Genomic DNA, 57,671 nt, shown 5'->3' with positions numbered 1-57,671 from the left:
ATGGCTTCTTGATTGCCAGCAAAGATAACGTCCATATGGTCAAAATACTGGGAAATTTGTTGGGCGCATTCGATAACAAAGCGTGTATTGCCGCCATTTGAACCACCGGTTAATAATATCACGTCAGGAGCTAATGATTGGATCTCGGCAAGTTTGTTTTGATCCAACCCGTAGGCATAGGTTTTAAGAATTCGGGTTCCTGCACCGAGAGCAGCGCGTTTAGCGGCTTCTTGACTTAAGGTGAGGGTGAACCCTACCACGACCATCTTATATCCACCCCATGCAGAGGAAGAAAAATATTCTTCTAATTGATCGTCTGTTATTGGTAAGCCACTTGCCTGAATGAGTGCTTGTTTAGCAGCCTGATAGCAGTCAACGATGGATGTCTGAACAGTCGTAGGCCGTGTATCCTTGGCAATAATTTTGGCTGTTTGGGTTTGTACGAGGCAAAATTTAGAATAAGTGGAGCCAAAATCGCCCAGTAAAATATAATCTTTCATAATATACCTCCAAAACATAGTAAACTTATATTATCAATAAATAACCTAAATAAAGTCAAAAACGAAGCTAAGTCAGCATTGTATACGCTTTAATCACACTTTGACACTTCCTTGATTGTAAATTACTCTTATCGTGACTAGTAAATAATGTTATAATGGCAAACGTGAACTTTAAAGGAGGATCGTTGAATGAGTCAGACTATTAAAGATAATCCAATGGGCTATCTTCCAATTCCTAGCTTGTTGCGTTCAATGGCGATACCTGCTATTATCGCTAATCTTGCCAATGCTTTCTATAATATCATTGATCAGATTTTTATTGGTCAAGGAGTGGGCTATTTAGGGAATGCAGCCACCTCCATAGCCTTCCCTTTAACGACTGTTTGTCTTGCAATTGGTTTAACAATTGGTATCGGATCAGCTGCTAATTTTAATTTGGAGCTTGGACGGCAAAATCCAGATCGAGCTCGTAAGATAGCAGGAACAGCATTTTCTAGTTTGTTATTAATTGGAACCCTTTTAGCTGTGGCTGTGCTTATTTTTCTTAAACCGATTATGTTAGCTTTTGGTGCGACAGCTCAGATTTTACCTTATGCTCTAGAATATGCAGGTGTAACAGCTTTGGGACTTCCTTTTCTCTTATTCTCCATTGGGGCTAATGCTTTAGTTCGAGCAGATGGCAATGCTAAATACTCGATGTTTGCCGTCTTAATAGGGGCAGTGTTAAATGCTATACTTGATCCCTTGTTTATTTTCCAATGGCACATGGGTATTGCGGGAGCGGCGATTGCTACCGTAATAAGTCAAATAGTATCGGCCACCTTCTTGCTCGCTTACTTGCGTCATTTTAGAAGTGTTCGATTTAGACGAAGTGATTTTATACCGCGATTTGGCTACTTTAAAACCATTGTGTCTTTAGGTTTTGCTTCTTTTGTTTTTCAGTTTTCGACCATGTTGATTCAAATTGTGACGAATATTTTGTTAAAACAGTATGGTGCAACTAGTATCTACGGGAGTGACATACCGATTGCTGTGGCGGGTATTGTAATGAAAATAAATGTCATTTTTATGGCTATTATTATCGGTATTGTACAAGGATCACAACCTGTTAATGGATATAATTATGGTGCGCGCCAATTTGACCGTGTGCGCGAAATGGTTTATTTAGTTTTAAAAGTAACCTTTGTTATTTCAATTGTAGCCTTTCTAATCTTTCAAATTTTCCCAAAAGAAATTATGGCTATTTTTGGCAAAGGAGACCAACGTTACTATCAATTTGCTGTCTATTATATGCGGGTAGTTCTTATGATGACTGGCATTAATGGGGTTCAAGTGGCAGCCGCTACTTTCTTTCCTTCAATTGGGAAAGCAGGAAAGGGTGCTATTATTTCTTTAACTAAACAGATGATTTTCTTGATGCCCCTCTTGGTGGGTCTACCTATGATTTGGGGCTTAGATGGAATTATCTTTGCGACGCCTTTAGCTGATCTTCTGTCCTGCCTTTGTGCGACAACTTTTCTCTATTTTGAATTGAAACAGATGCCAAAGCAAAACTTAACTCTTGAATAAATCAAATAGTCTAATTTATCTAATCCACTTAAACGCACTAAATAGGACTGCGTGAGTGGATTTTTTTAGTTTTTATTGCAGAATGACAAGGAAGTTTCTCTTTTAATTATATTAATTCACTTTGTTTGCGCCTTCAAAGGGTCTATGAGATGATTAGCTCAAGAAGATTAAAGGAGGATGTCAAATGAAATGTAAAGCAGCGGTTGCCTTTGAACCTGGAAAACCATTGAGCATTGTTGAGATTGATGTTGAGGATCCTAAAGAACACGAAGTCATGGTTCATATTGACTTTACTTCAGTGTGTCATACCGATGTTTATACCTTATCAGGTAACGATCCTTCAGGTATTTTCCCTTGTATCTTGGGTCATGAAGCTACAGGAACAGTCGTAAAAATTGGACCCAAAGTGACTAATGTTGAAGTCGGCGATAAAGTTGTCCCTTTGTGGAAACCCGAATGTGGCGAATGTGAATTTTGTAAAAAGGGACTAAATTTCTGTAGTGCTATTAGCCAGACCCAAGCTAAAGGCGTCATGCCAGATGGAACACCTCGTTTTTCTTACCAAGGTAAACCAATTTACCATTTTATGGGTACTTCAACCTTTAGTGAATATACGGTCTTAGCTGATATCTCTTTTGCTAAAATCCCTGAAGGAGTTGAAGCGGACAAAGCAGCACTCTTAGGGTGTGGTGTGACGACAGGTCTAGGTGCAGTTCGTCACGATGCTCAGTTTAAAGAAGGGTCTACGGCAGCGGTTTTTGGTGTTGGAACCTTAGGCTTGGCCGCTATTCAAATGTTAAAAAATATGAAGGCATCACGCATCATTGCGATTGATATTAATGATGAAAAAGAAGCCTTTGCACGCAAATTTGGTGCGACCGATTTTATTAACTCAGCTAAAATTGATCAACCGATTCAAGAATATATTGTCGAATTAACCGATGGAGGAGTTGACTATAGTTTTGTCTGTGTCGGCCATACCCCAACGATGAATGCGGGGCTTGAGTGTACCCATAAAGGCTGGGGACAAAGTATTATCATGGGTGTAGCAGCTGGTAATGAAAAAATTGGCACACGGCCATTCCAATTAATTACTGGTCGAACATGGAAGGGTTCTTCCTTCGGGGGTGTCCAAGGGCGTACTGGCTTACCTAAAATTATGGAAGAATTTAAGGCAGGTAAGATTGATTTAGATCCTTTCATTACTCACCGATTTAGCATTGATCAGATCAACGAAGCAATTGAACTTCAAGAAAAAGGTCAATCATTGCGAGATATTTTAGTTTTTGATTAGGAGGCAGGGCCTTGTTAGAACGAATTGATCAACATAAAGTTTTTGGCGGTCAACAGTTGCGATACCGTCATCGCTCTCAATGCCTAAGTTGTGAAATGACTTTTTCTTTATTTTTGCCGGAAAATAAAAACAACCGGCCAACACCTTTAGTATTGTGGTTATCCGGTTTAACCTGTGATGATCAAAACTTTTCAACTAAGTCCGGCTTTCAAAAGATGGCCAATCAATTGGGCTTAGCGGTGGCTATTCCTGATACTTCCCCTCGAGGCGAACATGTTGCAGATAGCTCAGACTGGGATTTAGGTCAAGGTGCAGGATTCTACTTAAATGCGAGTCAAGAACCTTGGAAGCGCAATTACCAGATGTATGATTACATCAGCCAAGAGCTGAGCCAACTCGTTCCAGTATTAGTCCCAGAGTTCAATGGTAAAGAAGCCATTATGGGACATTCGATGGGTGGCTACGGAGCTCTATTACTTGGATTAAAAAAACCTGAACGATTTCAATCGATTTCGGCTTTTGCTCCTATTACTCAAGCTAGTCAGGTTGCTTGGGGACAAAAAGCATTTTCAGCTTATTTAGGAACCGATCAAACAAGTTGGCGTGATTGGGACTTAGTTCATTTAATTAGTCAAACTAAACAAAGTCCGCCAATTAAGATTACCCAAGGTTTGGCCGATGACTTTTATCCAAAACAGTTACAAGCGGATCAATTCCTAGAGGCTAGTCACCATCTACCTCTTGAATATCAGTTAGTTGAAGGCTATGATCATTCATACTATATGATAGCCAGTTTTATTGATGAGCATTTGAAGTTTCATGCTAGCCATCTTCAGTAATTTGTAATCGTGTTTCATTTAAGTCAGTTTACCGTGGTTGATATAGTTTACGTTACAATATACCAAAAGCCGAATGTCATGTATGTCTAGGACTTACGTAACATTCGGCTTTTATTTGATTTCTTTAATTGCTTGATTTAGAGTTAATGCCTTAATTTGTTATGAACTTAGAATGATTTTGCTTCCTTTATCTTTGGCTGTCTTAAAATGACTATAGCAAGAAGATAGGTTATAACCAACGATAATAAGCAGGTAACGAAGATGCCAAGGAGTTGGATAAGGAATAAAGACCATGAAGCAGTCACCTGTAAATGCGGATTAATGTCCTTTATGGCAAAGAAAGCAGGAGCTAAGCTCCCAAGTGCACCGCCAATGCCATTCATTCCAAAAGAATCCACCGCATCATAAATCTTTCTTGATTGAAGCCATTGTCTTAAAATTACAGCCACCATCCAAGATACCAAAAAAGAAGTGATGAATTGGGCTAGTGGAGTGACAGATCCTATTCCCGCTGTGGAGGAAACTAAGCCACAGACCATTCCGTTTAAGAGAGCGCTTAGTTCAAGGTTTCCATTTTTCTGACGAGTCTGAGCTAGCCCCCATCCTAAGCCTCCACCTACGATGGCTAAAAAGGTATTGATCAAAACGATAGCAGTTTGTCGATTCCATTGTCCTACGGGTCCAGCGTTAAATCCAAACCAACCAAAACAAATCAAAAACACTGCTAAATATAATAAAGAGGAGTTTGCAGTCTCGTCTGAAGTCTGATTATCAAGAGTAGGGGGTAAGAAAGAGGCCAATACATACGCTGATAAGCCTGCTGAAAGATGGACCACTAATCCTCCTGAGAAGTCAACGAGCCCAAGTTGGTTAAGCCAACCTTGAGGGTGCCAAACCCAACGTGCTAAAGGAGCATAGACAAATAAGATCCAACCTGCAACAATTAACGCTAAATGCGACAATCGCATCCGATCAATGACAGATCCAATTAGCATAACGACTGCATAGAGCATAAAACACATTTGAAATAAAATATTGAGAAGCGTATCAGCTTTTAAATGGTGAAGCTTTGGAGAGAATAAAAAGGTCATATCTAAAGAATTGATTATTGAATGCGTCCCACCACATGCTATGCCATTACCCATACCTAACCATACGAGAATAGCTACTAAAAGAGCTAGACTAAAGCGGGTAAGAATGGCTTCGGATTTCCTTTGGGGGAGAATAGCTACATAAAACAATCCAACAGCCCCAATCATCAACCACATTGAAATAATACATGTAAAAATAAAGTCCATAAAGGCATCCTTTCGTATCTATAAATTGTCATGTTAGAGACAGTATGATAGTATTTGTTAATAGTAACCATTACATAATATATTATTTGTTCAGTAATGTAAAACTAACTGACTGTATAGAAAAAGGATGATTTCTTGAAACTTGATATCGTTATTATCGGCGCTGGAGCAGCTGGGATTGGGTTGGCCAGTTACTTAAAAGCTCAACAAATTAATCAATTTGTCGTTTTAGAAAAAGGCGAAATCGGACAAAATTTTATTAATTGGCCAGCAGAAACGCGTTTGATTACACCGTCATTTACTTCAAATGGTTTTGGTATACCAGATTTAAATGCCGTAACCCCAACAACTTCTCCTGCTTTTACTCTCGGTAAAGAAAGGTTATCAGGTCGCGAGTTTGCTGACTATCTTTCATGTGTTGCCCATAGTTATGAACTACCAATATTATGTCATACAGAAGTTTACCATTTGGAAAAAGTGGATGATTGGTATTATTTGCAGACAAATAATGGCTGCATTCAAGCACGCTATGTTATTTTAGCCTTAGGTGAGTTTGATCAACCCTCTCTTTCTCAAATAAAAGGGGGAGAATTAGGCTTACACTATGGTCAAATTACTTCATTTGGCGGATTAGTTGGGTCTGATTTTTGTATCATTGGTGGAAATGAGAGCGGAATGGATGCAGCCTTGAATTTAGCTTCAAAAGGCGGGGCGGTCGATTTATTTACCGAGCATTCTGGTTTATCTGCTCCTGAAGCAGATCCCTCGATTCGTTTATCTCCTTATACGCGCCAAAGATATCAGCAAGCACTTGATCGAGGGGCAAAAATTAGTATTCACGAGAATTATCTACTTAAGGAAATTAAGCAAAAAGGGGATCAATTTCAATTAATATTTGACAATGAACAAGAATTTCTTTGTTCTAATCCTCCTATTCTTGCAACTGGTTTTGATTCAGCCGTGTTTAAGCTAGCTCCTCAATTTTTTAATAAAAACGCAGATGGTTTGCCAGAGGTTAACATGTATGACGAATCAACGATAGCTTCAAACATCTTTTTGGCAGGTCCTAGCTTACGCCAACCGGGTGCTATTTTCTGTTACATTTATAAATTTAGACAACGTTTTGCTCCCTTAATTGGTGAAATTGCTCGACGTGAATCTTGGACATTGGATCCAAATATTGAAGCTCTTTATCGCCAGAATATGATGTATTTAGATGATTTAACTTGCTGTCAGGTCGCTTGTGATTGTTAATTATTTTTGAATTTAGATAAATGCACTTATTCCATTAAATAGGAATAAGTTTAAGATATTCCATTAAATAGGAATAAGTTTAAGATATTCCATTAAATAGGAATAAGTTTAAGATATTCCATTAAATAGGAATATCTTTCTTGTTATTTGACTAGAAAAAGGTATAATTTGAGGGGAAGGAGGTAGCTAAATGACTCAACCAATCAATCAATACTTGGTCGTTATGGCCGATATCAAAGATTCACGTCAATTAGCTGACCGGGATGGTGTCCAAAATCATCTTATTCAACTAATTAAAGAATTAAATAAAAATTATGATAAGGCCTGTATTTCACCACTCACCCTAGTTATGGGCGATAGTTTTCAAGGATTGTTTCAGTTGAATCTGAAATTAGATGAATTCTTATTTGACTTAATTCTAGGACTCTATCCGGTAAAATTAAGAATTGGTCTAGGAATTGGCTCTTTAAGTACGCAAATTTCTCCAGATGATAGCCATTTGAATGATGGACCAGCTTATCATAATGCCAAAGCCATGATTGAGCAATTAGAACAAAGTGAAAATCAAAATGGCCGTTATCAGACCAATTTAGCCTTAAAATCGGATCAAGCTAAAAGAGATGAGCTCGTGAATGCGATATTTGCTACAGCCTATCCCATTCAAGAATCTTGGACTGACCGCCAAGTCGAAATTATGAAATGTTTTCGTGCTAATGATGAGAATCAACGAAAGACAGCTGAAGCAATGAATCTTCTACAACCGGCTATCAGTAAATCGCTTAAAGCTTCGCACTATTATGAAATCCAATATGCCTTTAAAGTCCTTGCTCAAAATTTTAAAGAGGAGGGCAGGTAAATGATTGTTAATTTATGCTTATCATTTCTTTTGTGGCATGTGTTGGCTGATTATTATTTGCAATCGGATAAAATAGCGAGTAAAACACACGTAAATCAATTGGTTCAGCACTTAGTGATAGTAGGTAGCGTGTATCTGCTTGGAACTTATGCGCTCTTTAAGGGATCCGTGTTGCTTTTAGCTCTAGAAATATGGCTTCTTCATTGTCTCATTGATGGAATGAAATATTATTTAAGCCGAACTAAAGTCGAGAATCAAGCTAAGGCATATTTAGGCGACCAGTTGTGTCATTTGGCTAGCTTAGGTTTGGTGTTTATCCAAGCTAGCCACGGTAAGATAGCCATTGACTTTCAAGCATGGTGGAAAGGATTCTTAGCGATCGTGACTATACCCATGGATAGCTTACTTAAGTATTTGATTTTCTTTCTAATTCTAGGAGAGCCGGCCAGTATCACGGTCAAAAAATTACTTGAAGACTTTCAACCACAAGATAAAAGCCAAGATCAAGGCAAGGCTAATGCAGGCGCCTTTATCGGAATTTTAGAGCGGTTAATTATGGGCTTGCTCTTGTTAGCCAATCAATACGCGGCTATTGGTTTTGTTCTGACAGCTAAGTCTATCGCACGTTATGACAAGATGACAAAAAGCCATCAATTTGCAGAATATTATTTGTTAGGCACATTAGTGAGTAGCCTGATGGTCTTGGTAACTTATTATCTCTTATTCTAATAGGATGCAATTCAATAAGATAAGCCCGCTTTTCTCATCTGGATTAACAGAAAAGAAGAGCGGGGTTTTATATGGTGTATAGCTAGAAAGTAGATAGACCAGACCATTCTTGCAAACGGTAGAGGGCGGTTTTCCACCAAGAATCTTCTGCATAAGTTTGATAAGCAACTGTGTATTGGCCGTCTTCATTGGTCCAAATGCGACGGTAATAGGTCAGGATTTCCTGCATGGTTTTCTGAGAAGACTTGCCAACCAAATAGACATCAGTTTCTAAGTTTAAATCTGCTAGATTCCGTTGGGTAAAGTTGGCTGAACCCCCAATAACTTCAACTTGTTCGGCGGATTCTTTAATCATAAATTTGGCATGGTATTGTTCACCATGGCTCTGATACCAACGAATTTGGATATTAGGACTAGCTTGGCTAAGTTCATGTGCAACTGGACGATTAGGAATGCCCATTTTTTTCTTGCCAAAGGCATCTTGGTTAATATCAAGAATGAGTTGAATCTGAACTTTCCTATTAGCGGCCTCTTTTAAGGCTTGGATGATATCTCGATCGGACAAATAGAATAAGCCAAGGTGGAGCTTGTCGCCTGTTCTGGATGATTGAATACATTGAAGGAGGCGTTCTTTAATTTTTCCTTCGCTAATTAAGCCAACTTGTAAAGCAGATTGCGTTTGATCTTTCTTCTTATCAGGTATTTGGGGGCTTAATTTTATTGATTGAGTATCTAAGCCGGCGTCTTTTATGACGGCTAGTTCGGATTGCAATAAATCCTTTAGAATGGGTCCCTTAAGTTTAAAAGCAATATTCGAATGATAGGCACTGCCATCATGGGGATTGGCAGATGTTATCAAAGCCTCCTGTTCGTTTGCTAAGGTTTTGCGATGATTGGCTTTGAAATTCAAGAGTTGAAGATAGGAAAGGAAGTTGACTTTAGGACCGTCAGTCCGGAAAGCATTGGGTAAAAAGCCCGCATTCGATTGACCAAACCAAGCAAAATAAGACCGATATAAGCCGGCATAGAGTGGATTAGAATCCCGTAGGGCACTAAGATTGGTTTCTACAACCGTAATACCTGCATCTTTCAAGGCTTGAATATGTTTAGGTGTGTAGGTTCCATAGAAGCTATTAATCGGATCGGTAATAAAGTAAATTGGAATGCCACTAGCTTGTTTTTTAGCAATTAATTTATCGGTCATTGTTTGTGCAACTGCAGGAAATTGCTGTGTTTGATGATCATAATCGTCATTAAATAAGAACATGTCGATGATAAGATAGTCTTGTGCCTGATTAATCATCTGATAAGCTTCTTTCATAATTTCTTGTTTGTGGGTAAGACGACCCTCTTTCGTTTCATAAGTTAAATCATGAAGAAAATCTACTTGGTCTACTGGGTATAAAGGACTTTTCATCGAGTATTGTTCAGGCATGGGTTTTAAGCGGTGGTACATGCCGACAACCGCTGGGACGAGCACTAGCAGCCCAATCAAAGTCCATTTGGCTGACCGATGTTTACGTTTATTCACACTTTCACTCCTCAAAAGTCAATCATTATCTGTTTAATTATAGCGTTTACATGGGGATAGTGACAAGCTAAAGCATCCCAAAACCAATCCTAAGGGGTCCTTCTTGCATCGATTTCTAGCTATAAGTTAGAATGAAGTATCGAAACCATTGTTGAAGGCAATTAGAAATGAGGAATCATCATGACATTAAATAAATTGTTTCAATTATTAGACCAGAAACAAGAAGCTATGGTCGCTGATCGTCGCTGGTTACATCAACATCCAGAGTTATCCTTTGAAGAAAAGGAGACCAGTCGGTATATTTTGGCTCATTATCAAGGAAAGGATGTTCAAATTCAAAGCCAAGTCGGTGGCTATGGGATAAAAGTCACTATCGATACGGGAAAACCGGGTAAAACTTTGGCTTTACGGGCTGATTTCGATGCCTTACCTATCCAGGAAGAAACCCAATTAGCTTTCCAATCAGTCAATCCAGGTGTCATGCACGCTTGTGGGCACGATGCTCATACCGCTTATTTAATGACTTTGGCCGACTGCTTAATCGAAATAAAAGATCAGTTAAGTGGCAAAATTGTTATCATCCATCAACCAGCAGAAGAGATGCCTCCAGGTGGAGCTATTCAGATGATTCGGGACGGAGTCCTTGACGGTGTTGATCATGTCATCGGCTGTCATGTGATGAGCCAAATGCCATTTGGTGGCATCTTCTATCATAGTGGGCCTACGCAACAAGCTCGGGCAAAATTTGTCATAAAGATTCAAGGAAAGGGTGGCCATGGATCGTCTCCCCACGAAGCCAATGATGCTATCCTAATTGCTAGTCAGTTAGTCGTTAACTTACAAAGCATCATTTCTCGCCGTTTAAATCCGATGGAATCGGGCGTGGTGACTATTGGTTCCTTTGATGGAAAAGGACAATTCAATATCATTAAAGATGCAGTGACCCTAGAAGGAGACGTGCGGGCAATGTCCAATCAGGCCCGCCAATTAATCGAACAAGAAATTCGAACGATCTGTGCAGGTATGGCTCAAACTTATCAGTGCCAAATTGAGGTAGATTATCAAAACGATTATCCAGTCTTAATCAATGATAACCCATTAACGGAATTGGTACGACAAGCAGTGACTAATGCGAATATACCGCAAGTGAATCAAATCGCCGATTGTGGTCCTCAAAGTCCGTCCGAAGACTTTGCTTATTATTCGCAAGAGCGGCCATCATGCTTTTTCTACATTGGCGCCAGTCCACAAGAACAAGCTTATCCACATCACCACCCGAAATTTGATATCAATGAGGATTCGATGCTTATCGCAGCCAAAGCCATGGGAGCGGCTACCTTGCGATACTTAATGGGAGAGTAGGGGAAAGATAGAATTTGTTTGACAAGTAACAAAAGCTTTTGCTCATTTGGTGAGTGAAAGCTTTTTTAATAGGTATGACAGATGTTCTAAACATTTATATTTCCGTCATAAATGATTAAATTTAATCAAAGAAAGTTCGTTTCTTATTAGCAATATTCCGTTATAATAATCTTATTAGAAAATAAAGGACAAAGAGAGAATGCTATGCGAGTGAACATAACTGAATCAACCAAGAAAAAATTTGCTAAATACTTACTTATTACCTTGTTAACCATTGTCACGATTCAAGCAACATGTCATTTTACTTATAAATATATGTTGCGTTACTCGCTGTACTATTGCGAGAATTTAAAAGTAGAGGAGGATTAATTTCCAGAAATTGTCTTATTAAGAGAGAACTACTACAATTTGCCTTTTGATATACAAGAAATATATTTTGAAGGCAATGATTATGAGGATTATGGACTTATTTTTTATAATGGTATGGGTGTCAGCCAATTTAATGACAGAGAAATTTCATTCGATGGATACAATAGATCATTTTGGCTTCGAGGTAACGGTAAGTTGTATTCTATATGTAATAATTATGTTGAAATTGATGATGAAATTTCAGAAAATGATATCAAATTAGCAAAAAAGGAAGTAGAAAATTTCATAAAACCAGCTAAAGATTCACTTGGTAAACCTCTGATTAATCTGCAGTGGTTATTTGACATGAAGTATAAAGATCGATTTGAAAAATAATTTAGTTATGAGGGATTTATTATGTCATCATATATTGATATTCAAACGCGAACCTCTCGCATGGAACAAAAGACGAAATGAAGGTTCAAATACGCTAAATGGGGAATATTAGGGTTCATTGTATATATTTTCTATAATCTTAATGCCTATTCCTTATATTACTGTCAACATATGCCACATAATAAAGATGTTGAACCAACAATGTTTTTACTATCTACTGATATTACATATTACCCTGAAAATCAAGTCAGTGTTGAGGGATTAGATGGAATATTTATTAATCTTGAAGATGGAGGATTTTGGTATAATTTTGGAACGTTTCGTTTTTTTTATAAAGATTTAGAATATCAGTTCAATAAAACAGGATATATTGAATATTTAACAAATGAAGATCAGTTTAGAGAACCAATTAAAGCTTTTCAAAAAGATAAATGGCAAAAACGAATGTTAGCAGAGTATCATAAGTTAACAGATAAAATCATTAAGGAGCACTTTGTTACGCCTAAAGTAAATTTGCAAGTTCTGTATAATATATACTTCAAAATTTGGTTGACCTGCAAGTTCATTTAAGATAACGATGTTCAGAAGAGATTGAGGAAAAATTGAGATACAGAAAGTAAAAAGGGCAATCTGCTTGGGTTGCCCTAAATCTTCTATAATTGTTTTATGGTGTAACGGAGTACTTCCCATCTCAAGTAGCCATCCAGTCGAATAATAATTGAACTATACATTTTAGAATTAAATGCCAATGTGCGAATTATTATTTTATATATGGGTTTACATAATATACATTATAATTATTTTGCTTGAAGAAGTGATTCATTCGAACATACTTTAAAGTGTCCGAATTTATGATCCACTTTATAAGTATAAAAATTATACCGCCATGTATTTTAACATGACGGCATTTGTTTTAAATCATTTTGGTGGTCTCTAACCATTGATCTACTTGTTCTGATGTGGCATAGTCAAGTTTTAATGTAGCTTCTTTTAGGCTTGTATTTTCCTTATGGGCTAGTTTAGCAATTTCGGCTGCTTTTTCATAACCAATATGTGGCGTCATCGCTGTGACTAACATCAATGAATTGTTTAATAAATGATTCATCCGCTCTTGGTTGACGGTCAATCCTTGCAAACAATGGATTCTAAAGGAATTCATGACATCAGTTAATATACCAATGGATTGCATCATATTATGGATAATAACTGGCTTATAGACGTTTAATTGGAAATTACCTTGGCTGGCAGCAAATTGGATGGTTGTATCATTGCCCATAACTTGTGCGACAACCATGGTTAAGGCTTCGGCTTGAGTTGGATTGACTTTTCCAGGCATGATGGATGATCCAGGCTCATTACTTGGGATAATGAGTTCTCCTAAGCCACAGCGTGGACCAGAAGCTAACCAACGAATATCATTTGCAATTTTCATTAAATCAGCTGCCAAAGCACGAATCGCACCATGAGTATAGGTGATCGGTTGATGACTGGTTAATGCGAAAAACTTATTTTCATCGGACTGAAATTTTATTCCCAATCTTTTGCTCAATTCTGCACAAACTTTATCACCAAATTCAGTTGATGCGTTTATTCCAGTACCTACAGCTGTTCCTCCCACAGCTAATTGCAATAAGCTTTGACTGGCTGTTTCAATGGATTGATAGCTATTTTTAATCATATGTAACCATCCACTGACTTCTTGGCCAAAAGTTAAAGGAGTGGCATCTTGTAAATGGGTACGCCCTATTTTTAAGGTATGTTCATATTGATCGCTTAAACTAGATAGTTGTGTCATCCACTGATTTAATTCGGGTAATAAATCACGTTGAATAGCTATATAAGCTGCCATATTCATAGCGGTTGGAAAAATATCATTCGAACTTTGTGAACGATTCACATGATCGTTAGGATGGATATTTAATCCATTTTGGCTAGCTATGTGGGCAATCACTTCATTCACGTTCATATTGGTTTGGGTACCTGATCCTGTTTGCCATAAACATAATGGAAATTGTTCTTGATAGTCTTCATAGTGATTAAGCAGTTGATCACAGGCTTGGGTAATGGCCTGGCTTTCTTCAACTGTTAATTTCTCTTCTTCAAGGTTAACAACGGCGCAAGCGCGTTTGCTTTCAATTAAAGCTTTAATTAATTCGGATGGCATGATTTCATGACCAATTTTGAAATTTTGCAAACTGCGTTGGGTTTGGGCACCTCAAAGCTTGTTTTCTTCGACTTGGATTTCGCCCATTGAATCTTTTTCAATCCGATACAAGTTGATGACCTCCTAGATAAATACGGAATGATACCGTTTTCTTGTTACTATTCTAGAATAGGATTTGCAAAGCCATCTGTCAACTATAAATCAAAAAACCTAGAATCATCATAGAGAATGATCCTAGGTAAAAGGGTTTGCTATAAAGAATGATTAATGATATTCACCTGGTTTAACATCGTATCCATAATAAGCATTACGGAGGATTTGTGCCATATCTTCCACCATAGCTAAACGTGGATTGACTGGTGAACACTGATCTTCATAAGCCAAGTAAGCAATTTCTTCTACATTGGCCATAAAGTCGGCCTCATCAACACCTTGAGCTTGTAAACTCATGTGAATACCTACTTTTTGACCTAATTCAAAGACCGCTTGAGCTAAGTTGATGACCGCTTCTTCTTTGGTGTCGGCTTTAAGACCTAGCAAGCGAGCGATATCTTGATATTTTTCATCGGCTTTGTAATAGTTGTATTTTGGCCAAGTTGATGTTTTGGCTGGACGAGTCCCGTTATAGCGAATGACATATGGTAAAAGTATCGCGTTGGTTCGTCCATGGACTGTATGATAGTAGCCCCCTACTTTATGAGCCATGGAGTGTGAAATACCTAAGAAGGCATTTGCAAAGGCCATACCTGCCATCGTAGATGCATTATGCATTTTTTCACGAGCTTCTGGGTCAGCTTCCTTGACCGATTTCTCTAAGTATTCGAAGACTAATTTAATGGCTTGTAAGGCTAAACCATCAGTATAATCGTTGGCCATAGTTGATACATAAGCTTCGATGGCGTGGGTTAAAACGTCCATACCCGTGTCGGCTGTTACAAAATCCGGCACTGTCATAACCAAAGCTGGATCGACAATAGCAATGGTAGGAGTTAAGGAATAATCAGCTAAAGGATATTTGCGATTATTCTTTTTATCGGAAATAACAGCAAATGGTGTCACTTCTGATCCTGTTCCTGAAGTTGTTGGGATACCTACGTATTTAGCTTTTTGGCCAAGTTCTGGGAATTTGAAGGCCCTTTTACGAATATCCATGAATTTTTGCACCAAGTCACGGAAATCAATTTGAGGTTGTTCGTAGAACATCCACATGACTTTAGCAGCATCCATTACGGATCCTCCACCTAAAGCGATGATTGTATCAGGAGCGAATGATTTCATCACTTCTGCCCCCCGTTCAACCGTTGTAATGTCTGGATCCGGTTCAACATCGGAGAAGACTTGGTAGATAACCTCATTGCGACGGAGTAAGAGTTGTTCGATGACACGATTTAAGAATCCTAATTTAACCATAGCTTGGTCCGTTACAATCATGACTTTTTTGACATCTTTCATTTTTTGTAAGTATTGGATGGAATCGCGTTCGAAGTAGATTTTTGAAGGTACTTTAAACCATTGCATATTGTTTCTCCGTCTCCCTACTTTTTTAATATTCAACAGATTCATGGCACTCACATTGTTTCCAACTGAGTTGCGACCGTATGAACCACAACCTAAAGTTAATGAAGGAATGAATGCGTTATAAACATCGCCTATACCGCCAAAAGTAGAAGGTGAATTCCAAATTACCCGAATAGCACGAATTTTACTACCAAACTCTTTAGCTAAAGTTTCGTCGGCTGTATGAATGGCAGCTGAGTGACCAAGGCCATTAAATTCAACCATTTGGCGCGCTAATTCAATTCCTTCTTCTCTAGATGTAGATTTTAGGACAGCAATGACCGGTGACAATTTTTCGCGAGTTAAAGGTTCTTTCTCACCTACTTCAGCTACCTCAGCTGCTAAAATATTTGTATTTTCAGGTACGGTAAAGCCTGCTTGTTGAGCAATCCAAACTGCTGATTTACCAACGATATTTGGATTTAGACGAGCACCACCACAATTGCGGCTGTTGGCTTTAGCACCAAAACAAAATTCTTCAAGTAAGGCTTTCTCTTTCTTATTTACAAAATAAGTATGATAAGACTTGAATTCATCTTTAAATTGATCATATATTTCTTGGTCTACGATAACTGCTTGTTCGGAGGCACAAACCATACCATTATCAAATGATTTACTCATGACAATATCGTGAGCCGCTTGGCGAACGTTAGCTGATTTTTCGATATAAGCAGGTACGTTGCCGGCTCCTACACCAAGAGCTGGCTTACCGCATGAATAAGCTGCTTTTACCATGGCATTGCCACCGGTGGCTAAAATTGTAGCGATTCCATCATGATTCATTAAAGCGTTGGTAGCCTCCATTGATCCTTCAGTAATCCATTGAATACAATTTTCTGGAGCACCAGCAGCTACAGCTGCATCATATACCACTTTAGCTGCGTGAGCGGATGACTCTTGAGCAGATGGATGGAAGGAAAAGATAATTGGGTTACGAGTTTTAAGAGCAATGAGTGATTTGAATATCGCTGTAGAAGTTGGGTTGGTTGTTGGTGTAATACCACAAATAACGCCAACTGGTTCAGCAATTAAGGTTAAACCAGTAACGGGATCTTCTGAAATAATTCCTACTGTCTTTTGATGACGCATATTGTTGACCACGTGTTCGCAAGCAAACAAGTTTTTAGTCGCTTTATCTTCAAATACTCCACGTCCAGTTTCTTCGATAGCATGTTTAGCTAACGTTCCATGTTGGTCTAGAGCTGCAACCGATGCTTTGGCAACGATATAATCTACTTGCTCTTGATTTAACAATCTAAAGTCTTCTAAGGCTTTTAAGCCCTTTTCTACTAAATCATTTACATGTACTTGAGCGGCACTTAAATCGATATTATCAACCATTTTATGGCCTCCTTAATTTTGTTTCTCTTTGACAAAAACTATGATACAGCTTTCACAAACATTTGTAAATAGACATTGTTAATTATTTCACGAAAACTTTCATAAAATTTACCTGTATATTTTCTTTTTAAGTCAATAAAAATAGCATTCTTAATAAAAAAGAATGCTAAGTAAAAGTATTAATCAACAAAGTTTGTGAATTAAATATTAATTTTATGCTAATAGACCATTAAAATCCCAAATATCATCAACTAAGCCTTGATAGAAGTCAGGTTCATGACAAACCATTAAAATAGAACCTTTAAAATCTTGGAGAGCTCGTTTAAGCTCCTCTTTAGCCTCAATATCTAAATGGTTAGTAGGCTCGTCTAGAATTAAGACATTAGCCGGACGATTCATTAATAGACATAAGCGAACTTTGGCTTGTTCTCCCCCACTAAGAACTTGAATTTGACTATCGATGTGTTTAGCAGTCAATCCGCAATGAGCTAAAGCTGCTCTGACTTCAGCTTGATTTAAAGATGGAAAAGCTTGCCAAACAGCTTCTAAAGGAGTTTGGCGATTTCCAGCTGGAACTTCTTGTTCAAAGTAGCCAATCTCTAAATAATCGCCTTGTTCAACGCTACCATGTATGGGATTAATAATTCCTAATAGGCTTTTTAGTAGAGTTGTTTTACCAATCCCGTTGGCACCAACGATAGCAATTTTTTGATTGCGTTCAAAGGTTAAGTTTAAGGGTTGGGTTAATGGTTTTTGGTAACCAATTTGTAAGTCATGGGTTTGGAAAATATAGCGCCCAGGCGTACGAGCTGAGATAAAATCAAACTTAGGTTTTGGTTTTTCGCCTTTCAGTTCGATAAGATCCATTTTATCTAACTTTTTCTGTCTGGACATAGCCATATTTCGAGTGGCAACACGTGCTTTATTTCGGTTTACGAAATCTTTGAGGTCTGCAATTTCTTTTTGTTGACGTTCATATGCGGCTTCGAGTTGAGCTTGTTTCATGGCATAAACTTCTTGGAATTGCTCATAGCTGCCGACATAGCGAGTCAACTGTAAGTTATCTACATGATAAATAATATTAATGACTTCTTTTAAAAATGGAATATCATGCGAAATCAAAATAAAAGCATTTTCATAATTTTGTAAATAACGCTTTAACCACTCGATGTGTTCTACGTCTAAATGGTTAGTGGGTTCATCTAGTAATAAGATATCGGGTTTTTCTAGTAGCAACTTAGCTAATAAAACTTTGGTTCTTTGGCCACCACTAAGGTCGGTAACTTGACTATCGAGTCCATAATCATTAACGCCGAGTGCTCGCGCGACTTCATCTATTTTACTATCAATAATATAAAAATCGTGAGCCTCAAGGATATCTTGAAGTTCACCAACTTCTTCCAATAATTGAGTCATTTCATTCTCATCTGCTTGCGCCATATCAAGATAAATCTGATTAATCTTTTGTTCAATATCGAAAAGATCTTCAAAGGCTTTTTGTAAGACTTGGCGAACAGTCATGCCTGGCTCAAGAACTGCATGCTGATCTAAATAACCTACTTTGACATATTTAGCCCATTCAATAGAACCCTCATCAGGTTGCCGTTGACCCGTGATGATCTGCATAAAGGTGGATTTTCCTTCACCATTTGCCCCAAAGAGTCCAATATGTTCTCCTCTTAAAAGACGAAATGAAACATCTTCAAAAATAGCTCGGTCGCCAAAACCATGGGTAAGATTTTTTACCGTTAAAATACTCATCTTTTGCTCCTTAATAATTCATTCATCGCCCTATTATACCCTAATCCTAATCATTAAGGCTAGCCTTGAAAAGGCGTATTAGTTTTGAATAAACTGGGTAATGGCTTCTTCGCTGAGGCTACTATCACAAATAATAGTCAATTGTCCTTGTTTCAGGTTGATTAAGCTAGGAACTGTTTGGATACCATATTTTTGACGAAAAAGTTGGATCGCCTCTAATTGGTTAAAATCATGAGCATTTAAATAATGAATAGTTTGGTCCGTTGAGGCTTGAACCCGGGCTAATTTTTCAACAAATAGACGGCAGTATGGACAGGTTTCTCGTCCTAAATAGATGATTAATGAATTGTTTTGGGCGATAGCCTCGTCTATTTCACTGACAGTGATTGCTTTAAAATGTTGAGTTGCTTGTTGATATGGTGTCACTTTCATCACTCCTTAATATGGAGTATAAACTAAACCTCCTTGCTAGAGCGAATCATTTGATTGGTGGCGATGATTATAAAATATTAACCCAATTGCAAATAAGCTGATACTAGTAAATATCATAGAAAGGGTCAATTTTTCACCTGTACTTGGCAATTTCATCCTTTGTTGTTTTTCATTATGCTGCTTTACTTGATAAGGATTTCGTTTGTGTTCCTTTTGATTGCGAAATTTCGGCAAAGTTGTAAAGGCTTCATTCTGTTCAGAAGTTTTGCTTGTCGCATTTATTTTATGTTCTCTCTTAGGTAGTTGTGATGACTTCCAATCTGCCGGTATTATTATTTCTTTGTCTTGCCAGTCCGGTAGGAATCCAGTTTGATTGAGTTCACTAACCTGCCAAGTTTTTGACTGCGTGTTATAAGTGACAAGTTTAACTTGCAAACTATCTTGTAGCTCATTAACTTCGTTGGTTAAGGTAGAATCAGACTGGCTATTTAATAGATCCATTAAATCAGCTTGAATGGCTAGGAGTTCCTCTTTATGGACTCGCCAGATTTTCTGCCAGTCCTTTTCCTTCAATTGCAAGGCTTTTTGGTAATAAATCTGGATAGTATTAGTGTCTGAATGGTTTGATTGGCTTTCTTTTGCTTGCTTATAAAGCTTTTCAATTTCAGAAGCCAAAGGGCCGTGAAGCGGATGACTGTCTTGTGCTTGATTAAAGAATAGATAGATGTCCTCAAAGCTCAACTGACGGTAGGGTGTTGGAATGATATCTTCTAGTCGTTTCCGAATATCCTCTAAGGTTTTGGATTTGTCGGCATATGGTGAGTCTGAATTTGCAAATTCATCCGTCACTTCATTGCTAAGTTCTTCCGTAGCAGAATACTCTTCCATATCTAATTCTATCTGATCTAATTGACTTTCCAAGTCGAGTAAGCGGGCTTCCTTTGTTTCCTTTTCTTCGACCAAAATTTGGTAGTCTTCTTGATTTTCAATCCAAGTTTCTTGTTCAATCGGAGTCATGGCTAGAAAAAATTCATGATCCTGATTTTGCGTTAGATAATAATTAAAACAATCAACTAAATTTTTCTCGGTTTCTTGAATCTCATCTTCTAGTTGGTAAATTTGATCCTTGATCTGATCGACTTCTCTGCTAGCCATGTATTGTAGACTCGAACTCTGTGAGTTTACGATCATTGAAGGATGTGTATAGTCCCCTATAAATAACATTATGCATATACTACTAATCATAATTAATTTCATTGTCTTTAATCCCTCCCTAAGTAAATAGACTTTAAGGTGGATAAAGCATTTATAAAACAAAAAACCGCTAGGTATACTTAGCGGTTTTTGTCTAACAAAATTAGTACTGCTGTTTAAATTTTCCTCGTTCATTCACGTAGCCTGGAATAGACCAAACACCTAAATTGCTTGCTTTAGCCTTAGCTTGAGCCTGACGAAATTCGGTTTCAAAACTGTTAGCCGGTGGATGAATATACGACACACTGGCTAAGCCTTCTAGAAGTAACTGTTTAGGAACTAATACTTGATCGGCGTAAACATATGCTAGAACCCTTTGATAATCATCTACTCTTTGACCATAATCGAATTTTAGGTAGATTTGCTTGGCTTGAGATAAAAGCTCTTCATTTCGCTGATAGGACTCAAATCCAAATGGTTGGACCTTGACACCCTCTTTTTTTGATTCAGGCGTATCAATCATTAAATAACGAACTCTAAAAGAATGGTGATTAAGTCTTACTTTTATCGTATCACCATCCACTACTCTGACAAATTCGACAGGAACGGCTTTTAATTCAGGGAATATCTCAAAATTTTGCCAATTAAATTGACTTATTTGACTTGCTGGGACCACATCTTCTGCCGACGATGAAGTCGTGGAGTCGATTAGGGAATTTGAACAAGCACTTAAGCTCCAAGACAAACAAAATATAAGACCAGCAGAATACCATCGTTTATTGTTCCGAATGGCACGATTAAGTTGAGAAAAAACATGATTTAGTCGCAAATTTAATGTTCCTCATTTAAAAGATTAAGAATAGAATTAGCTGTATCATCAGGTTGGCGACGTAATTCGATTATGTGTCCTTGTTCGGTTAGTGATTTGAGAAGTTCAACTTCACTATTAGTAAGCGAAACAGACGCTGAAAAATGTTTTCGTCCTGGGGCCATACCAATATTGCCCAAAATAATTGTTGAGAAAGTTATTCCTTGCTTAAGTAAAATTTCCAAGTCATGAATAGAAGCTACAATAACCATAATTCGTTTATCTTCTGGCAATGAAGCAAGAGCTTCGTTGGCATGACTTAAACGAACGTAACGTGATGTGACACTCTTGGGAACTCCCATATCCATTAAACCTTGGCGAACCTTGTTGGTTGCTAGCTCATCATTTACAACGAGAAGAAAATTAATATTATGACAACGACACCATTTAACCGTAATTTGACCATGGATAAATCGGTCATCAACTCGAGCAATGACAAATTTTGACATTCTTCTTTCATCCCTTTCATGGACATAAGCCTAACGTACTCATTATAGCTAAAAAGACCACTAAATGATAGCTTCTTGGCCTAGAATAATCCTATTTTCATGGATATTTATATATTTTAATTGGCATAAACTAATTAAGATAAAACTCTATTTATTTTATCTGATTTATTATATAATTTAGATAAGTCTTTTGCATTTAATATGAGGGAGGACTCAATTTGTATAATAAAACCCTAACTACATATAGCAATAACTTCTTTGAAAATATTGATACACCAACATCAACGGGTCGAATTCCGAGTCAATTGGTCACCGTTCGAAAAAATTATTCCGACACTTTTTTTCAATTTTCAAAAAGTGTAAATATAACTTCAAAGGATGGGATTGCATTGGTTGTCATGACCAATCAACCTAAAGATCCTTCTAGCTATCAAGAGTATGTCCTGCAGGGTTCAATCCGAATAAAACCTGGTATCTGTTTTAATACCTTGGCGATGAGCGAACAATGTCGGGTTTATCTTGCTCCAGCAGCCCACGATGACCCAATCACCATAACAACGCCAAAAAAATTCTATGTCAAGACGATTGTCGAAATGATTCAAATTGAGCAATTGTATTCGCTATTGTACCAAGTAAAAACAGGACCATCTTCTCAGTTGAATCAAGTTCATGATTATTATGAGATGATTATTGTTGATCAAGGAGAAATCCTTCACAAAATTGATGACCAAGAAATTATAGCTCACAAAAACGACTGCATCCTTATTTTTCCAGGGCAAAAATATTCTCAGCATATTAAACGCGAGGGTATTACTAGCTATCTTTCCATTCTTTTTAATGCAAATGGTATTGATGCGGCGATTAAGTCACGTTTATTCCACCTTGGAAGCAAACATACGTATTTAATTGAGCGAATGATTGAACTATCCAATCAAATACAAAGTCCTTATAGTGGTGACGAAATATTATTGAATTTCAAGACGATTTTATTAAATATGTTATCTGGGCAAGCAAATACAAGTGAAGATCCAACTACCTCGATGAGAGAAAACTATGAAAATGAACTTTTCCAAGCCATTATCGATTATCTTCACGCTAATGTTGAAAAAGAAAGCCAAGTGAGTGACTTAGTTAATACCTTCTCTTTGTCACGGTCAACCATTCAGATGCTATTTAAAAAGTATGCCAATACCTCGCCTAAGAACTACATTAATAGTCTTCGACTAAAAAGGAGTAAAGTTCTGATTCGTGAATCTAAATTAAGTTTATCAGAAATTGCTAATGAGCTTGGTTATGGATCTATCCAGTACTTCTCTCGTGCATTTAGTAAAGAATTTGGTATGAGCCCTTCTAATTATGCGAAATCCTTAGTGAAATAACTAAAATAAATCACGAATCAAAATGGTCAAAGAGGTCTTCTTATCCACAAGCTGATTCGTGATTTTTATCATATGTTTAAAACTATATTAAGCTAATTGTTCTAATTTATCAGGGCGAAAACCGAAGAACGCGTCTTCCCCATCGATTTCAATAACGGGTAATGACTGGAAACCTAGCTCTTGAACACGAGCTAATGCTGATTGATCTTCTTGAACATCATAAGCTGTATAAGCAATCTTATGTTCGTCTAAAAATTTTTTGGTAAAGTTACATTGCATGCAATTGGGTTTTGAATATACTGTAATTTTTTTCATAAATATCCCTCTTTCATAAATTTCCGATGTCACTATCTTACCCAAGTTTGAATCAAAAAACAACTATATATTGTGTCGTTTATCAATAACAACACCAAATATGGTACTTTGTATAATGGATATAATTAATGTCAGCTTAGTTTTTCCTTCTCATTTAGGATAAATTGGCGCTGGAATCACTTTAGAGAGTCGTTTCATCATTACTTATCCAGATTAGTAATTTAAAATAGATAACTTGATTTCGGTTTGTTTTTAACTAAGACAAGTAACACGAAATTGAGATTTTAGGAGGTTTGTTTCATGTCTTTTGATGGTTTTTTAACAAGGGCCTTAGTTTTTGAATTACAAAACCTAGTAGGTGGGCGGATTAATAAAATTTATCAGCCTTTTGAACAAGAATTACAAATTGTCGTACGATCAAATCGGAAAAATTATCGGCTAAATGCATCGATTCACCCTGTCTATTATCGTTTACATTTAACTGATGAAAAACCAGCTAATCCTACTCACGCTCCTATGTTTTGCATGCTCTTGCGTAAACATATCGAAAATGCGCAAATTTTGGCCATACAGCAAGTGGAAAATGATCGTATTGTAGAATGCTTGCTTAGTGGACGGGATGAATTAGGAGATCAACAGACGTATCGCTTAATATATGAATTAATGGGTCGCCATAGTAATATTCTACTGATTAATCATGAAGATAAAATTATTGACTGTATCAAACATGTGCCGGCGAGTCAAAACACATACCGTACTTTACAACCTGGTGGCTTATATATCTATCCTCCCCACCATGTTGGGCAGCTTAATCCTTTCAATGATACAGAAATGAACCAGCTTGCCCAAGACACTAATCTCGACCTTCAAACATGGGTAAAAAATATCCAAGGTTTAAGTCAAATTGGCCAAGCCTCTCTTATGGCTCAGGTGGAACAAGAAAATATATATCGTTTAAGTGTTTTAGAACGCTTTAAGCTAGGAGTCCTGAAACCACAACCCCAAACTATTCAAACAGATAATAAGTGGTTATACTACTTTTACCCTTTAAAACACGTCCAAGGTAAAATAACTGAATACGCTAATCTATCAGAATTAATTAGTCAATACTATGACGAGAAAGTTCGCCATGATCGAATTAAACAACTTTCGGGTGATTTAATTCAGAAAATTAATGAAATTCTCAAACGCAATCGGCTTAAATTAGCTAAACTAGAACAAGATTATCAAAAAGCCGAGCAAGCAGACCTCTATCGTATTAAAGGTGAATTATTAAATACTTTTGCCTATCAGGTTGAAAAAGGACAGGATCAGATAAGCTTGCCAAATTATTACGAAGCAGACCAAGCTCTACTTATTGACCTAGATCCTCGGAAAAGTGTCAGTGAAAACAGTCAAACATATTATCGCAAGTATACCAAGTATCGGGATGCCATTCGTTATATTAATGAGCAGCGAGATTTAACTTTTGCTGAGAATGATTATTTAGAAGGAATTCTCGTCCAATTAGAGCGAGCCAATATTGAAGACGTCGAGTCAATCAAAGAAGAATTAGCTCAAGAAGGTTATGCTAGTCAGCGAAAAACAGCGACAAAAAAACGAGCGAAAGTCAAAACAAAGCCTCGCCAATTTCACTCTACTGATGGTACTCCAATCTATGTTGGCCGTAATAATCAACAAAACGACGAATTAAGTTTGAAACTTAGTCCTCGGAACCATTGGTGGCTCCATGCGCGAAATATTCCGGGAGCTCATGTCATCATTGGTTCTGATAAACCAAGTGATCAAACCTTTACCGAAGCGGCTCAAATTGCGGCATATTTTTCTAAATTCAGTCAATCGGCCAATGTTCCAGTTGATACGGTCCAAGTAAAAGCGCTTCATAAGCCAAATGGCGCTAAACCTGGTTTCGTAATTTACGAAGGACAACGCACCCTGTTTGTAACTCCAGATGAAACATTGATCAACCAACTAGCTGAATAAACTAAAACCCCCTCTTACTACTCTGCCTTAAACAAGCAAAGTAAATAAGAGAGGGTTTTTTTAATTAGTCAAGATTAAGCTTCAAAAGCTTCAGTAAGTTGAGGAACAACTTGTTTTTTACGAGATACGACTCCTGGAAGTTCAATTTGGAAATCTTGAACTTTTAAATTAAAGGCACGTTCAACTTCAGCTAAGTTTGGTCCAGCCACTAAACCGAATGAGTCGCTCTTTAGAACGTCCGTTACAAGTAGGACGAATAAAGCTAATTTATTCTCAGCCACATATTCTTCCATACGAGTTAAAAGTTGGCCTTTTAAGGCAAGCATTTCATCAAACCCAATGGCATTCACTTGAGCAACACGAACATTTTGACCGTTCATTTCAAAGTTTTTAGCATCAAGTTCAATTAATTCATCTACGGTTTTGCTGCTAAGGTTAGTCCCCGCTTTTAATAAATCTAAACCATATTCATTAATGTTTACATCAGCAATTTTAGCTAATTCATAAGCAGCTTCTTCATCAACGTGGGTGCAAGTCGGTGATTTAAATAATAAGGTATCTGAAATAATCGCTGATAACATAAGACCAGCAATGGCTTTAGGAATATCAATGCCTTGTTCTCTAAACATCTTGAACAAGATTGAAGCCGTACAGCCAATAGGTTCACAACGATAGTACAAAGGTTGAGCTGATTCAAAACCATTGATTCGATGGTGATCAATCACGTAATCAACACGAACGTCATTTAAATCATCCACTGATTGAAGCGGTTCATTATGATCCACTAAAGCAACTTTATCAGTTTCGTTGGCAACGCGAGTAATAATACGTGGTGCTTCGACTTTAAAATAATTCAATGCAAAGCTAGTTTCTTCATTCATTTCACCTTGAGCTACCGCTTCTGCTTCATTGCCCATTTTTTCTAAGTAAAATGCCATAGCAATAGCTGATGCGATGGTATCGGTATCAGGGTTCTTATGACCAAATACTAAATATTTTGACATAGATCAATTCCTCCTAAAGATTCTTACAATGTTATAGTTTACCATTAGTTTTGGTAAAAATGAATAGTAAAATGCGCGATTAAGCTATTCACTTAAATGCTTAGTATAGGAAGCTGTGTCAAGTAATCGCTTGGCATTTTCCACCCGTTCAACAGTTGGTGGTTCTACGCCAGCCAAACGATATTTAATTCCTAGGGCTTCATACTTATAAACGCCTAATTTATGGTAAGGTAAAACTTCGAATTTTAATACATTGTCTAAGGTCTTAACAAACGCGCTTAAACGAATTAAATACTCATCAAAATCCGTTCTTTGAGGCACTAACACATGGCGGATCCAAACAGGCTGACCGATATCGGAAAGATATCTAGCCAAATCGAGAATATTATCATTAGGTTGACCGGTTAATTTCAGATGCCCTTCAGAGTCAATATGTTTTAGATCAAAAAGAATTAAATCGGTATATTTAAGCAACTCATTAAACTTACTAAAAAACGGTTCCTGGCGCGTAAAAGGTCCGCCACATGAATCGATACAGGTGTGTACTCCATGAGCCTTACATATTTTGAAATATTCAATTAAGAAATCAATTTGTAAGAGCGGTTCTCCACCACTAACGGTCACACCACCCTTTTTACCCCAAAATTCGCGATAAGAAATGGCTTCATCAAACATTGCCTGAGGCGTATATTCTTTACCCCCATTAGTCGCCCAAGTATCCGGATTATGACAAAATTCGCAGCGTAAGCGACATCCTTGCATAAATGTAATAAAACGAATGCCAGGACCATCAACGGAGCCGAAGCTCTCGGTAGAATGGACATAACCAATGGTTGATTGTGTATTTGTGTTTATCATATTTTTCACCTCACGAAGTCAATTATAAGCTATTTTATAACGAAAGAAAATCGGACTGAAGGTTTTCAGCCCGATTCTTAATTAGTCTATGGTTAGTGGATTACATTGAACCATGCATAGTACGGTTAATTACATCGAGTTGTTGTTCACGTGTTAACTTAATAAAGTTAACTGCATAACCCGATACTCGGATAGTTAATTGTGGATAATTTTCTGGATGTTCCATCGCATCTAGTAAGGTGTCACGATTGAAGACATTCACATTCAAGTGGTGACCGCCCTTCTTAGAGTAACCATCTAACATGCTAGCAAGATTTTCTTTTTGAACATCTTCTTCTTTACCTAATGCTTTCGGAATAATTGAGAAGGTGTTTGAAATGCCATCTAGAGCATATTTATAAGGCACTTTTGCGACTGAAGATAAGCTTGCTAAGGCACCATGAGTGTCACGACCATGCATTGGGTTAGCCCCTGGAGCAAATGGAGCTCCAGCACGACGGCCATCAGGTGTGTTACCTGTTTTCTTACCATAAACGACATTAGAAGTAATGGTTAAAATTGAAGTTGTGTGTTTCGCTCCCCGATAAGTTGGGTGTTTTTTAACTTTAGTCATGAAGGATTTTAATAATTGAACGGCAATTTGGTCAACGCGGTCGTCGTTATTACCATATTTAGGGAAATCACCTTCAGTTTCAAAGTCGACTACAAGGCCATCTTCGTCACGAATGGTTTTCACTTTAGCATATTTGATTGCTGATAATGAGTCAGCTGCTACTGAAAAGCCAGCAATACCGGTAGCCATTGTTCGAATCATTTCGGTATCTTGAACGGCCATTTGGATACGTTCATAACAATATTTATCATGCATATAGTGAATGATATTCAAAGTGTTGAGGTAAAGGCCTGCTAACCATTCTAGCATATCGTCATATTTTGCCATGACTTCGTCATAATCTAAGTATTCAGAAGTGATTGGTTGGAATTTAGGTCCAACTTGTGCTTTTGATTTTTCATCCACGCCACCATTAATCGCATATAATAGAGCTTTAGCTAAGTTAGCGCGGGCTCCAAAGAATTGCATTTGTTTGCCGACACGCATAGCGGATACGCAACAAGCAATGGCATAGTCATCGCCGTATTGTGGACGCATCACTTCATCATTTTCATATTGAATAGCTGATGATTGAATAGACATTTTTGAAGCAAAATGTTTAAAGCCTTCAGGTAATTTTGGAGACCATAAGACGGTCAAGTTTGGTTCTGGAGCAGGACCTAAGTTACTTAAAGTATGTAAGAAACGGAATGAGTTTTTGGTAACTAATGGTCGTCCATCTTCCCCTACCCCAGCGATTGATTCAGTTACCCAAGTTGGGTCTCCCGAGAATAAATCGTTGTATTCAGGTGTACGCATAAATTTAACCAAACGTAATTTCATAACAAAGTGGTCCACAATTTCTTGCGCTTCAACTTCGGTAATCACACCATTTTGTAAGTCACGTTCAATATAGATATCTAAGAAAGTGGAAGTCCGACCTAATGACATCGCGGCTCCGTTTTGTTCTTTAACAGCTGCTAGATAACCTAAGTATAACCATTGGAAAGCTTCTTTAGCTGTTTGAGCTGGTTTTGAAATATCAAAACCATAGATGCGGCCCAATTCTTTTAATTCATTTAGAGCTCTATATTGTTCTGATACTTCTTCACGAAGTTGAATCACATCATTAGACATGGTGCCATAACCGATATTAGCATGATCTTTTGCTTTTTCAGCCATTAAGCGATCCACACCGTATAGAGCAACCCGACGGTAGTCACCAATAATCCGTCCTCGCCCATAGGCATCTGGAAGCCCCGTAATGATACCAGCTCGACGAGCTGCACGAATTTCAGGCGTATAAGCATCAAAAACACCTTGGTTATGCGTTTTGCGATAATCAGTAAAGATGTGTTTTACTTCAGGATCTAATTCGAAGCCATAAGATTCTAAAGAATTTTCAGACATACGAATTCCACCAAATGGTTGCAAACTACGTTTGAAAGGTTTATCCGTTTGGAAACCAACAATTTGTTCAAGGTCTTTGTCTAAATAACCTGGTCCATGAGAAGTGATGGTCGAAACAACTTTAGTATCAGCATCAAGAACGCCACCTGCTTCACGCTCTTGTTTATTTAAGTCCATAACTTGTTCCCATAAACGACTAGTTGCTTGGGTAGGTCCTTCTAAGAACGATTCGTCCCCTTCATATAAAGTGTAGTTTTGTTGAATAAAATCACGCACATCAATTTCTTCTTGCCATTTTGTGCCTTTAAATCCTTGCCATTGTTCCATAATTTCGCCCTCCTCATTGTTAATCTTCAATAGAACAACTTTTACATTTAGAGTATAACACAATACTTCACAAAGGCAAGATATTTATTTGGCTATTTCACTGATTAATCATATGAAATGCTATAAATATAATGTTTTTTATAATAATGCATACAGTTACAATTGTGAATCTTCAAACAATCTGTTCTAAAAATATGTGACAGAATATAAAAAACTGTATTAAATAAGTTGTAACACTTATTTAATACAGTTAATGATTAATCTTCGTCTAACAATCGTAAACGAGCAAAATGAACGCCGTGAATCTGACCAAGTTGATCAGCTTGGGAAATAAGACTACCATTGCTCAGCCTGTCGCTCAGTGGGACTTCTTTCGGCATTAATTCAATTGTTACGCCAGTATCCCCTTGAATGATAAGTGGGATTTTACTTTGAGTTAAGGCCAAAGCAAATTCAAAGCGGTGTGGCTGTGACTTCAACTCTTTCAATAGTAGTGAGCCTCGAGTCGCTCTTCCAGCTAACGGGACATTATCTAAGTTAAACCGTTTAATGTGCCCTCTTTGTGTTGTCGCAATGACTTGGGGCTTAGTTAAGTCTTGATTAAACAGCAGACCTGCAATTAATTGATCGCCTTCTTTAAGCTTAATGGCGACAATTCCTTTTGCTTTGAGTCCAATAGTAGATACTTCATTTAAATCGTAACGTAAACTATAGGATTTTTCAGTGATTAAACAAATTTGATAAGACTCGTTTGCCTTAGCTAGTTCAACAGAAATTAAAGAATCCTGATCATCTTTTAAAGTCATAGCTGTTGCTGTACGTGTTTTGTAAGACCGATAAGTTACAAAATCACTTAAACGGCTCTGTTTAATCATACCTGTTCTGCTGACCATGACTAAACAATCTTGATTCTCGTCAGTTTCAGCAGCGACAAAGACGTTCAATACTTGTTCTCCTGGTTCAAGCTGATAATTTTGGGATAAATGCATACCCATGTCTTTCCATTTGATATCTGGAAGCTCGTGAACAGGTAGATGTATATAATTCCCTTTGTTGGTTACAATGACTAGATGATCGTGGGTACTTAATTCGCGGACGAATATAGGATAATCAAAGTCGCGACTGGCCAAATCTTGTGCATCTGATGATGAGAAGGAACGAAGGCTGGTCCGTTTGATATAACCTTCTTTTGTGACTGAAACATAAACTTGTTCTTCAGGAATAAGAACATGCGTTTCGATATTGATCGTTTCAATCTCTTCTTCTAAACTAGTCCGTCGTGGAGTCGCATATTGTTTGCGAATAGCCTTCATTTCGTTCATTAAAACTTGGTGTAAGGTTTTAGGGTTATTCAGAATGTTTTGATACATTAGGATGCGTTCGTTTAACTCTAATTTTTCGTTTTGCAAAGCCGTCACATCTGTATTGGTTAAACGGTAAAGTTGCAAGGAAACAATAGCTTCAGCCTGCTCTAAAGAAAAATCAAATTCTTTAACTAAATTATTTTTGGCATCACTTTTATTTTCACTCCGTCGGATTAAGGCGATGACCTCATCAAGAATAGATACGACTCGAATGAGGCCGTCAACAATATGAAGTCGCGCTTGATCGTGACGCAAATCAAATTCAGTGCGCCGGGTAAGTACTTGACGTTGATGGTCAAGATAGGCTTCTAATATTTGCATTAAGCCGACAACCATAGGTCGTCGTTGATGGATGGCCACCATATTAAAGTGATAATTCACTTGAAGTTCAGTTTGCTTGAGTAGATAATTTAGCACTCCTTGAGCATCTACATCGCGTTTGAGTTCGATCACTACACGAACTCCGTTACGATCGGATTCATCACGAATTTCAGCAATGCCATCAATTTTCTTGCTTAAGCGAATGTCATCCAATTTTTGAATGAGTTTGGCTTTATTCACATCATAAGGTAACTCGGTCGCTACAATTTGACTTTTACCGCCTTTTAGCGTTTCTATATTTGTTTTACTACGAAGAACAATTTTTCCTTGGCCTGTTTCATAAGCTTTTTTGACTTGATCTAGCCCTTGAATAATTCCCCCATTAGGAAAATCGGGAGCTTTGATAAATGTCATAATTTTAGCTAAATCATAGTTCTGATGACCTAACATGTATATCAAGGCATCCATGACTTCAGCTAAATTATGCGGTGGAATTTCAGTAGCATAACCGGCTGAAATCCCTGTTGCTCCATTAATCAATAAATTCGGAATTCGAGCAGGTAAAACGGTAGGTTCTTCGAGCGTGTCATCAAAATTTAACAAGTAATCGACGGTTTCATTTTTCAAATCGCGGAGTAATTCCGATGCAATGGCAGATAAACGTGCTTCAGTATAACGCATAGCTGCTGCAGGATCCCCATCCATTGACCCATTATTTCCGTGCATATCAATTAATGGTTCACGGTTTTTCCAATCTTGACTCATTCGAACCATCGCTTCATAGACGGAAGAATCACCATGAGGGTGATAATTACCAATCACGTTTCCGACTGTTTTAGCTGATTTCCGGTATGGATGGTCAAAAGTATTCCGTTCTTGATACATAGCAAATAAAATTCGTCGTTGTACTGGTTTTAAACCATCTCGGATGTCAGGTAAAGCCCGGTCTTGAATGATATATTTGGAATAACGACCAAATCGATCGCCAACAACACTTTCAAAGCTGAGTTCTTGAATTGATTCCAAGGGTTGATTAACCATCTAATTCACCTCCATCAAATAAAGAGAATTGCCCGTCATCGAGACTAGTTAGTTCAATTTCAAATTCATTATTTTGAGCTTCTTCTTTACGCTTTTCTAAGCTACCTTCATTAAGAATGGTTTCTTTTTTGGGTAGATTTTGTTGGTTAAAGTCATTTCCTTGCGTGTCATTGAGAAGCGAATCTTCTTCATCTAGCGTAAATTTAACATGTTGCTCAATCCATCGGCGCCGAGGTTCTACTTTATTCCCCATTAAGGTTGATACCCGTTTTTCAGCTTGCGCCGCATCTTCTAAGGTTACGCGTATTAATAGTCTTGTCGCTGGATTCATTGTAGTATCCCACAACTGATCTGCATTCATCTCACCTAAACCTTTATAGCGTTGTAAGATGTAGCCTTTACCCATTTGACTGACTTTTACCTTCAATTCTTCATCGGTCCAAGCATATTCAACTTGTTGTTTCTTGCCGCTACCTTTGGAAATTTTAAATAAAGGTGGCATCGCCAAATAGACCTTACCCGCTTCTAAAAGCGGCTTCATGTAGCGATAGAAGAAGGTTAAAAGTAAAACCTGAATATGCGCACCATCGGTGTCCGCATCGGTCATAATAATGACTTTATCGTAATTGATGGAACCCAGGTCAAATTCTGCTCCAACCCCGCCACCGATAGTATAAATCATAGTATTAATTTCTTCATTTTTTAGAATATCAGCCATGGAAGCTTTTTCCGTATTAATGACTTTACCTCTCAGAGGTAAGATAGCTTGATATTGCCGATTTCGGCCAAGTTTGGCTGAGCCACCCGCTGAGTCCCCTTCGACTAGATATAATTCATTTTTACTGGCATCTTTCGATTGAGCTTTGGTCAATTTCCCAGAAATTAAACGTTCTTGTTGTGATTTCTTGGTGCCATTACGAGAAGCATCACGCGCTTTGCGGGCTAATTCCCGCGTTTCCCGCGCTTTAATGGCTTTCTTGAGAATCATTTGACTAAAGGTTCCGTTTTCATTGAGGAAAGCAGAGAATTGATCATAAACAAAAGAATCCACTAAAGAACGTGCCTTAGGCGTACCCAATTTATCTTTGGTTTGGCCTTCGAATTGGAGGTATTGCTCTGGAATCCGTAAAGAAATGACCGCTGTCATGCCTTCACGGACGTCTGATCCTTCTAGGTTCTTATCTTTATCTTTTAATAAATTAACTTTACGGCCATAATCATTAAAGGCTTTCGTAATACCAGTCTTCATGCCGGCCTCATGGCTACCACCACCACCTGTGCGCACATTATTGGCAAAAGATAAAATGGTTTCCGAATAACCATCGTTATACTGTAAAGCGAAATCAATTTCAAAACCATCATTTTGGCCAGAAAAGGAAGCAATCTGACCTAAAACATCTTTATCTTCATTCAAATAGGCAATAAAGTCAGTAAGACCATTTTCAAAATGAAAACGTTCTTGATAATCACTACGTTCATCGGTGATTTCAATAGCAATATTTTTTAAAAGGAAGGCTGATTCTCTAAGTCGTTCCGCGATGGTTGAAACATTAATTGAAGCTGCGCCAAAAATTTGACTGTCTGGCATAAAATGGACACTTGTTCCATGGCTGGTTTTACTACTTGCTTTAGTTTTTATGAGTTTTGAAGCTGGTTTTCCACCATCTTTGAAGGACATGGTATATTTAAAACCTTCGCGTTCAACTTCAACTTTTAACCAAGACGATAAGGCGTTAACGACACTAGCCCCAACACCATGTAAGCCGCCGGCTGACTTGTATCCCCCTTGGCCAAACTTACCGCCCGCGTGTAGAACAGTAAAGATGACTTGGATTGTTGGTACACCACTTGCGTGATTTCCTGTTGGCATTCCTCGACCATTGTCAGAAATTTTAATACTGCCGTCTTGATAAAGATGAACTTTAATATTATCACAATAACCCGATAAGGCCTCATCGACTGAATTATCAACAATTTCATATATTAAGTGATGTAATCCTCTTTGATCGGTTGACCCGATATACATACCTGGCCGTTTGCGAACGGCTTCTAAGCCTTCTAAAATCTGAATGGCATCATCATTATATTGTATTGATTTATCTTGAGACATCGTACACCTCATTCTCTCATTTGTATCTCATAACTCTAGTATCATAACAAACAAAGCCTTATTAATTCAATCATCTGACAAGAATATAATGAATTTAACGCTATATTACGCACAAGACGCCACTTTCATGGTAAAATAAGAGCGTGTTTAAGGAGGAATTTATGCTGTCATATATCATTTGGCCTATAGTAGGCTATTTAGCTGGTTCTATTCCCACTGGGGTTTGGTATTCAACTTATCGTCACGCCGTTGATGTTCGTGAACTTGGTAGCCATAATAGCGGTGCAACCAATATCGGTCGTAATTTTGGTAAAAAAGCGGCTATTTTTGTTACCTTGGTTGATTTGTTGAAAGGTGCTATCCCTTTTTATCTTGCTCACCATTTATACCCTCAAATCTCACTAATCTGGATGAGTGTTGCTTTGGCCGCTGTTTTAGGTCACGCCTACCCTCTTTTTGCAGACTTTAGAGGCGGCAAAGTTGTTGCGACTTCGATTGGTATCCTTTTAGCTTATCACTTTACGACTGGCTTGATTATGGTCGCTTTATTTGGACTGATACTCTGGCTAAGCTCAACGGTCAGCTTAGCTAGTATGTTAAGTTATTCCCTTACAAGTATTGGCTTATTAATTTTCGTTAATGACAAAGTGGTTGGTATCGGATTTGTATTGATGGCTCTATTTATGTGTTATCGTCACCGGGCTAATATTGGGCGTTTAATGATGGGAAATGAAAATCGTGTTGGTTTTGGCCTTCGTTCCCGAAAATAGAAACTCGCTTCCTCTTAATTGAATAAGTTTGCAATCGTCAAGCTTTTCGCTATGGCGATTTTTTTATGCAAAAAAGCTCAAGCAAAGAAATATATCATGGATATACTTCCTTGCCTGAGGCTATTCAGAGTTAAATGGTTTCAAAACTAATCGAATAATCGTAGGCTTTAATTTGATTAGGGTCTAAGTAGTGAATGCCCATTTTACTAATTAAATCGCCATTGGTTTCATTGGTATCAGCAATGCCAGCCCAAGGTTCGATACAAACAAAGCTTGCTTTTTTTGGATAAGGAGACCAGATACCTACATAGGGCATTCCATCTTGTTTCAGGCTAATTTTGACCTTATTTTTATAATCCAATAATGTTGTGGTCGCTTGTTGACCTAATTGAAAAACTAAGGCGTCTTTGCGGAAAGTCTTATGGAGAATAGTTAATTCGGACGTATCGACATATTTAGCCTTATCTAAATTAATGAAGCCTTCTTTATCGATTGGAAGATGAAGATATTTGCCAGCTGGTTCAATTTTAGTTTTCACTTGATCAAATTCATTATTTTGATCAGGATTTAATGAGACATTAAACGCTGGATGACCGCCAATTGAATAATATAAACGCTCCTGACTTGATGGATTTAAAATCTCATATGAAATTGTAATTTGATTAAAATATAACACGTAATTAATTTGCAATGAAAAATCAAAAGGATACATTTGTTGGGTTTGATCATTGCTCTTCAAACAAAATGAAGCCGTATGTTGCTGATTGCGGCTTTGTAGTTCAAATTGCATATCGCGAGCAAATCCATGATTGGGTAAACTATAAGTTTGACCTTGATATTGATAGGTCCCCTCTTTTAAACCACCTACAACGGGAAATAAGACAGGGGCAGAACGGCGCCAATATGTCGGATTACCTTGCCAGATATATTCATAACCGTCACTAAGGCGTTTTACTGACTTAATTTCCGCACCAATTTCATCAATTTGGACGCGTAATTGTTTATTTTCTAATGTAATCATAACGTTGCCACCTTACAAAATATAATGACTAAGATCTTTATTTTCGACTATCTTAGCTAGCTTGGCATCGACATATGGAGCAGTAATTTCGATTTGGGCTAAGGCCATTTCAGAAGCTTCGAAAAGTAATTCTTCTAATAGTGTTTCTAAAATCGTATGTAAGCGTCGCGCGCCGATATTATCTGTCTGCTCATTTAATTGAACGGCATATTCTGCCATGTGCTCAATCGCCTCCTCATTGAAGGTTACTGTTACATCCTCAGTAGCTAAAAGAGCTTGATATTGCTTAACTAAAGCATTTTTTGGTTCAGTCAGGATTTTAACGAAGTCATCTTTATTCAAATCATCTAGATGAACACGAATAGGGAATCGACCTTGTAATTCAGGAATTAAATCTGATGGTTTAGCCACATGGAAAGCACCTGAGCCAATAAACAAGATATGGTCTGTTGAAATTAATCCGTATTTGGTTTGAATTTGGCTTCCTTCAACAATTGGCAAAATATCCCGTTGGACACCTTGACGGCTTACTTCACCACTATGTTGATTTTTACTTGCGATTTTATCCATTTCATCAATAAAGATGATACCCTTCTCTTGAGCTAGCATTAAGGCTTTTTGATTAATATCATCCTGATTTAGGAGTTTATCTGCTTCTTCCTCAGTCAGCAAATCTAATGCTTCTTTGACCGATACGGTGCGTTCAATTTTCTTTTTCGGTTTAAAAAGATTAATACTTTCTTGCATCTCCATCATTTGTTCCATGGCCGGATTTGAATGTCCAAGCGAAACTTTCTTCTCTTGCATCCGTATGGTTACTTGGTGTTGATCAAGTTTATGGTCGCGAATTTGTTGTTCAATTGCCCGGCGAGTAGCGGCTAATTCCTCGGTTACAATTTCTTCGGGTTCTTCAGAATTGTCTGGGTTTAATTGTTTAAACATTTCGCTAAAATTGGGTATGCCAAAAGCGTTTGTCATTGAAGCGGGTTCTTTTTTAGGTGGAATTTTTCCTGGTTTAAGCGCTTGGGCAATGCGCTTAATAGCTTGCTCATAAGCTTGATCATGAACTTTGGCTTGTTGTTGTTTCTTAACAATGCGAATGCTGTTTTCAACAAGGTCGCGGACCATTGATTCTACATCACGACCAACATAGCCGACTTCGGTATACTTGGTCGCCTCAACTTTTACAAAAGGAGCTTGCGCTATAGAGGCTAAACGGCGAGCAATCTCTGTTTTGCCGACCCCAGTTGGGCCGATCATTAACAAATTTTTGGGTTTTACTTCTTGTTTCATTTCTGCATCTAATTTCAACCGGCGAATACGATTACGCAAAGCAATAGCAACGGCTCGTTTTGCTTGGTCTTGACCGACAATATATTTATTTAATTCATTAACAATTTCTCGTGGACTTAGGTTTTGCATGGGATACCTCACTTTTCAAATGTTTCAACTAGAATGTGATTATTGGTGAAGACATCTATTTCGCTCGCGATTTCTAAGGATTGGCGAGCAATTTCTTCAGCGCTTAATTGACTATCTGTTCGCAACATGGCTCTAGCAGCTGCTAGTGCATAGTTTCCGCCTGAGCCAATGGTTAATACGCCATCATCAGGTTCTATGATTTCGCCTGTTCCCGATACCAATAAGATAGATTCGCGATCCATAACTATTAATAAAGCTTCTAACTTTTGCAAAGAGCGATCCGTTCGCCATTGTTTAGCTACTTCTACAGCTGCTCGTGTCAACTGACCTTGATGAGCTTGTAACTTCTCTTCAAACATTTCTGATAGAGTAATCGCATCGGCTACCCCACCAGCAAAACCCACAATGACTTGTTGATTGTAGATGCGGCGTAGTTTTCGCGCACTGCCTTTCATAATGATACTTTCTCCCATTGTTACTTGGCCATCACCAGCCATAGCCACTTGGTTACCTTTTTTCACTGCGCAAATTGTTGTCATATTAATCCTCCTTTGTTTGACGGTGAGCTCTTGGATGAGCCGCTAAATAACTTTTTCGTAACCGATCCTTGGTTACATGAGTGTATATCTGAGTGGATGATAAATCGGCGTGCCCCAATAGTTCTTGAACACTACGCATATCAGCCCCGTGGTTTAAAAGATGGGTAGCAAATGTATGTCGCATTTTATGGGGATGAATGGCTATATTAAGGCCAGCTTCCTTAACGATACGGTTTAACAAGCGCCGAATTTGTGCGGGTTGTAACTCTTGGCCTTTATCAGACAAAAATACGCGGTCACTGGAAAGTGATAGATCTTTCTTTGCACACAAATCGGGTCTTTCTTGATCTAAATAAGCTTGAATAGCGAAGACAGCTGCATCTCCTAAAGGAACAATGCGTTCTTTTTGCCCTTTACCTACTACTCGAATCAACTGAACAGTTAAATTAACTTGTTCTAGCCTTAGTTGGCAGCATTCGCTGACCCGCATGCCAGTAGCGTATAAAATTTCTACGATCGCTCGATTGCGTAATGGATAAGGAATAGCCGGATTAGCGGCTGCTTTAAGCAATTGATCTACTTCTTTTTCATAAAAAAATTCAGGCAAACGTTGTTCTTTCGGGCGAAATTGAATAAGTTCCATGGGATTGGCTTCGATATAGCTTTGTTTTAAACAATAACGGAAAAAAGAACGTAAGGCTGATAATTTTCGACTGATAGAATTAGGTGCCAAACCTCGTTCATTTAGATGGGCTAAATACAATCGCATATCTTGATAGCTTATTTCTGCCAGTGGAGTTGCTTGGCTCAGCCTAATAAACTGTACGAATTCGTCTAGATCACGTTGGTATGCTTGAACAGTTTCATTTGAATAGCGACGTTCATCTGCTAAATAATGGATAAACTGATTTAATTCTTGATCCATGGTTCCACCACCTCATTCTATTGTACCGATTTTCTGTGTAATTTTACACTCTTTTGTGAAAATTGTTGCAACAACTTCGATTATTTTTACAAAAATAAGCATTAGACAATCCGATGGACGTCTAATGCTTGTTTTTACTTGTCTTGATTTACTCAGTTTCTTCTTTGTAATCACATTGACTACATTGAACCACTTTTCCTTTTTTGAGATTCTTTTCAACTAAATAATGTTGGCATTTTGGACACTGACGACCAAGCGGTTTATCCCAAGAGACAAAGTCGCAGTCAGGATAACGGTCACATCCGTAAAAAGTACGATTCTTTTTCGATGTCCGTTCTACCACTTGTCCTTGGTGACAATGAGGACAAGTCACGCCAATCTGTTTGGTAATAGCTTCGGTATGACGACAGTCAGGGAAGTTACTACAAGCGTAGAACTTACCGAAACGCCCGATTTTTATTAACATTTCATGTCCGCATTCAGGACAATCAAAACCAGCTGGTTCATCTTTTATTTGAACTTTTTCCATATTGGCTTCGGCTTTTTGTATATCTGTTTCAAAGCCTTTGTAGAAGTGATCAATTAAGGCAACCCAGTTTTGTTTTCCTTCTTCTACCCCATCGAGATCTTCTTCCATTTTGGCAGTAAATTCGGTATTTACTATCTTAGGGAAGAAATCATTCATCATCGAATTGACAATTTCGCCGAGCTCGGTCGGTTCAAAACGCTTTGCCACTAGTTTGACATAATAACGTTTCCGTAAAGTTTCAATCGTTGGTGAATAGGTTGAAGGCCGGCCAACGCCATTTTCTTCAAGAGTTTTAATAAGGCTAGCTTCGGTGTAGCGGGCAGGTGGTTGAGTAAAATGTTGACTCGGTTCAATTTGGATTGCCTTTACTGAATCACCTATATTTAATTCTGGTAAATAATTATCCTTGCCTTGTTGGCTAGGATAAACCTTTAAGAAGCCGGCAAATTTAATTTTTGATCCATTGGCTCTAAAGATGTACCGAGCTTGTTCAATATCCGCTTTTACCGTATCATAGACAGCATCGGCCATTTGGCTAGCCATAAACCGCGCCCAAATTAATGAATACAGCTTATACTGATCCTTGGATAGAGAATCTTGAATCGATTCTGGTGTTAAATTAGGGTTAGAAGGTCGAATTGCTTCGTGAGCATCTTGTGCTCCTTTAGCATTCGTTAACTTCCGATTTTGACCTAGATATTCCTTACCGTAATGTTCTTGGATAAAATCGCTAGCAATGGCTTTGGCACTCGGTGCAATACGCGTGGAATCTGTACGCATATAAGTGATAAGACCTACTGGTGTACCACCTAAGGAAATTCCTTCATATAACTGTTGAGCTACCATCATTGTCTTATAGGTTCTAAAGTTTAAGCGATTAGATGCTTCTTGTTGGAGAGTTGACGTAGTGAATGGTGGCGCTGGTTTCCGTTTGCGTTCTTTCTCTTCAATATCTTTTACGGTAAAGTCAGCCTTCAAATCTATGGCTGCCATCACTTGGTTAACCTCTTCCTGGTTCTTTAATTCCAACTTTTTATCTTGATGACCATAAAATTCCGCTTCAAAGGACAGGCTACCCTTTTTGAAAGTTGATGGAATTTTCCAATATTCTTCTGGTTTGAACTCCCTAATCTCATTTTCGCGATCAATAATGAGTTTTAGAGCGGTTGACTGTACCCGGCCAGCACTTAAGCCTTTCTTGACCTTTTTCCATAAAAGTGGTGAAATAGAATATCCCACAATTCGGTCTAAAATACGGCGTGCTTGTTGAGCATCAACTAGATCTTGGTCAATTTTTCGTGGGTGTTTAAACGCTTCTTTGACCGAGTCTTTGGTAATTTCATTAAATACAACCCGGTTTTCTGCTTCAGGATCTAAACCTAATAAAAAACTTAAATGCCATGCAATGGCTTCCCCTTCGCGGTCCGGATCGGCTGCTAAATAGACTTTTTCAGCTGATTTAGCATATTTCCTCAATTCCTTAATCGTGTCACCACGACCGCGAATACTGATATAAGCAGGTTGATAATTATTTTCTAAATCAATTCCCATTTTACTCTTAGGCAAATCACGTAAATGTCCTTTACTTGCCACTACTTTGTATTGGCGCCCAAGGTATTTATCAATGGTTTTGGCTTTTGTGGGTGATTCGACTATAACGAGATATTTATAAGCCAAATACTACTACCCCTTTCTGTCTAAGACACTTATAGTCCGATATTTAAATCGTACCAATCTTATGCGAAAGTTGGCAGTATGTCAAATATTTCCGCAAAATTTAGCTAGGCTCAGCATAAAAATGAGCAAAAATCCGCTTGATCTCATCTTCAAAACGGTCAAAAGATTCAAAAGGACAGGCCCCATCTGCTATCAATCGATTGGGTCCGTAAGAATAAGGATCGGTTACGCGACCAGGTAGAGCATATACCTGACGATTATATTGTAAGGCAAATTGAGCTGTAATTAAGGATCCACTATTTTTCGCTGCTTCAATTACTAACGTTATTGGACTCAAACCAGCCACGAGCCTATTTCGAGCGATAAAGTGAAATTTTTGAATGCCTTGATCATCAGCATATTCACTAAGCAGTAAGGCATGCCGGCCAAGACTTTTTTGTAAATTTCCATGTTGGCGAGGATAGACCTTATTTAATCCGCAAGCAATAATTCCAATTGTATAAGGGATTTGGTAAGCCAATGCACTAGAATGAACAACCTGATCTACTCCTTTAGCCATGCCAGAAACACAGACCCATTGATGTTCTTGGCAAAAGACTGAAATTCGGTGCGCCATCTGTTGACCATACGGTGTGACATTTCGAGTTCCGACAATAGATAAGCAAGGAGCGCTCAATAATTCGAGCCGACCTCGATAATAAAGAATCATTGGTGGATCAGGTAAATGACGCCAAGCCCAAGGATAAATGGGATCGAAATAGGTAAAATACTGATATTTTTGTTTGTATTGATCCAATTGTATTTTAGAAAGGATAAGTGACGGTTGGAAATGAGACCAAGATTCTAAAAAGACAAGAAAATCTGCCCATGTCCAGGTGGGCAAATTCAATGTTTGCTGATTAAGCCGCCCTTCCATTTGTCTTACGAAATCCAACTGAGCTCGGTATGAATACCCCGCTAGAGCTAATATAATAATACAGTCAGCCAAAGAAATAGGCATACGATCCCTCCTCAAGTGATAAATAAACAAAAAGAGCTAGGAAACATTCCTAGCTTAAAATTTATTTGAGGAAATGATCCAGAACTTGTGGATTAAGTTTTTGTGTTTGAGCTACAGGGGCAAAGGACTGACGGTGAATCATTGTCTTACCGTATGTTTTTAAAGCTAATAAGTGTTGTTTAGTTCCATAGCCCATATGTTGTTCAAACCCATATTCTGGAAAGATTCGTCCATATTCTTTCATAATTTGATCCCGGTATTCTTTGGCCAGGATACTGGCAGCTGCAATTGAGAGTGATCGTTGGTCTCCTTTGATCAGGCTCATTTGTGGTAAGGGACTGTCGATTGTCATGGCATCTAACAAAATATAATCTGGTTGAATGGATAGCTTTTGAACTGAATCGAGCATTCCTAGTCGCGTAGCCTGATAAATATTAACTTCATCTATTAATGGATTTTGAACGACTGAAATATGAAAGGCTAAAGCATACTGGCGAATAAGTCGATCAAATTCGGCTCGCTTTTTAGCAGTAATGGATTTAGAGTCATTAACCCCTACTAACTCAGAACAATCTCGCGGTAAAATTACAGCAGCTGTGACAACAGGTCCAGCTAAAGGACCTCGTCCAACCTCATCAACTCCAGCGATATATTGAGCTCCTTTATTTTGAAACAAATCGCGCTCAATGGTCAAACGCTGCTCATGTTGTTGACGTGCTTCTTCTTGTGCCAGACATTGTCTTTGATAGCGCCCAACTAAAGTTTGTACCGATTTTCGTGGATCATTGAGGGCCATTTGCCAAATAGGATCATCTAAACTAGTCGCCTGAGCAAGGGTTTGAGCCCAATCGGCGGTCGATTTTCTTTCCTTCATTAACTAATTTCCTCACTTGGTACTAAATCAAGGGTCACAAGCCCTAAATTCGCTTTTCTGTATTCATTAACGAGTCGGATACTTGCTTGGTCATAATCATCTTTAAGACCCATTTTTTGCGTAATATGCAGAAGTAAATCCACAAGGGATTCTGAATGAGCGATTTGATCAGAATTAAGCTTAAGTTTTTCAATTAATAATTGAGGATACCGATTCGTATAAACTTTTAATAGATAAAGGGCCAAATCATCCATATGAAGTAATTGATCCTTAATAGCCCCGGTTAATGCTAATTTCTTGCCCACATCAGGATCATCAAACTTAGGCCATAAAATACCTGGCGTGTCCAATAATTCAAAGACCTTACCCATTTTTAACCAACGTTGAGCTTTGGTTACCCCAGGTTTATTACCGGTGATAGCTTGGTTTTTACCGACAAAACGATTGATTAAGGTCGACTTTCCAACATTTGGAATTCCAAGAATCATTACCCGAATTGGACGAGGTTTAACCCCTTTCTCTTTTTGTTTTTCAAAGTAAGGGGCCATCAAATCTTTACAGGCTTTTTCTAATTGATTCAGGCCTTTATTATGTTGAGCATCAATGGCTAGCGCCGTCTCCCCTTGAGCTTTGTAGTAGGCTAACCATAGCTTTGTTTGTTTTTCATCAGCCATATCCGCTTTATTTAAAACCAATACTTTTGGTTTCTGCTTAATAATTTCAGGAATTATAGGGTTGCGGCTCGATTCAGGAATCCGTGCATCTACAAGTTCAATGACAACATCTACTAAATTTAATTTTTCACTGGCCTCCCGCCTTGCTTTGGCCATATGGCCAGGAAACCATTGAATTTGATCAGCCATTAAATCACTCCTTTTATTTGAGTTTATCGTTTGATAAATTGTTTTCGAAAATTTTGGCTTCTTGAAAAGGATAGAAGCGAATATTAGCTTCTCCTTGTATTGACTCAATTGGAATCAATCCGAATTGACGGCTATCTCCAGAATGAGGACGATTATCCCCCATGACAAAACAGTACCCAGCTGGAATGACTTTATAACCAGTTAATTCATATAAAGAAAAATCCTCGGTAAAGGGTTGTTTTTCCTTAACCCTACTTCGTTTACTTAGATAAGGTTCTTTGATGACATGACCGTTAAGCCGAAGTTGGTCATGTTTCATTTCTAGTTGATCACCTGGAAGCCCAATCAAGCGTTTGACAAAATACTTTCCAGAACCTGATGGGTCAGGCACGACTATTATATCAAATCGTTTGATTTCAGATTGCTTTGATAAAAGCATATGTTGACCATCCGCTAAAGTCGGATCCATTGAGTGACCCGAAACTTGGAAAGGCATGAATACGTAAGAACGCAGTGCTAGATAAATTAGCACTGCGATAAAAAAACCAAACAATACATTCACTAGGTCAACGAAGATTTGGCGAAAAACTTGCATAGCTATTCACCTTTTAATATATTAATGGCTTTATCTAATTGGGCATCGTGATTTTTAAGATAGTTCCGGGTATCTTCTAGTAATTGGTCCACAGTTTTACCAGTAACTTTACCATCAACTGGCAATTGATGATCTTCTTGGTATTTTTTAACCATTGTTTCCATTTGATCATCAAAGTAATTTTTTGCTTCTACTTGGTAACCTAAAGCATTTAGCATGGTAGCTAAACTAGCCACATATTCATCCGATTGACCTTTTTCTAATGTTTTCTTGGCATCCAACATCAGAGCGTTGGCAACCGGTTCCCTTTCAATTGCCACATCTGGTTTAATGCCAGCCTCGTGAATCCATAAACCTTTTGGTGTGAGCCATTTAGCTATAGTCAGTTTTAATTCGCCAAGGTCAGATTCGTTCATGACCGTTTGAACCGTTCCTTTACCGAATGACTTGGTCCCAATTAATTTAGCCCCTACATTTTCCGAAATAGCCGCTGAGAGAATTTCGCTAGCACTCGCACTTCCTTCATCAATTAAAACCACATAAGGTTCAGTAACTTTAAAAGTGCCATATTGGCTATCATTGGCTTTATAAGCTTCAGCTTTAGAATCGCGTTCTTCAACTTGCATAATGGTTTGTCCATCTTTTAAGAAAATATTGGATATTTTTAGAGCTTGATCTAATAAACCACCAGGATTGCCCCGTAAGTCAAAGACAAATTTTTTGGCTCCTTTTTCGCGAAGGCTTTTAATCTCTTTCGTTAATTCGTCATAGGTATTTTTTGAAAATTGGGTTATGCGTACATGGGCAATTTCTTTATCCTTTTTACTCAGTTCAGCTTTTACCGTCACAATAGGAATAGTATCTCTTTTTAAAACCACATCGAAACTCGATGATCCGCGTTGAATCGTTAATTTTACTTCAGACCCTTTTTTACCTCGAATGAGCTTTACGACTTCACTTGTTGACATATCTTTAATTTCCTTACCATCTGCTTTCAAGATGATATCGTTGGGCCGTAAACCAGCTTTATCTGCTGGAGAATTATCAAAAGGACTAACTATCATAATCTGACCCGATTTAGCCATGATTTCAACGCCAATACCTTCAAAAGATGAGTTCACACTATCCGTAAAACTTGAACTTTCTTCTGCATTAAAATACTCAGAGAAGGGATCTCCAGTGGCACTCACCATTCCTTTAAGCGCACCTTCTAAGATTTTTTTCTTGTCGATATCTTTAATATAGCCAAATTTGATGGAATTATATACATCAACAAGCTTTTCAATATCTTTTTGACTGAGCTCTTGATCCTTCTTACTTTCCATGCGACGACTTGCAAAGTGACTACTAGTATGATTCAAACTATCAGAATGAGCCGATACTATTTGCTTACTACTAGAAGTAAGGGGTGAAACTAGAGCCAAAGACAATAATAGATATGAACCAAATTTGCTGAGTGATTGAATTTTCATAATGTTACTCCTATCTATTTGTCAGCAAGATGACACGCCGTTTCCAGAGCGATTTTCATCATGTTAGTAAAGGTTTGCTCTCTTTCTTGGGCGCTTGTAACCTCACCTGTAATTAAGTGGTCACTAATGGTACACATCGCTAAAGCACGTTTATGGTGTTTAGCAGCTACCGCATAGATACCGGCCGCTTCCATTTCAACTGCTAAAATTCCATAATCCGCTAATTTGGCATTATCTAACTCTTCATTATAGAAACGATCACTAGATAAGATATTTCCTACGTGAATCGGACCTAAATTATGTTCTTGCCCAATTCGATAAGCATGGTAAAGAACATCGAAATCAGCTAAAGCGGCAAAAGATACTTGATCTCGGAAAATATTTTTTAAGACTGAAGAATCTGTTGTCGCACCTTGCCCTAGCACGATATCTCGAACTTTGACTTCTTCTTTCATCCCGCCAGCGGTTCCAATACGAATAATTGTATCGACATCATAATCCGTAAACAATTCTTCCGCATATATCATAGCTGAAGGAATTCCCATTCCTGAACCTTGAACAGAAACTGGAACGCCTTTATACTTACCGGTAAAACCAAACATGTTACGAATGGTCGTATATTGAGTTACGTCTTCTAAAAAGTTTTCGGCAATAAATTTAGCTCTTAACGGATCTCCAGGAAATAATACCGTCTTTGCGATTTGACCTTTTTCTGCTGCAATATGAATTGACATATGTTACCTTCTTTCTCTAAATAGAATATTGATATTGGTGCCAAGAATCATCGAAAATCATCAAAAGCTTTCCATAACGACTATTATGCTCTAGATAGCGTGAAATTTCATCAAAATCTTCACTTTGTTTTGGAAAACCGATATCTTGATGAATAGCATTGGCTAAACGGCTCATTGGATCGTCTGCATCGTAATCAACGAAACGGCTAATGAATTGATAATAAGTTTGTTGCACAATTACACCCCTTTCTAGGGAATTAAAGAAAATTCTAATGGATTTACTTTAGCTGGATCATAATTCAACAGAACAACCACTTGGTTTTTCTTTAAATTAGCGGATTTGGCTTGAACAAACAAGCCTTCTTTTTGGGGAATAATTTGATTGAGATCCATAATGATTTGACTTTTTTGTGTATTTAAAGACAGCCCTTTAGGCAATTTAATTTGCTTAGCCATGATCTCTAATGCTTGTTTTTTAGGCAATGGCAGTATGCCTAAGGAAACAGACTCAATATCAAACACAAATTCTTTCTTTTGATTCACTTTTAGATCTGAAGTGACTTCAAAAGGGACTTTTTTACCTTTGATGGTTGTTTCTCCCGCCAATTTTATAACGTCTTTCTGCCAAATTAATTTAGCTTTGATCGCTTTCATCTCTTTTATTTGACTTAACTGACCAAATAAAGAATTAAATGATTGGCGATCTAGTTTGAGTTCCTGTGTCTGGCTATAGGGCATTTTTTCTGCCGCCAAGACGATAGGCGAATTAGTTGGACTATCAACAAAATTGTCAAAGCTAAAAAAGCATCTTAAATTAAAGGTAGATAGATTAATACAAACTATCGTGGCTACCAAAATAAGAATTGATTTTCTTTTCATTTTTTTCCCTCCTTCAGAACTACCTAAATCTTTGATATAGGAAATGAAAAGGTATAGGTATTATAGCATTAAATTTATTTAAACTCATATAAAAGAAATTTATCTAGTTATTATAACTAAATGATGCTATATTTATTAAAAAAGGAGTGATAGAAACTTGAATAATCACATTCTGGTTGCCAAACAAAAGAAAATTGAAAAATATAATGCTTTTTCTCATGCACTGGGCGCTTTCCTTAGTTTGGGAGCTTTATTTCTTTTATTAAATAAAGCAAGCAAAACCCATTCTCTCATCAGTACTTGGGCCTATTTGGTTTATACTTTAAGTCTTTTCGCCATGTTTTTTAACTCAGCTTTATATCATTCCTTGGCTTTTTCGAAATACAAGACACTATTTCGTAAATTTGATCATGCTGCAATTTATGTACTAATTGCTGGCACGTATACACCTTATCTACTTATAGGTTTAGCTGATTCTTATGCTCATCTAGCTTTAGCTATTATTTGGTTCTTAGCGATTGTAGGCATGATTTTTGAAATCCTAGTTGTTGGTAAATGGCCTAAAGTCTCACTTGCTCTTTATTTAAGCTTAGGTTGGTTTTGTGTGGTTATCTTCTTTCCTCTTTGGCAAAAAATAGCTTGGCCAGGACTTGTTTGGCTAGCTTCTGGCGGTCTCACTTACTCTTTAGGGACTCATTTTTATCGGCAAAAATATAAAGATTGGGCCCATTTCATCTGGCATATATTTGTATTTTTTGGTGCCTTATTTATGTTTATTAGTATCTATTATTACCTTTAATAACAAAGTCCACAAGTTCACGTTAATTTAACGAGTCTTGTGGACTTTTTCTTGTTAAAGAGATTGAGCAATTTCTTTTGTGCGTTCAACAGCAGCATCCACTGCATGAATAAAAGCACTTCTTACGCCATGAGCTTCTAGAGATGCTTGACCAGCAATAGTTGAACCAGCTGGTGAACAGACATCATCTTTAAGTTGACCAAAATGTTGGTTAGATTCTTGGGCTAAATGGCCCGCTCCAATCAACAATTGTTGAGCCATTCGGTTGGCTTGTTGGCGGCTAAGTCCATTTTTAACTCCTCCGTCACTCAAGGCTTCCATGACTAAATACATATAGGCTGGACCACAACCAGTAATCGCGCTAGTTGCATCGAATAGACTCTCTTCAACAGGCTCAATTAGTCCGGCACAAGCGAGTAATTTTTCAAACAAAACAACATCAGCTTGTTTAACTGCTTCATTAATGCAGTAAGCGATATATCCCTGACCTACGGCAACGGGTGTATTAGGCATAATTCGAATAACTTTATGATGTTTTGGTAACAAGCTTGTTAATAGAGCTAAATCCACACCCGTAGCCATTGAAATCCATAGTTTTGGCTCTTTCTCAGAAACAAATCCTTTAATTTCATTCATGACCCCTTGAATATCTTTTGGCTTGACACCAATAAATATTACTTCACTTTGATTGATCAAGCTCTCTTTATCGCAAATAGATGCACTCATTTGTTTTGCAAAATCAGTTAAGTAATCACTTGGTGCAGAATTAAAGTAAAAATCAGCATCAACTTCTTGTTTGCGGACTGCACTAGCAATGGCTGATCCCATTTTGCCAACACCAATAAATCCTATTGAATGCTTCCTCATTGTTATTCCTACTTTCTTATAAACCGACCCGTTCAAATATACGATCTACTTGTTTCAAATGATATTGGTAATTAAAACAATCTTCTATTTCCTCTGTCGAAAGGTGCTGCATAATTACTTCATTAGCTTCAACCAATGGTCGGAATGGAATTTGTTGATCCCAAGAGGCTTTAGTTAATGGCTGTACCGTATCGTATGCCGTTTCTCTAGCCAAGCCTTTTTCAATTAATTTTAATAAAACACGTTGGGAATAGATTAAACCAAAGGTTCGATCCATATTAGCTAGCATATTTTCTGGAAAGACAGTTAAGTTTTCAACAATTTTAGCAAAACGGTTTAATTGATAATTTAACAAGGTAGTCAAGTCAGGTAAAATAATCCGTTCAGCTGACGAATGAGAAATATCCCGTTCATGCCAAAGAGATACATTTTCATAGGCAGTTAGCATGTAACCCCGCATTACCCGAGCTAATCCCACTACATTTTCACTTCCAATCGGATTACGTTTGTGTGGCATGGCTGACGATCCTTTTTGGCCTTTGGCAAAGAATTCTTCCACTTCGCGCGTTTCAGATTTTTGTAAACCACGAATTTCGGTGGCAAAGCGTTCAACACTAGTTGCGATTAAAGCCAAAGTGGCTACATACTCCGCATGCAAATCACGGGGTAAAACTTGGGTTGAAATCTCTTGAGCGCGAATACCTAAGGTTCTACAAACATATTCTTCTACTTCTGGTGGTGTATTAGCAAAAGTTCCTACTGCCCCGGAAATTTTACCTGCTTGGACACCTTCAGCAGCCTGATCAAAACGAATTAATTGACGTTTTAATTCGGAATAAAAGCCGGCTAACTTAAGACCAAATGTAGTAGGTTCAGCATGTACACCATGGGTACGGCCCATACAAACCGTGTATTTATGTTCTTGCGCTTTTTGAGCCACAACTTGGATTAGATGTTCCAAATCACGGCGCAAGATAGCATTCACTTGTTTTAGTTGATACCCATAAGCAGTGTCAACCACATCCGTTGAAGTAAGGCCATAGTGAATCCATTTGCGTTCATCGCCAAGGCTTTCACTGACGCAACGCGTAAAAGCAACCACATCATGATGGGTTGATTCTTCAATTTCAAGAATACGATCAATATTAAAACTAGCCTTTTGTCGAATCGCATCTACGTCTGCTTGAGGGATTTCTCCCAAATTAGCCCATGCTTGGCAAGCTTCGATTTCTACCTCAAGCCAAGTTTGAAAACGGGTTTGATCTGACCAAATTTCTTTCATCTCAGGACGTGTATATCTAGCAATTGTCATTAATTTTGCTCCTTTTCTGATTGTTTTATCTTGCTCCACCATTCAAATTGATGAGGAATAGGATTCGCTTCACTTACTGGTACTTTAACTACTTTATCGCATTGCCAGACTGATAAATCAAGGCTTGGCATGAAGACGTCACAAGTAAAGTCAGCATCAATATAGGTACGGATAATCTGATCCACGTCGGACCATAGGTGATTAAATAGACCTGCTCCACCTATAACCATTAAATCTATCGTCTTGCTGAGCTTACGTAAGTAATCTATGTCTTGAACAACTTCTAAACCTTCAATCTCTTTACCATAATCAGCTTGATGGGTGACGACAATCGTATGTCGTCCTGGTAATAAGCGTTTCCCCATCGATTCAAACGTTTTTCGTCCCATTACAATCGTTTTGCCCATCGTCACTTCTTTGAAAAACTTCAAGTCATTTGGCAAATGCCAAGGTAAATCATTTTGATAACCAATGCCACCTTGGCGGTCTTGAGCATATACAAAGTACATCATTTTTTAGTCCTCCTAGACAGCTATCGGAGCTTTAATAGTCGGGTGTGGTTGATAATTCTCAACACGAATGTCATCAACCTTTAGTTGGTCTAAAGAAGCTGAAGATTGAATCACTAATCGTGGGAGTTCCTTTGGTTGTCGTGACATTAAAGTTGCCACTTGGTCAAGATGATTTAAATACAAGTGAGCATCACCAAGTGTGTGAACAAAGTCCCCAACTTCAAGATTGCATTCACGAGCAATCAAATGAGTTAATAAAGCATAGGAAGCAATATTAAAAGGGACACCTAGGAATATATCAGCACTACGTTGATATAGTTGGCAACTTAGACGACCTTGATTCACATAAAATTGGAAAAGTGAGTGACAAGGTGGCAAAGCCATGGAGGAAACATCTTCCGGATTCCAGGCTGAAACAATTAAACGTCGAGAATCAGGATTCTTTTTGATAGTATCAATCACTTGCTGAATTTGATCAATTGTCTGTCCAGACCGAGTCTGCCACTTACGCCACTGAGAACCATAAATATTACCTAAATCACCATATTGTTTAGCAAATGCCTCATCGGTTAAAATGCGTTCTTGGAATTTTTTCAACTGTGCTTGATAGACTTGATTAAAATCTTCATCTGATAAGCAACGCAAACCAAAATCAGTCATATCAGGCCCATGATAGTCAGTAGAAGCAACATAGCGCTCAAATGCCCATTCATCCCAAATGTGGTTATTATGTTCAAGCAAAAATTTAATATTGGTATCCCCTCGTAAAAACCAAAGTAATTCACTTTTTACTAGAGAGAAAGGAACACGTTTAGTAGTTAGTAATGGGAAGCCTTGTGATAAGTCAAACCGCATTTGATAACCAAATAGTGATTTTGTTCCTACACCCGTACGGTCATGTTTTTCATGACCTTGGTCTAAAACCGCTTGAATTAAATCTTGATATCGCTTCACTTGATCCCTCCTAAATATACTGACATAAGTAGTCATACCGTTCATACTTGCCTAAAAGATCCATTTCTTGTTTTTCTAATTCGGCTTGTAAATCCATTAACTTAACCGAATCATTAGCGTTACGCATCATATCTGCTTGAATTTCTTCAATTCGCTCTTCAATGAAAGCAATATCTGATTCGATCGTCTCCCATTCTTTTTTCTCAGCATAAGTCATTTTCTTACTTTTAGGTCCTTTGTTTTCTTGCGAAAGAACGTTATTTTCGAGGTTTAAAGGAGACGGTTTTTCCAAATTATCATTGGGATTATCTTGATCTGAATTTTTGGCTAGATATTCACTGTACTGATCCCAAACAAGGTCATATTCCCCTTTTCCTTTAAGGACCAATAATTGAGTCGCTGTTTTATCCAAAAAGTATCGGTCATGAGATACAATTAATACGACACCATTAAAATGATCAAGATAATCTTCAAGAACGGTCAAGGTATCAATGTCTAAATCGTTAGTAGGTTCATCTAATATCAGAACATTAGGTTCTTGAATGAGTAGAGTTAGCAGATATAAACGTCGTTTTTCCCCACCAGAAAGCTGTCCAATTAGCATACCATGTGTATTGCGAGGAAAATTGAACTGTTCAAGCATCTGAGCCGCACTCGCAACTGAACCATCCGGACGCTTGAAATTATCCGCAATCTTTTTTAAATAGTTTAATACGATTTGATCCGCAGGCAAATCTTCTTCCAATTGACGATAATAGGCTAAACGAACCGTTTGCCCCAAGAAAATATTTCCTTCTTGAACTGGGTGCCCTCCTGTAATTGCATTGAGAAGGGTCGTCTTACCAATACCATTCGGGCCAATAATGCCGATTCGATCACCTTTTACTAGGGTCTTAGTAAAATCGTGAATGACAGTCTGTTGACCTATTTGTACGGTAACTCCTTCAAATTCAAGAATACGATTTCCGATTCGTTGTTGATCAAAATTCAATTCTATGCCTTCTTCAGCTTTATGCCGACTGGCTATATCGTTTTTTAAGTCATCAAAACGATCGATTCTTGCTTGCTGTTTGGTTGTTCGTGCTTTGGCTCCCTTACGCATCCAAGCTAATTCTTGTTGGAATAAACGATCTTGTTTTTCTTGATTTTTAGCTTCAATCTGAGCTTGTTCGGCTCTTTTCACTAAATAAGTTTCATAATTGCCTTCGTATTCATTAAATTTACCATAACGTAGTTCAACTATTTTATTGACTGAACGTTCTAAGAAGTAACGATCATGGGTTACTAAGAGGAACGCCCCTTTAAACTGAGCCAAAAAATTTTCTAACCATTGAATAGAGGTAACATCAAGATGGTTAGTTGGTTCATCTAGGATCAATAAGTCTGGCTCTGCAATCAATACTTGCGCTAAGCCTATCCGTTTTCTTTGACCACCTGAACATTGACCTACCTGTTTAGTTAAGTCATGTATTCCCAACTGACTTAAGATCATTTTAGCCTTTACTTCAACATCCCAAGCTTGCTTAAAATTCATTTCATCACTGAGTTTCATAAATCGATTCAATAATTGTTCATTACTCGGATCTGCTTCTAATGCTACTTGAGCTTTTTCATAAGCCAAAATTAATTGAATTAAAGGAGCTTGACTATCATAAACCGTTTCTAAAACTGTTTTATCATTATCTAAATCAGGATTTTGAGCTAAATATGCGATGGAATACTGGTTCGGTTTTGTAATCTCCCCTTCATCATAGCTTTCAACTCCTGCTAAAACTTTTAAGAAAGAGCTTTTCCCTGTTCCGTTAGGTCCTATCAGACCAATATGCCGCCCTTCTAATATCGAAAAATTTAGTTGGTCTAATAAAGTTTTAGTCCCGTATGTTTTGGTTAACTGACTAACAATTAATTCTTTCATGCTATGCTCCTTAGTCGAAAATTCTTCTTCATTATAGCATAATTCCCTATCATTGATGGAACATTCGTATTTTTACTTTTAAATAAAAAAACACCTAAAAAGGTGCTAAAAAGAAAGAAAATCACTACGATGCTTGATCACATATATTAGGCGTCCAGTATTCAAAACAGCTCCCACGAACAAACCAATAATCAATCCCCACCAGTAGCTAAAAGGTCCCAAATTTGTCCAAAATTTAAGAGCGAAACCTAAGGGTAATCCAACAAGCCAAAACCCAATTAAACTAAGTAGAAATGGCCATTTAGTATCCTTATAGCCACGTAGAATGCCAATAATGGGTGAATTAACCGCATCAGAAAATTGAAATAATAATCCTACAGTTAAAAACTGAATAGCTAATTTAATAAAAGCTGGGTTGTTGCCGTAAAGTTTGGCTACTTGTTCGCGATAAACAAATAAAAAGAGCAATGTACCAATAGTTAATAATAAAGAGATTGATATTCCGATAATGGAATAACTTTTTATGGCCTTTATGTCCCGTCGGCCTAATTCATAACCAATGGCAATCGTTAATGCAGTAGATATACTGAGAGGAAAGCTATACATAAAATTGGAAAAATTAAGCGAAGCTTGATGAGCTGCAATGACTTGAGCAGAATATTCTGTCATAAGAATACCGACAAAGCAAAATACTCCTGCTTCGGCAAAAACACTTAAACCAATCGGAAATCCTACTTGTAAAGAGCTTAACATCTGGCGCCACGAAATCGGTTCACTTTCAAAAATATGGTATTCTTTAATCTTTGGATGCCATTGAATCACAGCCAAAACCACAAAGAGAACTAACCAAAAAGCCAAAGCGGTACCTAAACCGGCCCCTGCCCCACCCATCGCTTTAAAACCAAATTTTCCATAAATGAAAAGATAATTCAAGCCGGAATTAAAGGGGAGCATTAATAACATAAAAGCCATAGAAATACGAGTGAATCCTAAACCATCAATAAAGGAGCGAAAAATACTGAATAGCATGGCCGGAATTAAGCCTATCGACAAAAACAGGATATAATCTTTTGCAATTGTCTCAACTTCAGCTTCAGCACTCATCATATTTAATGCTAATGTAAGGATAACACTCCCGATGAGATAGAAGAGGATGCATAGAATGAGTCCTAAATATAGGTATTGCCTAAGATGACTAGCTAGCTTGTCCTTATTGCCAGCCCCTAAATCTCGTGAAACAATCGGAATAAGTCCTGAACTAATTCCTGTTAACAAAGCAAAGAAGGGAGACCATATGCTTGATCCAATAGCTACACCAGCTAAATGCGTTTCATTATATTGTCCAGTCATCATTGCATCAATAAATTGTGCTGAAAAATTGGACAACTGATAAATTAATATGGGAAATAAAATTTTAATTAATAAGCCAATCCGTTGACGCCGATTGTCTGTTGGATACATGCTAATCTCCTCCTTCCCTTCATTTAAGATAACGACCAATCTATTGATTGGAGCCCTTTTTCTTGTAAATAGTGGTTAATTTGACTAAACGGTCTAGAACCAAAAAATCCTCGATACGCAGCTAATGGACTAGGATGAACTGATTCGATGATCAGATGTTGCTGACCTTGAATATAGGGTTTTAATTGCTGAGCTGGTTTTCCCCATAGCACAAAAACAACTCCGTCGGCCCTAGCAGCTAAGGCCTGAATGACATACTGAGTAAATTTCTCCCACCCTTGGTGCTGATGTGAATTCGCCTTACCTGCTTCAACAGTCAAAACTCGATTTAATAATAGAACACCTTGTTGAGCCCAAGACGTTAAATCACCACTGTTAGGGGTGGGTACCATAAGGTCCGAGTTTAATTCTTTAAAAATGTTTCGTAAAGAAGGCGGCAATTGTACACCCTCTTGAACACCAAAAGCTAAACCGTTGGCTTGATTAGGTCCATGATAGGGATCTTGCCCCACTATGCAGACTTTCACCTTTGAATAGTCAACCAAATTTAGAGCCTTGAAAATATTTTCTTTAGCTGGATAAACTAGGCTATTTTTATAGGCATTAGCTACAAACTGATCTAAATATTGAAACTCTTCAGACATTATAAATGGTTTTAACTCTTCTTGCCAATCCTGATTCAAATACTTTGTTAGCACAATTTACCCTCCAAAATTAAACATACTGTCACTCTTTATGAATGTGGCTTCTTACTAAATAATTAGTAACCTATCCATACTTAATCTTTATTTTATTCAAGTTTTATCTTTACCTCAAGTTATAAATAGTTCAAATACATATAAAAAAGCTAGGTCCGCGTTCGGACCTAGCAAAAAGGGATTCAATTTAATTTAACATGAATTAAGCTTTTTCTTGTAAAGTTAATTCAACAACTTTTTCTACTGCTTCAACGATAGATTCGTTTTCAAGTAGTTCAGTAGCTTTATTTAATTCATCGTAAATTTCGATATCTTTATCTAATTCGATGAAGTCCATATGTTTACGAACTAAATCATAAACAGGTTGAGTACCTTTACCTAAGCCTTTAGTTTGACCTTTAAGATCTAAAGCTTGGCAAGCAGCCATAATTTCAGTAGCAACGATACGACGAGAGTTTAATAAGATTTCAGCGGCAGTTCTTGCTGCTGTAGTTCCCATTGAAACGAAGTCTTCTTGGTTTTCACAAGATGGAATTGAGTCAACTGATGCTGGGTGAGCTAAGATTTTGTTTTCAGATGCTAACGAAGCACAAGCGTATTGAGTAATCATGAAACCAGAGTTCAAACCAGGGTGTTTAACTAGGAATGAAGGCATCTTGCTCAATTGGCTATTAACTAAACGTTCAACACGACGTTCAGAAACGTTACCAATTTCAGCAACAGCAATTCCCAAGAAGTCAAATGGTTGAGCCATTGGTTCACCGTGGAAGTTACCACCAGAGATAACATGTCCTTTAGGTGTTACGATTGGGTTATCAGTAACTGAGTTGATTTCAATTTCAACTTTTTCAAGAACATATGCGATACCGTCTTTACTTGCACCATGAATTTGTGGCATACAACGTAAAGTATATGGATCTTGTACACGTTCTGCCGTTGCAACGGTTGTGTAATCAGAACCTTCGATTAAACGACGCATGTTACGAGCAGTTGCTAATTGACCGTATTGAGGACGAATAGTATGTAATTCATCTTCAAATGGACTTGAAATACCGTTGTGAACTTCAAGAGATAAAGCACCAGCGATATCAGATAATTTAGCTAATTGAATAGCATCCCAAGTTGCTAAAGCACCTACAGCTGTTAAAACAGTTGTACCATTGATTAAAGCAAGACCTTCTTTAGAAGTTAAAGTAATAACTTCAACGCCAGCTTTAGCCATAGCTTCTTTACCAGATAATAATTCACCATTAACATAAGCACGTCCTAAACCTAACATAGGTAATACCATGTGAGCTAAAGGAGCTAAGTCACCTGATGCACCTAGTGAGCCTTTTTCAGGGATATAAGGTACAACGCCTTTATTTAACATTTCAACTAATTTTTCAACAGTTAATAAACGAATAC

At 37.8% G+C, this 57,671-nt stretch carries 51 protein-coding genes and 1 pseudogene (2 of these 52 cut by a window edge); 14 read left to right on the top strand and 38 right to left on the bottom strand.

Annotated elements, in window-relative coordinates; all coding sequences use genetic code 11:
• Positions 1 to 500, bottom strand: the beginning of a protein-coding gene (locus tag EIH20_RS00485) for a glutamate mutase L (protein ID WP_164470828.1). 877 nt of this gene lie to the left of the window's left edge; only the first 500 of its 1,377 coding nucleotides appear in the window; the start codon lies at positions 498 to 500; its stop codon lies beyond the left edge, outside the window.
• A gap of 189 nt (positions 501 to 689) precedes the next feature.
• On the opposite strand from EIH20_RS00485, the gene EIH20_RS00480 reads away from it, so the two are divergent.
• The 3 genes from EIH20_RS00480 (at position 690) to fghA (ending at position 4,202) form a co-directional block, all read left to right on the top strand.
• Complete coding sequence (locus tag EIH20_RS00480) at positions 690 to 2,069, top strand: MATE family efflux transporter (protein ID WP_124057389.1); 1,380 nt, start codon at positions 690 to 692, stop codon at positions 2,067 to 2,069.
• A 184-nt stretch (positions 2,070 to 2,253) separates the two neighbouring features.
• The gene (locus EIH20_RS00475) at positions 2,254 to 3,363 is read left to right on the top strand and encodes a zinc-binding dehydrogenase (protein ID WP_124057388.1); all 1,110 of its coding nucleotides are present in this window, start codon (positions 2,254 to 2,256) and stop codon (positions 3,361 to 3,363) included.
• 11 nt (positions 3,364 to 3,374) lie between these two features.
• A complete protein-coding gene (gene fghA, locus EIH20_RS00470; RefSeq protein ID WP_124057387.1) occupies positions 3,375 to 4,202 on the top strand; it encodes an S-formylglutathione hydrolase in 828 nt (275 codons plus the stop codon).
• Between the two features lie 167 nt (positions 4,203 to 4,369).
• On the opposite strand, the gene EIH20_RS00465 is transcribed toward fghA, so the two are convergent.
• Positions 4,370 to 5,500, bottom strand: a complete 1,131-nt coding sequence (locus EIH20_RS00465) for an ammonium transporter (protein ID WP_124057386.1) — start codon at positions 5,498 to 5,500, stop codon at positions 4,370 to 4,372.
• A gap of 135 nt (positions 5,501 to 5,635) precedes the next feature.
• On the opposite strand from EIH20_RS00465, the gene EIH20_RS00460 reads away from it, so the two are divergent.
• The 3 genes from EIH20_RS00460 (at position 5,636) to EIH20_RS00450 (ending at position 8,339) form a co-directional block, all read left to right on the top strand.
• Complete coding sequence (locus EIH20_RS00460; RefSeq protein ID WP_124057385.1) at positions 5,636 to 6,754, top strand: NAD(P)/FAD-dependent oxidoreductase; 1,119 nt, start codon at positions 5,636 to 5,638, stop codon at positions 6,752 to 6,754.
• Positions 6,755 to 6,944: 190 nt separating this feature from the next.
• Positions 6,945 to 7,610, top strand: a complete 666-nt coding sequence (locus EIH20_RS00455; RefSeq protein WP_124057384.1) for a SatD family protein — start codon at positions 6,945 to 6,947, stop codon at positions 7,608 to 7,610.
• Entirely contained in the window at positions 7,611 to 8,339 is a 729-nt protein-coding gene (locus EIH20_RS00450; RefSeq protein WP_124057383.1) for a DUF3307 domain-containing protein, read from the top strand.
• 82 nt (positions 8,340 to 8,421) lie between these two features.
• On the opposite strand, the gene EIH20_RS00445 is transcribed toward EIH20_RS00450, so the two are convergent.
• Positions 8,422 to 9,870, bottom strand: a complete 1,449-nt coding sequence (locus tag EIH20_RS00445) for a phospholipase D family protein (protein ID WP_206424081.1) — start codon at positions 9,868 to 9,870, stop codon at positions 8,422 to 8,424.
• 180 nt (positions 9,871 to 10,050) lie between these two features.
• Between EIH20_RS00445 and EIH20_RS00440 the strand changes: the two genes are divergently transcribed.
• The 4 genes from EIH20_RS00440 to EIH20_RS00430 all read left to right on the top strand — a co-directional run bounded on the left by EIH20_RS00440 (position 10,051) and on the right by EIH20_RS00430 (position 12,546).
• Positions 10,051 to 11,232 carry an amidohydrolase gene (locus EIH20_RS00440; RefSeq protein WP_124057382.1) on the top strand — a complete coding sequence of 394 codons (1,182 nt, stop codon included), beginning with the start codon at positions 10,051 to 10,053 and terminating at the stop codon, positions 11,230 to 11,232.
• Positions 11,233 to 11,436: 204 nt separating this feature from the next.
• Complete coding sequence (locus tag EIH20_RS08515; protein WP_164470827.1) at positions 11,437 to 11,601, top strand: hypothetical protein; 165 nt, start codon at positions 11,437 to 11,439, stop codon at positions 11,599 to 11,601.
• 39 nt (positions 11,602 to 11,640) lie between these two features.
• On the top strand, positions 11,641 to 11,976 hold the full coding sequence (locus EIH20_RS00435) for a hypothetical protein (protein ID WP_124057381.1): 336 nt from the start codon (positions 11,641 to 11,643) through the stop codon (positions 11,974 to 11,976).
• A 171-nt stretch (positions 11,977 to 12,147) separates the two neighbouring features.
• Positions 12,148 to 12,546 carry a hypothetical protein gene (locus EIH20_RS00430; protein ID WP_124057380.1) on the top strand — a complete coding sequence of 133 codons (399 nt, stop codon included), beginning with the start codon at positions 12,148 to 12,150 and terminating at the stop codon, positions 12,544 to 12,546.
• A 343-nt stretch (positions 12,547 to 12,889) separates the two neighbouring features.
• On the opposite strand, the gene EIH20_RS08775 is transcribed toward EIH20_RS00430, so the two are convergent.
• The 8 genes and pseudogenes from EIH20_RS08775 to EIH20_RS00395 form a co-directional block, all read right to left on the bottom strand.
• A complete protein-coding gene (locus EIH20_RS08775) occupies positions 12,890 to 13,039 on the bottom strand; it encodes a hypothetical protein (protein ID WP_338133170.1) in 150 nt (49 codons plus the stop codon).
• 219 nt (positions 13,040 to 13,258) lie between these two features.
• Positions 13,259 to 14,179 (bottom strand): annotated as a pseudogene (locus EIH20_RS00425) (lyase family protein); the annotation flags it as partial.
• 225 nt (positions 14,180 to 14,404) lie between these two features.
• Positions 14,405 to 17,038 carry a bifunctional acetaldehyde-CoA/alcohol dehydrogenase gene (gene adhE / locus EIH20_RS00420; protein WP_124057379.1) on the bottom strand — a complete coding sequence of 878 codons (2,634 nt, stop codon included), beginning with the start codon at positions 17,036 to 17,038 and terminating at the stop codon, positions 14,405 to 14,407.
• Between the two features lie 213 nt (positions 17,039 to 17,251).
• Entirely contained in the window at positions 17,252 to 18,799 is a 1,548-nt protein-coding gene (locus EIH20_RS00415) for an ABC-F family ATP-binding cassette domain-containing protein (protein ID WP_124057378.1), read from the bottom strand.
• Between the two features lie 78 nt (positions 18,800 to 18,877).
• Positions 18,878 to 19,225: a DUF6568 family protein gene (locus EIH20_RS00410; RefSeq protein ID WP_124057377.1), complete on the bottom strand. Its 348-nt coding sequence runs from the start codon at positions 19,223 to 19,225 to the stop codon at positions 18,878 to 18,880.
• Between the two features lie 42 nt (positions 19,226 to 19,267).
• Positions 19,268 to 20,386, bottom strand: a complete 1,119-nt coding sequence (locus EIH20_RS00405) for a hypothetical protein (protein WP_124057376.1) — start codon at positions 20,384 to 20,386, stop codon at positions 19,268 to 19,270.
• Positions 20,387 to 20,588: 202 nt separating this feature from the next.
• Entirely contained in the window at positions 20,589 to 21,254 is a 666-nt protein-coding gene (locus tag EIH20_RS00400; RefSeq protein ID WP_164470826.1) for a thermonuclease family protein, read from the bottom strand.
• A gap of 2 nt (positions 21,255 to 21,256) precedes the next feature.
• Positions 21,257 to 21,742 carry a PTS sugar transporter subunit IIB gene (locus EIH20_RS00395; protein ID WP_124057374.1) on the bottom strand — a complete coding sequence of 162 codons (486 nt, stop codon included), beginning with the start codon at positions 21,740 to 21,742 and terminating at the stop codon, positions 21,257 to 21,259.
• A 218-nt stretch (positions 21,743 to 21,960) separates the two neighbouring features.
• Between EIH20_RS00395 and EIH20_RS00390 the strand changes: the two genes are divergently transcribed.
• Positions 21,961 to 23,121: a helix-turn-helix domain-containing protein gene (locus EIH20_RS00390; RefSeq protein ID WP_124057373.1), complete on the top strand. Its 1,161-nt coding sequence runs from the start codon at positions 21,961 to 21,963 to the stop codon at positions 23,119 to 23,121.
• Between the two features lie 87 nt (positions 23,122 to 23,208).
• On the opposite strand, the gene nrdH is transcribed toward EIH20_RS00390, so the two are convergent.
• Complete coding sequence (nrdH, locus tag EIH20_RS00385) at positions 23,209 to 23,436, bottom strand: glutaredoxin-like protein NrdH (protein ID WP_124057372.1); 228 nt, start codon at positions 23,434 to 23,436, stop codon at positions 23,209 to 23,211.
• Between the two features lie 300 nt (positions 23,437 to 23,736).
• On the opposite strand from nrdH, the gene EIH20_RS00380 reads away from it, so the two are divergent.
• Positions 23,737 to 25,419 (top strand): Rqc2 family fibronectin-binding protein, encoded by a 1,683-nt coding sequence (locus EIH20_RS00380; RefSeq protein WP_124057371.1) that lies wholly within the window; start codon positions 23,737 to 23,739, stop codon positions 25,417 to 25,419.
• 74 nt (positions 25,420 to 25,493) lie between these two features.
• Here the strand turns inward: EIH20_RS00380 and EIH20_RS00375 are convergent, their stop codons facing one another.
• The 5 genes from EIH20_RS00375 to parE form a co-directional block, all read right to left on the bottom strand.
• Complete coding sequence (locus tag EIH20_RS00375; protein ID WP_124057370.1) at positions 25,494 to 26,423, bottom strand: manganese-dependent inorganic pyrophosphatase; 930 nt, start codon at positions 26,421 to 26,423, stop codon at positions 25,494 to 25,496.
• A gap of 84 nt (positions 26,424 to 26,507) precedes the next feature.
• Positions 26,508 to 27,281, bottom strand: a complete 774-nt coding sequence (gene pflA, locus EIH20_RS00370; RefSeq protein WP_124057369.1) for a pyruvate formate-lyase-activating protein — start codon at positions 27,279 to 27,281, stop codon at positions 26,508 to 26,510.
• 100 nt (positions 27,282 to 27,381) lie between these two features.
• Positions 27,382 to 29,610 (bottom strand): formate C-acetyltransferase, encoded by a 2,229-nt coding sequence (gene pflB, locus EIH20_RS00365; protein WP_124057368.1) that lies wholly within the window; start codon positions 29,608 to 29,610, stop codon positions 27,382 to 27,384.
• 257 nt (positions 29,611 to 29,867) lie between these two features.
• A complete protein-coding gene (gene parC, locus EIH20_RS00360) occupies positions 29,868 to 32,336 on the bottom strand; it encodes a DNA topoisomerase IV subunit A (protein ID WP_124057367.1) in 2,469 nt (822 codons plus the stop codon).
• Positions 32,329 to 34,446: a DNA topoisomerase IV subunit B gene (gene parE / locus EIH20_RS00355; RefSeq protein ID WP_124057366.1), complete on the bottom strand. Its 2,118-nt coding sequence runs from the start codon at positions 34,444 to 34,446 to the stop codon at positions 32,329 to 32,331. Before parE ends, parC begins: the two co-directional genes overlap by 8 nt.
• A gap of 161 nt (positions 34,447 to 34,607) precedes the next feature.
• Between parE and plsY the strand changes: the two genes are divergently transcribed.
• On the top strand, positions 34,608 to 35,216 hold the full coding sequence (gene plsY, locus EIH20_RS00350) for a glycerol-3-phosphate 1-O-acyltransferase PlsY (protein ID WP_124057365.1): 609 nt from the start codon (positions 34,608 to 34,610) through the stop codon (positions 35,214 to 35,216).
• Positions 35,217 to 35,346: 130 nt separating this feature from the next.
• Here plsY and EIH20_RS00345 read toward each other — a convergent pair whose 3' ends face one another.
• From EIH20_RS00345 to EIH20_RS00285, 13 genes are all read right to left on the bottom strand, one after another.
• On the bottom strand, positions 35,347 to 36,237 hold the full coding sequence (locus tag EIH20_RS00345) for an aldose 1-epimerase family protein (RefSeq protein WP_124057364.1): 891 nt from the start codon (positions 36,235 to 36,237) through the stop codon (positions 35,347 to 35,349).
• Between the two features lie 12 nt (positions 36,238 to 36,249).
• The gene (gene hslU / locus EIH20_RS00340) at positions 36,250 to 37,659 is read right to left on the bottom strand and encodes an ATP-dependent protease ATPase subunit HslU (RefSeq protein WP_124057363.1); all 1,410 of its coding nucleotides are present in this window, start codon (positions 37,657 to 37,659) and stop codon (positions 36,250 to 36,252) included.
• Positions 37,660 to 37,667: 8 nt separating this feature from the next.
• Positions 37,668 to 38,198, bottom strand: coding sequence for an HslVU peptidase proteolytic subunit (hslV, locus tag EIH20_RS00335; RefSeq protein ID WP_124057362.1), 531 nt, complete (start codon positions 38,196 to 38,198; stop codon positions 37,668 to 37,670).
• Position 38,199: 1 nt separating this feature from the next.
• Positions 38,200 to 39,123, bottom strand: a complete 924-nt coding sequence (xerC, locus tag EIH20_RS00330) for a tyrosine recombinase XerC (protein ID WP_124057361.1) — start codon at positions 39,121 to 39,123, stop codon at positions 38,200 to 38,202.
• Between the two features lie 148 nt (positions 39,124 to 39,271).
• A complete protein-coding gene (gene topA / locus EIH20_RS00325) occupies positions 39,272 to 41,329 on the bottom strand; it encodes a type I DNA topoisomerase (RefSeq protein ID WP_124057360.1) in 2,058 nt (685 codons plus the stop codon).
• Positions 41,330 to 41,429: 100 nt separating this feature from the next.
• Positions 41,430 to 42,329, bottom strand: a complete 900-nt coding sequence (gene dprA, locus EIH20_RS00320) for a DNA-processing protein DprA (RefSeq protein WP_124057359.1) — start codon at positions 42,327 to 42,329, stop codon at positions 41,430 to 41,432.
• Positions 42,330 to 42,390: 61 nt separating this feature from the next.
• Positions 42,391 to 43,203 (bottom strand): ribonuclease HII, encoded by an 813-nt coding sequence (locus tag EIH20_RS00315; RefSeq protein ID WP_124057358.1) that lies wholly within the window; start codon positions 43,201 to 43,203, stop codon positions 42,391 to 42,393.
• Complete coding sequence (gene ylqF, locus EIH20_RS00310) at positions 43,203 to 44,066, bottom strand: ribosome biogenesis GTPase YlqF (RefSeq protein WP_124057357.1); 864 nt, start codon at positions 44,064 to 44,066, stop codon at positions 43,203 to 43,205. Before ylqF ends, EIH20_RS00315 begins: the two co-directional genes overlap by 1 nt.
• 13 nt (positions 44,067 to 44,079) lie before the next feature.
• Positions 44,080 to 44,661 (bottom strand): signal peptidase I, encoded by a 582-nt coding sequence (gene lepB, locus EIH20_RS00305; protein ID WP_124057356.1) that lies wholly within the window; start codon positions 44,659 to 44,661, stop codon positions 44,080 to 44,082.
• Between the two features lie 2 nt (positions 44,662 to 44,663).
• A complete protein-coding gene (locus tag EIH20_RS00300; protein WP_124057355.1) occupies positions 44,664 to 46,133 on the bottom strand; it encodes a S41 family peptidase in 1,470 nt (489 codons plus the stop codon).
• Positions 46,134 to 46,147: 14 nt separating this feature from the next.
• The gene (deoD, locus tag EIH20_RS00295; RefSeq protein WP_124057354.1) at positions 46,148 to 46,867 is read right to left on the bottom strand and encodes a purine-nucleoside phosphorylase; all 720 of its coding nucleotides are present in this window, start codon (positions 46,865 to 46,867) and stop codon (positions 46,148 to 46,150) included.
• 16 nt (positions 46,868 to 46,883) lie between these two features.
• A complete protein-coding gene (locus EIH20_RS00290; protein WP_124057353.1) occupies positions 46,884 to 47,102 on the bottom strand; it encodes a YozE family protein in 219 nt (72 codons plus the stop codon).
• Positions 47,103 to 47,116: 14 nt separating this feature from the next.
• A complete protein-coding gene (locus tag EIH20_RS00285) occupies positions 47,117 to 47,746 on the bottom strand; it encodes a DUF2140 family protein (protein ID WP_124057352.1) in 630 nt (209 codons plus the stop codon).
• 157 nt (positions 47,747 to 47,903) lie between these two features.
• Between EIH20_RS00285 and trhA the strand changes: the two genes are divergently transcribed.
• Positions 47,904 to 48,545, top strand: coding sequence for a PAQR family membrane homeostasis protein TrhA (gene trhA / locus EIH20_RS00280; protein WP_124057351.1), 642 nt, complete (start codon positions 47,904 to 47,906; stop codon positions 48,543 to 48,545).
• A 54-nt stretch (positions 48,546 to 48,599) separates the two neighbouring features.
• Here the strand turns inward: trhA and proC are convergent, their stop codons facing one another.
• From proC to hutH, 8 genes are all read right to left on the bottom strand, one after another.
• Positions 48,600 to 49,412, bottom strand: coding sequence for a pyrroline-5-carboxylate reductase (gene proC / locus EIH20_RS00275; protein ID WP_124057350.1), 813 nt, complete (start codon positions 49,410 to 49,412; stop codon positions 48,600 to 48,602).
• 16 nt (positions 49,413 to 49,428) lie between these two features.
• Positions 49,429 to 50,724, bottom strand: coding sequence for an adenylosuccinate lyase (gene purB, locus EIH20_RS00270; protein WP_124057349.1), 1,296 nt, complete (start codon positions 50,722 to 50,724; stop codon positions 49,429 to 49,431).
• Positions 50,724 to 51,236, bottom strand: a complete 513-nt coding sequence (locus tag EIH20_RS00265) for a dihydrofolate reductase (RefSeq protein ID WP_124057348.1) — start codon at positions 51,234 to 51,236, stop codon at positions 50,724 to 50,726. The genes purB and EIH20_RS00265 overlap by 1 nt, the downstream gene beginning before the upstream one ends.
• Before the next feature lie 12 nt (positions 51,237 to 51,248).
• Entirely contained in the window at positions 51,249 to 52,226 is a 978-nt protein-coding gene (locus tag EIH20_RS00260; protein ID WP_124057492.1) for a thymidylate synthase, read from the bottom strand.
• Positions 52,201 to 54,105 carry an ABC-F family ATP-binding cassette domain-containing protein gene (locus EIH20_RS00255; RefSeq protein WP_124057347.1) on the bottom strand — a complete coding sequence of 635 codons (1,905 nt, stop codon included), beginning with the start codon at positions 54,103 to 54,105 and terminating at the stop codon, positions 52,201 to 52,203. The genes EIH20_RS00260 and EIH20_RS00255 overlap by 26 nt, the downstream gene beginning before the upstream one ends.
• A 105-nt stretch (positions 54,106 to 54,210) precedes the next feature.
• The gene (locus EIH20_RS00250; protein WP_124057346.1) at positions 54,211 to 55,566 is read right to left on the bottom strand and encodes an MATE family efflux transporter; all 1,356 of its coding nucleotides are present in this window, start codon (positions 55,564 to 55,566) and stop codon (positions 54,211 to 54,213) included.
• A 23-nt stretch (positions 55,567 to 55,589) separates the two neighbouring features.
• On the bottom strand, positions 55,590 to 56,264 hold the full coding sequence (locus EIH20_RS00245; protein WP_241152353.1) for a uracil-DNA glycosylase: 675 nt from the start codon (positions 56,262 to 56,264) through the stop codon (positions 55,590 to 55,592).
• A 202-nt stretch (positions 56,265 to 56,466) separates the two neighbouring features.
• Positions 56,467 to 57,671 carry the 3' portion of a histidine ammonia-lyase gene (gene hutH, locus EIH20_RS00240; RefSeq protein ID WP_124057345.1) on the bottom strand. 343 nt of this gene lie beyond the right edge of the window, so 1,205 of the gene's 1,548 nt are visible here — the last part of the coding sequence; the start codon falls outside the window, past its right edge; its stop codon occupies positions 56,467 to 56,469.

Source organism: Vaginisenegalia massiliensis, assembly GCF_900604935.1.
Taxonomy (GTDB): Bacteria; Bacillota; Bacilli; order Lactobacillales; family Aerococcaceae; genus Vaginisenegalia; species Vaginisenegalia massiliensis.
The sequence above is the reverse complement of the archived record's forward strand: the minus strand, read 5'-3'. Positions and strand labels throughout refer to the sequence as shown.

What these genes read in the sequence shown, in the direction of transcription:
- EIH20_RS08515 (WP_164470827.1), top strand. Translation starts at nt 11,437, where the DNA reads ATGCGAGTGAACATAACTGAATCAACCAAGAAAAAATTTGCTAAATAC.
- EIH20_RS00475 (WP_124057388.1), top strand. Translation starts at nt 2,254, where the DNA reads ATGAAATGTAAAGCAGCGGTTGCCTTTGAACCTGGAAAACCATTGAGC.
- EIH20_RS00255 (WP_124057347.1), bottom strand. Translation starts at nt 54,105, where the DNA reads ATGAAAGAATTAATTGTTAGTCAGTTAACCAAAACATACGGGACTAAA.
- EIH20_RS00300 (WP_124057355.1), bottom strand. Translation starts at nt 46,133, where the DNA reads ATGAAAATTCAATCACTCAGCAAATTTGGTTCATATCTATTATTGTCT.
- EIH20_RS00315 (WP_124057358.1), bottom strand. Translation starts at nt 43,203, where the DNA reads ATGAAGGAAAGAAAATCGACCGCCGATTGGGCTCAAACCCTTGCTCAG.
- EIH20_RS00480 (WP_124057389.1), top strand. Translation starts at nt 690, where the DNA reads ATGAGTCAGACTATTAAAGATAATCCAATGGGCTATCTTCCAATTCCT.
- xerC (WP_124057361.1), bottom strand. Translation starts at nt 39,123, where the DNA reads ATGGATCAAGAATTAAATCAGTTTATCCATTATTTAGCAGATGAACGT.
- EIH20_RS00380 (WP_124057371.1), top strand. Translation starts at nt 23,737, where the DNA reads ATGTCTTTTGATGGTTTTTTAACAAGGGCCTTAGTTTTTGAATTACAA.
- adhE (WP_124057379.1), bottom strand. Translation starts at nt 17,038, where the DNA reads ATGGTTGATAATATCGATTTAAGTGCCGCTCAAGTACATGTAAATGAT.
- dprA (WP_124057359.1), bottom strand. Translation starts at nt 42,329, where the DNA reads ATGCCTATTTCTTTGGCTGACTGTATTATTATATTAGCTCTAGCGGGG.
- EIH20_RS00265 (WP_124057348.1), bottom strand. Translation starts at nt 51,236, where the DNA reads ATGATGTACTTTGTATATGCTCAAGACCGCCAAGGTGGCATTGGTTAT.
- pflB (WP_124057368.1), bottom strand. Translation starts at nt 29,610, where the DNA reads ATGGAACAATGGCAAGGATTTAAAGGCACAAAATGGCAAGAAGAAATT.
- proC (WP_124057350.1), bottom strand. Translation starts at nt 49,412, where the DNA reads ATGAGGAAGCATTCAATAGGATTTATTGGTGTTGGCAAAATGGGATCA.
- hslV (WP_124057362.1), bottom strand. Translation starts at nt 38,198, where the DNA reads ATGACAACAATTTGCGCAGTGAAAAAAGGTAACCAAGTGGCTATGGCT.
- EIH20_RS00440 (WP_124057382.1), top strand. Translation starts at nt 10,051, where the DNA reads ATGACATTAAATAAATTGTTTCAATTATTAGACCAGAAACAAGAAGCT.
- plsY (WP_124057365.1), top strand. Translation starts at nt 34,608, where the DNA reads ATGCTGTCATATATCATTTGGCCTATAGTAGGCTATTTAGCTGGTTCT.
- nrdH (WP_124057372.1), bottom strand. Translation starts at nt 23,436, where the DNA reads ATGAAAAAAATTACAGTATATTCAAAACCCAATTGCATGCAATGTAAC.
- pflA (WP_124057369.1), bottom strand. Translation starts at nt 27,281, where the DNA reads ATGATAAACACAAATACACAATCAACCATTGGTTATGTCCATTCTACC.
- parE (WP_124057366.1), bottom strand. Translation starts at nt 34,446, where the DNA reads ATGTCTCAAGATAAATCAATACAATATAATGATGATGCCATTCAGATT.
- lepB (WP_124057356.1), bottom strand. Translation starts at nt 44,661, where the DNA reads ATGCAAGTTTTTCGCCAAATCTTCGTTGACCTAGTGAATGTATTGTTT.
- EIH20_RS00345 (WP_124057364.1), bottom strand. Translation starts at nt 36,237, where the DNA reads ATGATTACATTAGAAAATAAACAATTACGCGTCCAAATTGATGAAATT.
- EIH20_RS00430 (WP_124057380.1), top strand. Translation starts at nt 12,148, where the DNA reads ATGCCACATAATAAAGATGTTGAACCAACAATGTTTTTACTATCTACT.
- EIH20_RS00415 (WP_124057378.1), bottom strand. Translation starts at nt 18,799, where the DNA reads ATGAGTATTTTAACGGTAAAAAATCTTACCCATGGTTTTGGCGACCGA.
- parC (WP_124057367.1), bottom strand. Translation starts at nt 32,336, where the DNA reads ATGGTTAATCAACCCTTGGAATCAATTCAAGAACTCAGCTTTGAAAGT.
- EIH20_RS00250 (WP_124057346.1), bottom strand. Translation starts at nt 55,566, where the DNA reads ATGTATCCAACAGACAATCGGCGTCAACGGATTGGCTTATTAATTAAA.
- ylqF (WP_124057357.1), bottom strand. Translation starts at nt 44,066, where the DNA reads ATGGCTGATCAAATTCAATGGTTTCCTGGCCATATGGCCAAAGCAAGG.
- EIH20_RS00450 (WP_124057383.1), top strand. Translation starts at nt 7,611, where the DNA reads ATGATTGTTAATTTATGCTTATCATTTCTTTTGTGGCATGTGTTGGCT.
- EIH20_RS00285 (WP_124057352.1), bottom strand. Translation starts at nt 47,746, where the DNA reads ATGAAAAGAAAATCAATTCTTATTTTGGTAGCCACGATAGTTTGTATT.
- EIH20_RS00405 (WP_124057376.1), bottom strand. Translation starts at nt 20,386, where the DNA reads ATGGCTAGCAGAGAAGTCGATCAGATCAAGGATCAAATTTACCAACTA.
- EIH20_RS00455 (WP_124057384.1), top strand. Translation starts at nt 6,945, where the DNA reads ATGACTCAACCAATCAATCAATACTTGGTCGTTATGGCCGATATCAAA.
- EIH20_RS00465 (WP_124057386.1), bottom strand. Translation starts at nt 5,500, where the DNA reads ATGGACTTTATTTTTACATGTATTATTTCAATGTGGTTGATGATTGGG.
- EIH20_RS00395 (WP_124057374.1), bottom strand. Translation starts at nt 21,742, where the DNA reads ATGTCAAAATTTGTCATTGCTCGAGTTGATGACCGATTTATCCATGGT.
- purB (WP_124057349.1), bottom strand. Translation starts at nt 50,724, where the DNA reads ATGACAATTGCTAGATATACACGTCCTGAGATGAAAGAAATTTGGTCA.
- EIH20_RS00375 (WP_124057370.1), bottom strand. Translation starts at nt 26,423, where the DNA reads ATGTCAAAATATTTAGTATTTGGTCATAAGAACCCTGATACCGATACC.
- EIH20_RS08775 (WP_338133170.1), bottom strand. Translation starts at nt 13,039, where the DNA reads ATGACGCCACATATTGGTTATGAAAAAGCAGCCGAAATTGCTAAACTA.
- deoD (WP_124057354.1), bottom strand. Translation starts at nt 46,867, where the DNA reads ATGTCAATTCATATTGCAGCAGAAAAAGGTCAAATCGCAAAGACGGTA.
- EIH20_RS00260 (WP_124057492.1), bottom strand. Translation starts at nt 52,226, where the DNA reads ATGACTACTTATGTCAGTATATTTAGGAGGGATCAAGTGAAGCGATAT.
- hslU (WP_124057363.1), bottom strand. Translation starts at nt 37,659, where the DNA reads ATGCAAAACCTAAGTCCACGAGAAATTGTTAATGAATTAAATAAATAT.